This window comes from [Scytonema hofmanni] UTEX 2349 (assembly GCF_000582685.1).
GTDB classification, from domain to species: domain Bacteria; phylum Cyanobacteriota; class Cyanobacteriia; order Cyanobacteriales; family Nostocaceae; genus Hassallia; species Hassallia hofmanni.
The window spans coordinates 4681636-4723769 of record NZ_KK073768.1 but is presented as its reverse complement, the minus strand read 5'-3'; the positions used below and the strand labels follow the sequence as shown (position 1 = coordinate 4723769).

Sequence of the window (42134 nt, the reverse complement as noted above, 5' to 3'; positions counted from 1 at the left end):
CCCCTCCCCGCTTGCGGGGAGGGGATTAAGGGGTGGGGTTCTTCTATGCAGCTTCACAAATAATTGCTATTAACGCTGCAACTACAGCTACACCTATCGGCACTTTACAAACCTTTGGTTTAACTTCTATAATAAATTTGTAACGCTTTTTACAAAACGATAAGTATTTCTTTCTTATAGCACAGATAAGAAAAGTGTTAAGAAATGTAATTAACGTTAATATTAGTAAGCAAGTTAGAAATATGCCTCTGATTTATGCGAGACTCGAATTTACCAGAGCCAGAGTTGCTGAAGACGGTTTTGCAGCCGTTGTTGGAAGATTTTCAGTATTGGTTTGCGCGATCGCGTGAATTACTGGAGACAGAGCAACTCTCATTTATGAGTTACCAGGAGCAATCAGACCTACTGTTGCGAGTCAAGCAGGCTCAAGACAAAGTGAACACAACGAAAATGCTGTTTGCTGCAACTGATGGACAAGTCGGCATTGAGATGGAAACGTTAATGCCTTGGCATAAATTAGTCACAGAATGTTGGCAAGTAGCGATGCGCTTTCGTCAAGATCGAGAAGTTTAATGTTTTTTAGATGAGAAGTTTGCTAAACTACTTGGCAATAGCAAAACGGTATATAAGTCAAAGAGATACTACTAAATCGTTCAAATCCTTTGAATTAAGAAAATATTGTATTTTATGCTACTTAAGATTGAGTAACAGTCAAAAAATTGTCTCACATCAACATAGGCGTACACTTATGTGCGTTGAATATTCGCTTTAGCCTGGAGTGAGGGTATTGGCAAAGCGAAGCAATCCAGCAAGGGTGGGTTTTCCCCACCCAAAATGACAATAGAAGTTTTTAAAACCGCAGCACCTGGAGGAAAAATCGATGTTACACCTACTTTACATTCTTGCTTTTACCATCCTTGCTTTTATAGCCGTTGCCAACTTAATTCGTAACCTGGTGATGTTCAGTTTTGACACAGATCGAACTTATTCTAGGTCGTCAATGGCTCAGGGAAACTCGGCATATATGTCATCTAGAAAACAATTTATACCCCATCCAGAATTATTAGATAGTTCTGGAAATTTAATTAAAGAACCTTTATTGGTAATGCGTTCAGTCAACGTTGAAGATGCTCGTCAGCAATTAGATGCTCTTTATGAAGCTTCCCCAGGACAAAAGAGGGAGAAGGAGGAAGGCTAGTACCGCTTCTTTAGAAGTCACTCATTCAAAAGTCAAAGGCTTGTAGGGGAGACTTTTTGGCTATTTGGAATAGGTGCTTTATTTACGCTGACCTGTAGTAGAAAGTTAAAAGTTTCCAACTTTGATGAGTTATGAGTTAATATTTACAACTAACTCATAACTCATAATTCCTAAGTGAATTAGGCTTCAATAACTACGCGGAGATTACCGCGTTTTTTGGCAACACGACAAGCAGTGGTGTTACCAGAGCGTTCAAATTCTAAATCGAGAACGGTACCACCAACGCGCAAATTGTGGAACGACAAACGATTAATCGACTCTGGTAAAGCGGGGTCGATGATTCGTAAGCAGTTATTTTGAGCATCAGGCACTAAGTTTACCATCATTTGCAGTAATTGAAAGATACTGCCAGTAGCCCAAGCTTGAGGAGTACAAGCAACAGGATACTGCACAGGTGCGTTATCACCGTTACGTTCATAGCCGCATAAAAGTTCTGGGGGACGGTGATAGGGCTGCTGACTAGTCATATCGATCAAGCCTTGGTACAATTCTAAAGCTTGATCGATTAAACCAAGCGATCGCAAACCCATTGCAATTAGCGCGTTGTCATGGGGCCAAACTGAACCAATATGATAGCCCATCGGATTGTAAGCTGGTGACAAACTACTTAGGGTGCGAATGCCCCAACCATTAAACATATCCGGTGCCCGCAAACGCTCTGCCACACTGTAAGCTTTTTCTGGGGTGAAAATTCCTAAAAGCAGACAATGACCGGGATTTGACGTAATGCTATCTACATGTTTACCGTCTCCATCCAAAGCAAGAGCGCAGAAATCCTCGTCTTCCATCCAGAAATCTCGATTGAAACGAACCTTCAGGCTTCTTGCCTCTTCTTGCCAGCGGTCAGCCAAATCAAGCCGCTTTTTCATCCTCGCAATTTCTGCCAGACGCATTTTCGCAGCGTACACATAAGCTTGCACTTCACAAAGGGCAATTGGTCCGCTGGCTAATTCTCCTTTGCGGTCTACAATACAATCACCAGAATCTTTCCAACCTTGGTTAGCAAGACCCCGTTTAGATTTGCAATAGTAGCTCAAGTAGCTAGTTTGTTTCATATTGCGATCGATCCACTCCATTGCTGCTAGAGCGTGTGACCAAAGTTGCTCTAAAGTTTCTTGATCGTGAGTCCAAGTGTAGTATTCAGCATACAACATCAACCACAGAGGAGTAGCATCAATAGTACCGTAGTAGGGCGTGTGGGGAATTTCCTGACAACGCGCCATTTCTCCCAATCGCAACTCGTGTAAAATCTTACCTGGTTCCTCTTCACGCCAATCATCTTCACTTTTACCTTGGTATGCGGCTAGAAGAAAAAGAGTTTCTTTAGCGATTTGCGGATTTAACATTAAGCTTTGGTAAGCTGTAATCAGCGAATCCCGCCCAAACAGTGAAGAAAACCACGGCACACCGGCGGAAACAGTTTTATGCTTGCCAAAAGACTGCCGCAACAAATACATATCTTGTTCGGCTCGTTCAATGACTCGATTAAACAAGCTTTTATCTGAGCGAATTCGGGTAATTTGTTGACCCCAGTGCTGTTCTTCCATCACCTCAGCAGCTTTTGCTTGACCTAAGGTGGCAGGAGCACTAACAGTAGAGCTAGATTTGTTGTTTGTTAACATATTCACCCGATAACCGAGTTTTTCGGTTTCGTGGGAAGCCAATTCCATCCGCCAAACTGCTGTGTAACCTTTGAAAGAATCAGGGATTCGATGTTGGAATTGAATGCGCGATTCCATGATTAAGCCATCTAGACCTTGATAGGCTAGTGTCAACATTTCTGGTGTCGCTGTTGTCTGTATCGACGAAATGCCATCACCTGTTAGTATTGCTTCCTCAGTTTTTGGGTCTAGTAGGCGCAAAAGTTTACCGCGTTTCTGTCTGTCATAGCCCCGCACTTCAAATAAATCGACAAAATCCGCATCAAAGCTGATAGTTAGTTCAAAGGTGACGGTAGTTGTGCTATAATTAGCTATTTCTATTTCTTCAAATAGTGCGCCATTGAGGACAAGTTCGCGACGAATTCCTACACTGTCGGCATTTAGGCGATCGTCAATTCTAGGATTTGTACACAAAACTGAGAGTGAAAATCCCTTGTCGGCAGTGCTGCTGAGGAGAACAGGCGATCGCCCTTCAATTTGCAACTCCAAACGACTGAGAAACCTGGTATCAGAGCAAAACAGTCCCATACTAGGGTTGCTGTCGTTGAGCGAACAACCAGATATATTGCCGATAGTGTCTGTTACGAAAAATAAATCATCATCTTTAACAGTAAGTGTCAGCTGTGGTCTTTCTGTCACCACACAGGGCCATTCTGGAATAGGTATTTGTTCTGCGTGTACAAAATTTTTTCCGTCTAGGGAAATTTTATCAGCGAAGGTCAGCTTATCCGTTGTCATTAGCCAAATTTCCGTGTACAGGTTTATGTGGTGGTTCTAGCAGCATCTACGAAAAAGACGCTTTCAAAATCCATTTGAGCCATTGAGCAAAAATAATACTCATATACAGGCGACAAAAGGACATGCACAAAAGCTATATAATTAAATCTTTATAATTGTATATTTATTAAAATTTTTGTAAATGCAAATCTCAGGGGAAAAATTAGGAACTTTTAGTTAATTTATTTAAGACTGTAACTGAGAAAGGGTAAGGCACAGAGACTACTCAACCAAGTTGAAAATTAACGGCTTTAGTCCTTGGTTTGGTAATTCGGATTATATGAAGCTTTCTTTATATTCATTGATGTTATAACAAAAAAATCCGAATATTGTCTGCTTTGTTGCGAAAAATCCGATTTTTGATTTATTTATGAATTGGGGAGCTTTATCTGTTAGAAGCTAATTTATCCGCAATGCGAGTAGTTTCTGGTAGTCGATATTTTGGCGTGCAGCGCAATACATAGTCAATAGCCGTCGGTAGACTGATGCGATGACCACTGGAGATATATAGTGGTTTTACTTTGGTGCGCGATCGCAAAACGGCGCCAATCGTTTCACTCTTATGTATAAGTGGTTGCCAACTGCCTTTGGTTTCTGGTACTATTTCATGCTTACCAACTAGCAAAGATTTTGCTACACCAATTGTCGGTATATCCACAATTACACCCAAATGACAAGCTATGCCAAATCTGCGAGGATGGGCAATTCCCTGACCATCACACAGAATAATGTCTGGTATTGTAGTAATCTTTTCTAAAGCGTCGAGTACAGCCGGAATTTCGCGAAATGAGAGGAAACCAGGAATGTAAGGAAATGTTGTCGGACGATACGCTAAACTTGTCTCGACAAGAAGCAAATCAGGAAAACTCAGTACCGCTACTGCTGCACGACTAATCGTCCCGTCTGCTTCAAAACCCATGTCTACCCCAGCAACATACTGAACTGGTTCTTTAAATTTATCTTCGGTAATTACCTCAGCTTGGAGTTCTTCTTGGATAGCGATCGCTTCATCTACTGTTAATTCCCAAGCATGACGTTGATAAATTTTCATGTTTAAATAAGTTTGAGTTTAAAGTTTTTTCCGAAATCGTTACTCGCAAGAGTGTTTTTACTGATGTTACTGATGGAAAAATCTTTTTAACTTTACATTAAAGCAAAACTAATCACTAAATTTAGCAGAGAAAATATGGAAAACTTGAGAAACAATAATACTAATAACCATCATTACGCATTGTACCTTGTCGGCGGAATAGTTTTATTAGTTTTAGCAATTATTTTTCGTCCCTTTACCATCGTGAATGCAGGTCAACGAGGAGTTGTGATGCAATTTGGCAAAGTTCAAGATAGAGTTTTTGATGAAGGTATCCATCCGATTACACCAATTGTCACATCAGTTAAAAACATCAGCATTCGCATTCAAAATACTAGTTTTCAAGCTGATGCTACTTCCAAAGACCTCCAACAAATGACAGCAGAAATCGCTGTTAACTGGAACATTGACTCGACACGAGTAAATAAAGTTTATCAAAAAATTGGAGATGAGCAACAAATAATTACAACCATAATCTCTCCCGCTGTTTCCGAAGTTTTAAAAGCAGTAATTTCTCAAAAAACCACAGAAGAACTTATTTCGGAAAGGGCAGAAATAAAAGCACAACTTGATATACAACTTAAAAATCGTCTAGCGCCTTATGGTGTAATTGTCGATGATGTATCTATAATAAATTTCGCCTTCCCAGAAGAGTTTAGCAAAGCTGTAGAAGCAAGACAAATAGCAGAACAACAAGCAAGACAAGCAGAATTTAATGCTGATAAAGCAGCACAAGAAGCTCAAGCAAATATCAACCGCGCTAAAGGTGAAGCCGAAGCGCAAAAATTACAAGAAAAAACTTTAACCCCAGCGTTTTTACAGAAGCAAGCGATAGAAAAATGGGATGGTAAGTTTCCGATGGTGATGAGTGGTGATGGGAAATTACCAATGATTAATATTACAACTGCTACTTCGACAAATAACGCTACTATGACTTCGCAACAAAAACAGAAATAGAAGGTGCAGTACACAATTATCTATTGTTTTCTCAACTAAGGAACGCAGCGAATTCGGTTCTCCACTTGTCCTTTGCTTACTTAAGGTTGTCCTTGTTTATCAGCAAGCTTCACATCTAAGGTTTCACTTGACCTTAATGCATGAATTAGCTTGTTAATTGATTTTAATAAGATTTTAACTTCTTCGCGTTCTGCCCCCATCCTTGTACTAAACTCAGGCAATTTAATCCCATTACATACCTCATTAAGAGCGTTGTTTAAAATGAGCAGCTTATCTATTGAAAATTGAATATCAGCCTTGTCTTTTGTAGTTTTAATAATTTGCATCGTCATTTTCCTCTTCTGCCTTATTCTAAGGTATCAAAATAATCCCTACCGCCAGTAGGTTTAAATCCTGTACCGCAGCAGGTTTAGGAAAAATCCCTTTAAATATAAAAAGTAAAAGAAACGTCCAAACTCCTACTAATCTAGATACAGATTTCTTTGTTTTTGAGTGCATTGTTCTAATCACAACACTGTTGAAACTATCTTTTATTTTTAAATTCCAGAATATTTTTTATGGAAATTCTGTAATTTACTAATTAAAAGTTACTACCAGTTTTCAACAGTTGCGGCTTGGAATAATACTAAATTATCTATGAAGTTAAGTTGAAGAAATGCAAATAACTTCACACATACCCCTTTCTCAAGTGAGGAAAGGGGTAATATAATTTCAGGTTAATGCTAGAGAATTCGGCAACAAAGAATCCAATAAAGTATCAATACTGCTATCAGATAAATTTGGTATAGATAGCACGCGGTCAGCTTTGGTAAAGTACCGTTTTATTGAGTGTCTATAGGTAGGGTCATAGTGATATTGCAAAATATCTTGCACAAATGATTCCCACTCTCCGGTGTCAATTAACTGATGCCACTGACATAATTTATCCCAACCATAACGAGATTTAAACTTTTCCAGCTTCCATTTTAAAATATCGGCACGATCTACCAAATGCGGATATTCTTCTAAGATAAATTTCACTCTAGCAGCTATAGGTATTTGAATTTCTACACAGTTAGCCTGTTTTATTTTCTCCCATAAAAATTGGGGTAAATAAATATTGCCAATTTTTTGGTTTTCTGATTCTACCCACACTGGCTGATGCGGATTGAAGTTTTGTAACTGTTCTACTAGCAGAGATTCAAAGTATTTTTGTGAAGGTTGATTAGAAAGTTTTCCTTGCCATTCTTCCCCCAGCAGAGAACCGCAATGGTTTGCCAAAGCTTCTAAATCTAAAACTTGAGCGTTACGAGTTAAGCGCATCTGGTGTAAAATATGCGTTTTAGCACTACCAGTAAGACCGCACACGACTTGATAAGTAAATTTTTGTGGCAAATCTTCGATTTGCTGGCGAACATAAGCCCGATAAGTTTTGTAACCACCTTCGAGTAATGTGACTCGCCAACCAATTTGCGATAGGACTGAAGCCATGCTAGCAGAACGCTGTCCACCGCGCCAGCAGTAGACTAGAGGACGGTAGTTTTTATCTTTTGTGGCAAAGTATTCTCTTAGATGCTGGGAGATGTTTTTTGATACTATAGCAGCCCCGATTTTCCGAGCGGTGAAGGGGTTGATTTGTTTATATATCGTTCCCACTTGAGCGCGTTCGTCATCATTCAGCACTGGTAAATTGATGGCTTTGGGGATGTGATCTTCGGCAAATTCCCTCTTTGAACGAACATCAATTATTTCACTATAAGATTCAGACCAAGGTTGTCGGGTATATGTAGGTGAAGGTGTCATTGCAGTCAAACCTATCTTTCTTAATTGTGGCACTCCCATAATTTTTAAGCGTGATGATGGGATATGGCGAATGAGTGCAATTGTAAAGAAAGTTGCGATTGATTGGTTGTTGGGCGAGAGGTATTATTTAATCGTTCATGTGAGATTTTTAGTTTGTTATCATACAGCCGAGTAGACCTGGAAATGGCGATGTCACTCGCTGAATAAGCGCGATCGCCTGAGCCTAAATTTACCTAACCATTAATTTAAATGAAGCGGAGGATGTGTCATATGAAAAAGTTTGGATTACCTATATGGTTTCCTTATCCTAATTCCTGGTTAAGTGCTTTAATGTTATCTGTGCTGATGACTGCATTTGTCAATGTTATTAGACGCAATAGTGAATTGTTGCTGAATCTGGCTAGATGGTCAAACAGACCGGAACAATTTATCATCTGGCTGATATTGTTACTTATACTACCAATTCCGGCGATCGCCTTTTTGCATCACTTTTTTCTCGGTCGCTTTATTTCGGCAATTCCTGGTGAAAAAATCAGTAAAATTCAAGGCTTTTTTCCCGGAATAATCAGTTGGTGGGAAAGTTTATCTAGTTGGCTTGTGTTTAGTCTCTCAACTTTAGCCGCAACGTTGTTTTGTACCCCTTTCCTACCTTTATTTAATCTAAACTACGAGAAAATTATTACCAACTCAAGTCCAATTGATAGAAACATCCAAACAATCTTTGCAGTGGTCTGGCTGATTAATGCGGCTCTTATTTATCAGATTGGCTATTTATTTAAGTGTCGCTTGGTTTATGGTGATTCTGTTGATAGTTTAGCAGAAAATTCCAACCTAGATACATCTCCCCAAATTGAGACTGATAGCATGGGAGATGAAACTATTTCAACGCAGATACAAACTCCTGAAGAGTTGCCAGCTAAAAAACCAACTTTTTTGAGCTTTATTACCAAGCATGGTAAATCACCAAAAAAAATATTCACAATTGTTTTGATTCCTTTGGTGGCTGTGTGGATATATTTGTTTGCCAAGTTACCAGAAGTTCAACAAACTGCAAATTTAGCAGATAAAATTCGATTATCTGTTTCTTCGGAAGTTACACAAGTTAGTTCTAAATCTCTTGAAGTTGATAATTTTGAAAAAGGACTTAGCAAAGGTAAAAGTGCAGCAAAACTAGCTAGGGTTGCAGAATCTCAAGATGAATGGAAGATGGTTGAAAATATGTGGAGAGAAGCAATATTTTTGATGAATTCTGTGCCATCTTCCAGTCCGGATTATGCTTTGTCTCAGCAAAAAATTACACAATATCAGGTTTATTTGGATTTTGCAAAGCAAAGCGCTGGAAGTAAGTAACATTTATTTCCCGACGATTAAAATCGCGGCTACAAGAACGAAGTCCGCCTGCGCGGACTTCCAGATTTTTGAGTGAATATACGTAAGAAAGGGCGTGCTTTATCAAAAATATAGATGGTGTTAATCGTGTCTTTAAAATGGGAATCCTGAGAATGGAGAATTAATTTTCAGGTTTTCACTTTTACTGGTTATGACACAAACGAATCTTTTGGAACTTGCTAAACAGGGAAATGTAGAGGCGATCGCATCTCTAATGAACCGCCAATTGCAATCTAAAGGCATCACCGCAAAAGTTGCTCTCAAAGATGCTTGCTTACAGGTGATGCTAGAATCTCCCGAAGTCCCACATCAACAAACTCTAGTTGCATTTGTCCGTAAAGGAATAACAGGTTTGGGGGCTACATCTATAGAAAGAGTCAAGGTTTACGGGCGACAAGCTGGAGAAGAGTTTCCAGCTTGGAATCAAGAGTTTGAATTAGCGGGACTAACTTATAAAGGGACAACACAGTCAAATCAGCCTAATGTTTCTAAAGAACAAGTAAAGCAAGGCAATATAGAACCAATTACAACATTCCAAAGCAATTCATCTCTTCCAAAAAATCAATATCAGATAACAAAACTATATCTGTTAGATTTATTTAATAAGTTGTCGCTACAGCAAAAGATTGCGCTTATTTCAGGCGGGACTTTCCTAGTAATTTTCCTGATATTGAGTGGATGGTTAAGCGAGATTGTGTTATCTCTTTTTCCATTGATTATTTTTTGTTTAATTTTTTATTTAATTTTCAGTTATGCTAACAAGCTTGGTAAACAAAGAACTAAAGTAACTCACGCATACGAATATGCAAAAGAAGCTCTTAGAAAAAATCCGCGAGATGTCATATTGAGAGAAACAGCATTGAATGCAGGGCGCAAGTATTATGCGACTATTCGGGGTGGTATATTAAGTATTTATGATGAACAAGCGCTGGCTAATGACTTGTCTATGATTGTAGGTTCTGAATTTAAAAATAAAAATTAGATTAGTAAAGACAGAAAATATGGAAGATGAAGCAGATATCAAAGCCGTAAGGGCAGCTATCAACGAACCCAAAATACCTTACGAGCAAGTGGTTAAAAAAATATTTGCCAGAAGAGAAAATCTGAGAGCGATCGCCTACAGTATGGACTTGCTGATACCAGGATTTTATTTTTGGTGTCCATATTTCACTATGAGAATTGGCGGTGCAATACCCGATGATAACCCATACAAATATCCTGGTAAAATCCACAGTTCTACAGGTATCGGGATAGTCCTACCAGGATACAAAATATTTACAAGTTATCAAGATAGCTATGACGCTTGATAAATATATAGCGCGATCGCCTAATCTCGTGCTAAAAATCGGTATTCCTAGATTAATCAGGATGAAAAATCATGCTTAACGGACTCAGACAAAAAACGATAGTAAAACCTGGTGGTGTAGTATAAATCTGTTCTCCAGAACTTCCTACTGGGGCAACTGTGGAGATTATAGTACTTATAGAGACACCCACCGATCGATCTACAAAGTCTTTAACCAGCTTTATTGGCAGCGCAAAAGGCAGTTTTGCTACACCAGAAGAAGTAGATCAGTTTATTAGCCAAGAACGAGATGCATGGGAATCCTATTCATAGCTAACATATTAGAAGAGAAGCGATTTCACCTCCCAAGTAAACCATGTCAGAAAAAACGACGCGGCGCAACTTCTTAATGACCAGTGTTGCCGTCGCAGGGGGTATTGTAGGAACTACTACCTTGCAACAAAATGCTAGCAACACTGCGACACCACCAGCAACAATGCCAGAACGAGTGCTGGGACGCACACAAGTAAAAGTGCCTATCTTCGGCTTGGGTGGAGCGGGTCAAACGCCGCTATCCTGGGAAGGAAGAGAACGTGATGCTATGGCAATTATTGAAAAAGCCTTGCAATTAGGCATCCGTTATTTTGACACTGCCTCAAGTTATGGACCAAGTGAGGATTATTTGGGAAAAGTTCTACCACCTCACAGATCAAAGCTGTTTTTAGCAAGTAAGACTGATAAAAGAGATCGGGATGGTGCTTGGAGAGAATTAGAGCGATCGCTTAAACGTCTCAAGACTGATTATCTTAACTTATGGCAGCTACATCACGTTTCTTTCCCCCAAGAACTCGATACCATCTTTAGTGCATCTGGGGCAATTAAAGCTGTAGAAGAAGCGATACAGCAAAAAATCGTCCGCTTTGCTGGTATTACTGGACACCACGACCCGAAAGTAATCGCCGAAGGTTTGCGTCGCTATCCTTTCCACACAACCCTAATTCCCGTCAATGCAGCAGATAAACATCATCCGCGCCCATTTTTACCTGTAGTTCTACCAGTAGCGCAGCAACAAAATGTAGCTGTGATTGCGATGAAAGTACCTGCTTACGGTCGATTGTTCAAGCCTGGTAGTTTGTCAGGTATGCAACAAGCTTTGGGATATAGTTTATCTCAGCCTGGGGTTCAATGTTGTGTAATCGCCGCTGAGACAATAGCACAATTAGAAGAAAATGTCAAGGTCGCACGAGCTTTTCAACCCCTCCAGGGTAAAGAACTAGCCGCGATTGAGCAGCTTACAGCCAAAATTTGGGAAGATACTACCTTTTTCCGCGCTTGGACTTAATACAGCTTTACATAAGTTCATAATAGACATCTCCATAAATTAAATATGCGTCATCCAAAACCCCAAGAGACGCGAAATTGAACTTCGTCCCGCTTCGCTAACGCGTCTCTACATTCTTTTTCACCAGATGTCTAATGAATACTCTGCGTACCTTTGCGCTTACCTTAGCGTGACTCTGCGTTTAAAAGTGTATTAGCGCCAATTTAATGCATTATATATACGACATAGGCGTGGAAATAAACTATGCGTTGTCCACAACTCTTGATGAGACGTAGCATTGCTACGTCTCTACATTGTTTTCCAAGAGATGTCTATTCTTTATTGACTCACTTTGACCTTCTCTTTCTTGGCTCTATAATATGTGGATCAATATTGTAATAGTTGGCAGCTTTAGACATATCAAATATTAATAATTTGTCGTTTCCAAGCTCTTGTATAACTCCTGGTTTAGATGGAGATATATTGATAATTTTAATAATTTCTGACGCCACTGCCTTAGCTAATAACGGTGGAACAGAATTTCCTATTTGTCGAAATCCATGCCATTTTGTTACATGAAATCTAAACCAATCTGGATAAGAATGTAAACGCGCAGCTTCGCGTACAGTTATACACCTTGGGGTAAATGGATGTATTGGTCTAGGAGAAGTATAAGCTCCTCTATTACTAGGGGTTCCGGCTCTAAGCGTATTGCATATTCCTTCAGGATCGAGTTTATGAAAGCGGCTGATAGGTTCTGTTTTGCCACATGGAGTAGACTCAAACCTATGACATGATTCTAAATTATGCTTTGTTCTTAAACTTGAGGTAAGCATTCTCGGATCGTATTTACGCTTATAGGAATAGTCTTTATCTATAGAGGAAAAACCACGAAGTTGTCTACCATAATTACTTGGTTTCCCAAAATCTGCTTCTTTCACCCAATCTTTTTTATATAACTCTATGTAATTTTCTACTTCAGGTAAATCTTTAAGTGCATCCAAAACTGTAGGGGTTAATGTTAGTTGATTATTTAACTTTGGTTTCTTTGATTTTGGAGGAATAGTAATAGCTTGTGGATAATTTGGTAATTCCAAATCATGACGACAACCTAGTAAAAATAATCGTTCGCGATTCTGTGGCACCCCGTATTCAGCAGCATTTAATATTTTGTAATCTTGGCGAACTTTGTAACCGTTGTTTTCAAACTGATTAATGATTATTGAAATAAACTCTTTATGCTTTCCTAAAGTCATTCCTTTCACATTTTCTAAAACAAAATACTTTGGCTGTAATTCTAAAACTAACCGGATATAATGATGTACTAAAGAGTTTCGAGGATCGTCAAAAACACGTTGACCTATCAATGAAAAACCTTGACATGGAGGACCACCAAACACCACATCGATTTCGCTATCACCAATAGAGGATCTACTTCTAATTTCTTTTGCTGTAGTATCGACGATACTTGTACATAAAATACTCGAAAAAGGAAAATTAAATTCATGTGTAGCGCAATGAATTGGATCAATTTCCACAGATGCAAGTACGTCAAAGCCTGCTTGCTCAAAACCAAGAGACATCCCCCCAGCACCAGCAAATAAATCAACAGCGATAGGTCTTTTTTTTTATTGCTGTGAATCATATTTGCAATTCTTAAGCTTGAAACTATTACCTTAATCTGACAAAATTATCTTGACAATAATTATAATATCATGTCGGAGAAATCACATATACTGTAGAGACGTTCCGCCGGAACGTCTCTACGAGTTGCGGCGGAACGTCTCTACGAGGGTTGCTATAGCAGTCCTATATGATTTGTGAAGGATACAGATGTAGAGACGTAGCAATGCTACTTCTTGTGAGCGGGTTTTTATTTTTCATGAATCATCTAGGATTGTGATATGTTTTTATTAATGTTAACCATTTGTAAAATCTCTTCAGCAGCGCGATCGCATACTCCCACTTCTCCCAAATGTTGCCGCATTTCTCGATAATCAGCTACCATTTGCTCTTTTCGGCTAGGATTAAGCAATAATTCCATAGCAGCTTGAGTCACGTTTTCTGGCGTTGCTCGCTCTTGTAAAAACTCTGGTACAATTTCTCTCATCACCACTAAATTAGTTGGCGATGCGAAGGGTATAGAACCTTTAAGAATATTACGGGCAATCCAAGCTGTAACTGGATGTAGCCGATAAGTTACAACTTGCGGCACATTTAGCAGGGAAAGCTCTAAATTGACTGTACCAGATTTAGTGATTGCCAAATCGGCAGCCGCCATAACTTCTTGTTGCTGACCGGATACTACAGTTGCCTGCAAATTATAACGTTGTATTGCTTTTTCTATATCTTGTCGGTATATTTCCAGAGATAAGGGAATCCAGAAATGAACTTGAGGTAATTTAGCTTGAATATTTTGTGCCGCTTGAAAAATTACTGGTAAGAGATATTTTAGTTCTTGGCGACGAGAAGCGGGTAAAAGAGCGATCGCTATCTGTTCTGATGCAATCCCCAACTTAGCACGAGCAGCTTCCCGACTGGGAGCGCTTTGCATTCGGTCAACTAAAGGATGTCCTACCCAGCTAACTTTAGCGCCATTCTCTTGGTAGTAACGAGCTTCTTCTGAGAAGATTGCTAAAAGCTTATCTGTAAAGCTGACAATTCGGGAAGTGTTACTTAAACTCACCGACCAAACCCACTCTTGGGGTGCAATGTAATATACCACAGGAATTTGTGGCATATGCTTATTTAAATAAGTGCCAATGCCCAAATTGGGTGTCATGTAGTCAATTAATACCACCAAATCCGGTGGATTTTCTTTCAGGTGAGCGATCGCCTTTCGTTGCACCTGAATAGTTGGCAAAACATAAGGCAACGATTCAAAAAGACCCATTGAGCCAATACTACTAGTATTACCCAGCAGATGTGCGCCCGCAGCTGCCATTTTTTCGCCACCCAGCGCCACAATCTCTAATTCTAACCCAGATGCAAGGACTTGACGTTGAAGTGCTGCAATCAGCAACGCTCCTTGCAAATCGCCAGACACTTCACCGGTGCTGATAAATATTCGCATTATATAAACTTAGTCAATGGTCAATAGTCAAAAGTCAATGGTCAATAGTCAACAGTCAATGGTCAATTGTCCAAGTATTTTTGACGAATGGACTATGGACTGTAGACTATGGACTCATAACTCACGACTCATCACTTACGGCTGCTTTGCCCTTTCCAGGAATCAACCCGCGTCTTCCTGGCATTTGAGATAATAGCAGAAAGCGGCGCAGATACTGCAAGTGTTCTGTATCTCCCAGGATTTCCAACTGTTCCAAAGCGTCTTTAAAAATTAACTCAGAACGGTAGAGAAAGCGGAAGGCTTTTTTGAGGATTTGCAAGTCAGCAGAACTCATTCCAGAGCGTTTGAGTCCTACAAGGTTGAGGGTTCGTATCCGTGATGGATTGCCCTCCACCATCATATATGGCGGCACATCGCGGTCAATGCGAGTCATCCCGCCGACCATTGCCAAACCACCAATATGTACAAATTGATGGACACCTAAAACGCCGCTCAGTCGAGCGCAGGAGTCAATATGGACGTGACCAGCCAAAGCCACAGAGTTAGCAATAATTGTCGAATCGGCAATGACGCAGTTATGACCTACATGGACGTAAGCCATTAACAAGTTACCATTGCCAATGATAGTTGCTTCACCAGCGCCTGTAGCTCGGTTAATCGTGACATATTCCCGAATTTGGTTATTGTCGCCAATTTTAACCCAGCTAGGCTCGCCAGCGTATTTTAGATCCTGAGGTTCCATGCCAATGCAGGCGCCGGGAAAAATGTGATTTCTTGCCCCAATTTCCGTCAGTCCGTCGAGGACAACATGAGGGCTAATGATAGTTTCCGGACCTACTTTGACTTGCCCTCCAATAACCGCATACGCACCGACTTGCACGCTCGAGTGGATTTGCGCGTTAGGATGAATTACAGCAGTTGGATGAATAAGAGTTTTCAAGGGTGCATCTCCAGAATAGTCTTGAGTGCTGAGTGTTTAGGTATTGTGTGAGTGAGAGAGTCGGCGATCGCAAGTTATGTGTGAGGGCGTTTAAAATCTAGAAATTAAACAATGCGGTTGTGGCTTGTTTGATTTACTGCTATCCTTTTTCAAGAATCAGTTAGAGCGCGTCACGGTAGCGCCAATACCACAAAAGCAAATTTTTTAATTAGCAAGTGAAAACATCAGTTCGCCTTCGGCAGCGAGCTGACCGTCTACCTCGGCACGAGCCTGCATCTTACCGAAACGACGTTGTTTTACCCACAACAGTTCCACGGTCATTACTAGTTGATCGCCTGGTACTACTTGGCGGCGAAACCGGACTTTATCGATACCTGCAAACAGGAAAAGTCCGCCTTCTAACTCTGGTAGTTGAGTTAAAACAATACCACCGACTTGTGCCATAGCTTCAACAATTAGTACTCCCGGCATAATGGGATTTCCGGGAAAATGCCCTTGAAACTGGGGTTCATTAAAGGTGACGTTTTTTATCCCCACAGCGCGTTTTTCAGGCACGTAGTCGATAATTCGGTCTACAAGTGCAAAAGGATAGCGATGGGGTAAAAGTTTCTGAATTTCTTCTACTGTAAAAATTGTTTTTCTCTCAGATGTGCTTGTTGTTTCATTGGTTTGAGATTTGGTAGATGCAGAATCAGGATCGGTAACTGTGTTAACTTCGGTGAGAATTGACATTGGCACGCTCGGTTGATTTCACTATTTGGGCTTTGTTTGTAGGTGCCGGTTTTAACTTCCCAGGATTTAGGTTTTTAGCTTTTGACTAAGCGCCAACCGCTGACAATTCTAAAATCCTTTGGGCGAGTTGAATATGTAAATTGTGGCTGGCTTTGTACGCCAAGAAATGAGCACTAGGTAAGAAATTTCCTAGTAAACTTAAATCTCCTACTAAATCCAAGATTTTATGACGGACTGGCTCATTTGCATATCTTAATGGTGGATTTAACCAACCTTCGGGTCCGCAAACGAGGGCATTATCCAAACTTCCGCCTTTAATTAAGCCTGATTTTTGCAGGTATTCAATTTGATGTAATAAACCAAAAGTGCGGGCAGGGGCAATTTCCGCCGCAAACGCAACTGATGCATTTGCCAGATTAGTGCCTCGTGACCAACTGTACCACTGATTACCGATCGCAGGCAGGTCGAAGTCAATACCGTAGCTAAAACGAGTTTCTGCCGCTGGCATAGCACAAACAAAAGCATCGTCTTGACGTACCCAAATTGGTTCGGTGATCACCGGGGGAATTTGGTCGTTAGTCAAAGTTTGTGAGACTAAACCAACTTCGGCGATCGCTTGTGTCCAAATTTGCGCTGAACCGTCCAAAAGCGGGACTTCCGCCCCATCAATCTCAATTCGGGCATTATCCACCCCCATCGCACACAGAGCCGCTAATAAATGCTCTACAGTGCGAACGCACGCCACCCCTTTACCCAACTGAGTCGAAAGCACAGTCTCATTCACTGCCGCAACTTGTGCGGGAATTATCGGTAAGTCCGGCAAATCCACCCGCATAAAGTAGCGCCCACTACCCGCATCTGCGGGTAATATCCGTACCTGAGTTTTCTCACCGCTATGTAGTCCGACTCCTACTTGGGTGATTGTCGCAGCTATTGTGTGTTGCATATAATTTGATGGTTGTTGGTTGATGGTTGATGGATGTTAGTTGTTAGTTGATGGTTGATCGTTGTCAAAAATTACTCATTACCCACCAACCACCAACCACTAACCACTAACTTAAAATCTTTCCCCAATCCCAAAATTGATCCGGCTGTCGCCATCGTCGTTGATACCGTAGTCAACGCGAATCGGTCCTAGTGGGGACTGCACGCGGACGCCAAGACCGTAGCCATAACCTGTACCGCCTTTGTTCAGTAACTCAGCTGCCCTAGTACTGCTTCCCAAGTCACTACCGACATCAAAAAATAGTGCGCCACTGACTACGGAAAAAACAGGGAAGCGATATTCAAGTGATGCTTGCACATAACTGCGCGAACTAGCTAATTGTCCTTCTTCATAACCCCGGACGGAGTTGCTCCCACCAAGGGTAAAGGCTTCGTAAGGAGGTAAGTCACCCAGGACGGTTCCGCCTTGAATGTTGAAAGCGAGAGTTTGTGCTCCTTTGTTAAAGTTAGTAAATTTGACGGGGACATATTGGCTGTAACTACCCCGTAATCTAGTGAGGAAAATGCTGCCTAATCCCACTGGCACTGATTGATCGACCCCAAAGCGGAGGAAAGAACCTCTGGTAGGTTGCAAGGCGTTATTGCGGCGATCGCGTGCGGCTCCTAATTGCAATAGCAGCAAGTCGTCTCTACCTTCCCCTGATTGACTTAGATCCAGTCGATCATTTGGGTCAGTACTATTCTCGACTCGTCCTAACCTTCTGATGTTGCCATCGGCATCAGTGATCGAAACTCTTTGATATTGGAAACCAGCTGAAGCTGTCCATTCGGAACTTTTGAAGGGATTACCGGACAAGGGACGAGTAAAGGTGATACCACCACCGGTACGGATAACACGCGGGCGATCGCCATTTTCATCTGGTCTTCCAGGGTTAAAAGTATCAATATTCTCATCATTACCATCAAAAATCAACGAAATTGACTGACGGCGGAAAATATTCGCTGTATAGGAAGTGCGGTTCGGATCGCCGGCAATCCACGGGTCTGTAAACCGCAAATCAAACAGTAATTCTCTTTGTCCTACTTGTACCTCCGCACCTAATTTTTGGTTTCTTCCCCCTAAATTTTGCTGCTGATAGCTGACGGTACCAAATAGCCCACTGGCAGAACTAATCCCTGCACCTGCTGCGATAGAACCACTATTGCGTTCAGCCACATTCACCACTACATTCACTTTGCTAGGGTCAGTGCCTGGGTCAAGGGAAACATTTATATCTTCAAATAGTCCCAGTCCAAATACCCTTTGCAAGTCTTTTTGTATTATGTTGCGGTTAAAGACTTGTCCGGGCTTCAATTCCAATTCTCGCTTAACTATATAGTCCCGCGTCCGACCCCGGATTGGTTGTCCTTTATCGTCTGTGTCTTGACCGTCTTTGTTGCGGAATCGAACGCGAATATTTTCTACCACCCCTTCTGCTACTTGCAGGGTGACAACTCCGTTTTCTGCTACTTGCGGGGCACCCACTAGGTTAGCTAGTACATAACCTTGGTCTTGATAGCGCTTGGTTAAAGTTTTGATGCCTTCCTGCAAGCTACGTAAGTTGAGAATGCCGCCATATTGCTCTTTAAATATTTCATCAACGGCATTAGCAGGTAGTACGGACGCGACATTTGTGCCAGGATTTGCCTGGATTTGGACTTTAGTTAAGACGGGGTTGGGCTGCACTACGAAGCTGACGCGCACGCCTAATGGTGTATCTTCTGGCACTGCCTGGACATTAGAGAAGTAACCAGTACCAAAGATCGCGTTAATATCTTGCTGTAGTTGCGATCGCGTTGTTGTTCTTCCTGGTTGGGTACGAATCGCTTTGTAAACTTGGTTTTCTAGTTCCGCTAATATTGGTTGTCCAGCCTGATTTTTAACCGATACCTCTGATACTAAAACGCGGGCTTCTGTCGCTTCTGGAGTTGCGTTTTGTTGATTTTCTCCTGGTGTCGGCTGATTAAGTTGCTGATTTGGCGGTTGTTGATTTTCTCCTGGTGCCGGCTGATTGAATTGTTGATTTTCCTGTTGTTGATTTTCTCCTGGTGCCGGCTGATTGAGTTGCTGATTTTGTTCGGGTGCCGGCTGATTAAGTTGCTGATTTGGCGGTTGTTGATTTTCTCCTGGTGCCGGCTGATTGAATTGTTGATTTTCCTGTTGTTGATTTTCTTCAGGTGCCGGCTGATTGAGTTGCTGATTTGGCGGTTGTTGATTTTCTTCAGGTGTTGGCTGATTAGGATTCAGCGTTGGCAGAGTCTGGGAAGGAACTTGTTGTTGAGTTTCAGTCGGCTGAATATCGGGAACTGTATTTGAACCGGGAATATTTGGGTTTGACGGCGGATTTTGTGCCGTAATTGGCGCTGTAACGCTTGGTATTATTACTACTGGCTTGTTTGCTGGAAAAACGGCGACAACACCCGGCTGCTTTTTAAGGTTTTCCAGATTCACATCCGAGATGGAACGAGGTAATACTCTTAAAGCTTCTGCACCTTGAACGTTGGCACTTTGATTTACCAGTTGCGAGTCTTGATTTGTCGTTGGTTGCAAAACGACTGATTTCTGTTTTGAACTATTAGGGGTTTGTGCATTTGCACTCAAAGAGCTGCCCAAAGGGGCTGCAATTGTCAAAGCCGCCACCAATACGGGAGATAAACGCATTTTATTCACATTCCTCTTCACTTCCACACAAATAACGAAAAGCAATCTTACTCTACTTCATAGGGGAAAAGGGTAAAGGTAAAGGGGGAAAGGGGGAAAATGCAATACACGTATTTAAATGATTCTTTATTTTCATTCCCTTTCCCCTTTCCCCTTTCCCCTTTCCCCCTCCTGTTTTAACACTCGTTGCAAAACCTCCTGATAAGCATTTTCTACATTCCCTAAGTCTCGGCGGAAGCGGTCTTTGTCCATTACTCGACGGTTGGGGTCGTTTTCGGCTTGATCCCACAAGCGGCAGGTGTCGGGGCTAATTTCATCTGCTAAGAGCAATTGCTGTTGTGAGTCAACACCAAATTCTAGTTTGAAGTCTACTAGTGTAATTCCACACCGTTCCCAAAAGCCACGGAGAAACTCGTTGATTTGCAATGCTAGATGGGTTATTGTCTCAACTTGTTCCGGAGTTGCTAGTTCTAATAGATGCAGGCGATCGCTTGTCAACAAAGGATCTCCTAATTCATCACTTTTATAATAAAACTCTACCAAAGGCTTTTTCAGAACGGTTCCTAATGGCAATCCTGTTTGCTGACACAGACTGCCAGCAGCAATGTTTCTCACCACTACTTCTAAAGGCACAATTTTAACTGCCTTTACCCGCATTTGATTTGCCTTTGGGCTGTCAATAAAGTGAGTTTTAATGCCTTGGGTTTCCAACTCTTGAAATAATTTAGCGGAGATGCTACAATTAATAGCTCCTTTCCCCAAAATACTACCACGCTTTTGAGCGTTAAAGGCAGTGGCATCATCTTTGAAGTCAGCTAACAAAACTTCCGGATCTTCCGTTGAGTAGAGAATTTTTGCTTTGCCTTCGTATATTTTTGAATTAACACTCATGATGGCAGGTAAAGTTTTTTAAGCGATCGGCAGCTTTGATGCTTTCGAGCTTAACCATTTTATCTTTAGTTATTAGTCATTAACTGGAAACAAATGACAAAAAACGAAAGAAAATTTACCGTAAGTGAATCGTCATTCCGACTTAAGCGTATATTTTGTGACATTGGGAATAGTATTTTTACATGAAAATCAAATTATATTTTTTTTGCAGAATTTCATAGGTAAAAAATTGTCGTATAGAATACCACATACAAGTTGAGAATTTCAAGTTAAGCTAATTACAATCAGCATTTCATTTAAAATAACAATAATGAATAAAGACGATTTTCTCTATCCTCGTGGTCGCTATTACGGTCAGGTCAAGCCAGAAAACTTAGTTTTTAATGCCAATTTACAGGAATTTGCTCAGAAAATTAGCTACATCTGCAACTTAGAAACAGGTGGAAAACTACCACCAGAACAAGCATATGACCAAATAAAGAGTCTTTGGAAAGAATTGAAGCGCACGAAAAAACAACTGAGAATTGGTGAACAGCCGTTTCTGGATGATGAGGGGCAGGGGGAGTAGGGGACAGGGGACAAGGGGATGGGGGGACAAGGGGACAAGGGGACAAGAATAACAACTGTTGACTTTTGACTCTTGACTATTAGACATCTGGTGAAAAAGAATGTAGAGACGTGTTAGCGAAGCGGGACGAAGTTCAATTTCGCGTCTCTTGGGGTTTTGGATGACGCATATTTAATTTATGGAGATGTCTATTGTACAGACGTTCCGCCGGAACGTCTCTACTTTGCAACCATTGTCCAGACTCCATCCCAGGAACTTGGGGGAGGTGTTTGTTGGTAATTATTAGCGCGTTTTAGATGGATATTAACAGCTTGGTCTGTGGGTCGGATGCGTTTTGCGGCTTCAAAACAGGCGATCGCTTCTTTGAAGTGACGGGCTAAATAAGCGGCACGTCCGGCATGGTAATATGATAAAAATTCCTGGGTGGTGTTGTCTAGGGGAGTAGAGCGATCGCCGATTAATTCATAAATATTCACCGCTTGATGTTTACCCTTAACGCGAATTCTGTCTAACTCGCGTACCCAGATGCGATGGCTACACAATTCGTAAGTGAACTCACTTAAAATAATATCGCAGCCATATTCTTTAGTTACTCCTTCCAACCGCGAACTTAAATTCACCCCATCGCCAATTACTGTATAATCCATTCGTTTCTGGGAACCAATATTACCAGAAACCACTTCCCCAGAACTAATACCAATCCCAATATGAATTTCTGGTTGTGCTTGAATAATCCGCCGTTGGTTAAATTCTGCTAATCGTTTTCGCATATCCAACGCCGATTGTACAGCCTTCCAAGCGTGGTTTTCCATTAGCGTTAGGGGGGCACCAAACACTGCCATTAAAGCATCCCCAATGAACTTATCTAAAGTCCCTTCATGGTTAAAAACCGCTTCCACCATCGTTTCAAAATACTGATTTAGCAGCGAAACCACTTCAGCTGCACCGAGATTTTCTGTTAGTGTGGTGTAGCCTCGAATATCAGAAAACAAAATGGTGACTTCCTTGCGCTCACCTACCATTAAAGCATCTTCTCCCAGTGCCATAACTTGCTCTGCCACATGAGGTGTCAGGTAACGGTACATTGTAGTTTTCATCCGTTTTTCCTGACTGATGTCTTCTAGCACCACCAAACCACCACGTACCCCCCCTTCTGGGTTTGTTAACGGGTTGACAGTCAGATTCGTGCTACGTTCTATTTTTTTAACATCAGCAGAACTCAAGAACTCAGATTGGGGAGTAAACGGTTGATTCCAGGGGATAAATATATCTGGGTTAGTGCGATCGCCTACTGCCAAAATATAAATGTCATGGTTACTAATTTCTTTACTCTCGTACAGACGTGACCGTGGAACGTCTCTACCTATTTCTTTCCCATCGTACAGACGTGACGACGGAACGTCTCTACCTATTTCTTTCCCATCGTACAGACGTGACGACGGAACGTCTCTACAGACGCGATTAATCGCGTCTCTACTTTTAACTTGATGAAGTCCCACTATCAAACTTTGCTCTGGCACATAATGTCTTGCACCAGTTTTTAAACTATCCTCCAATCGCATTTGCAAATTGTCAATCGGCACGACCTCCCAAACCAGCCGATTAATCAAATTTTTTTCCCACAAAGGCTTGTTGTTTTTGGCATCAACTTCTCCGGAAGGACAACCAAGTAACTCTAAAGCTGCATCATTAATTGTGACAATCCGCCCTTGCATATCTGTAGAAATTACCGCATCAGATAGACTTTGCAAAATGTCTTTTTGATATTGTTTTTCTAACAGCACACTTTCAAATAAACGAGCATTTTCCAGCGCAATTCCGGCTTGGATATTAAATGCTCTCATAAACTCTTCATCAGAGGAAGTAAAGCTGCCTTGGTGCTTATTAATTAACTGCGTCACCCCAATTAATTCATTAGCTGAATTAAATACTGGTAAACAGAGAATATTTTGAGTTATATAACCAGTTTTTTGATCTGTAGTTGGGTCAAAGCGCGGGTCTTTGTAAGCATCCGAGATATTTAAAGCTTTACCAGTAGATGCCACATAACCGACAATGCCACGATTAGCAGGGATGCGGATTTCCACCATCGTTGAGCGATCGGCTACCTCTACTTTCGTCCAAAGTTCGCCCATTTCTTTCCGATGCAAAAACAGCGTGCTGCGGTCTGCTTGCATTAAAATCCGGGCTTGCTCCATTACTATCTGTAAAGTAGCTTCTAAATCGAGACTTTGCCCTAATGTTTGAGTAGCCCGCAAAAGTGCCGTAGCACCTCTTTGATTGCGAGCTGCTACATAAAAAGATTGGCAACTTTCTAAGATAATACCAATAGAAGAAGCAAAGTCTCGAAAACAAACTTCATCATCATAATTAAAAGGAATATCTCCCGCTTTATTTGCTAGTTGTACCACTGCCACAATCTGATTTTTGCTACTGACAACTGGCATACATAAAATATTGCGGATTTTGTAGCCGATTTGCTTTTCTAATTCTGGGCTAAATAAAGGGTGAGTAGGAGCTTGAGATATATTTAAATATTCACCCGTGCTAGCAACATGACCGGGAATGCCTACTGCAATGGGAGTGCGAATTTCTAAAGTTTTTTCGGTATTATTTTGGGGAACTTTTGACCACAGTTGATTTTTGTCATAGTCAACCAAAAAAATGGTAGTATGTTCTGCTTGGAGAATTTGACCAATTTTAAGTGTAATCGCCTCTAATACCTTCTCCAGCATTGTTTCTAGGGCTTCATTATTAATTAGTTCAATTGCCCTAAGAAATTGCTGGAACTCTGCGGTAATAAAATCTAGTAAACAAACAAATTCGTTTACAGAAAGGTCTTTGACACGACGCACTAGAGCGTGGGTGCGATTAACTTGAGTAAGTTCAGTTAATGTAGCCAGGACGCTACCAGGACTGGGAAGTGCCATGAGGATTTTAGATTTTAGATTTTAGAGTATTCAGAGTAGAGCACCTTTTGATAGTAATCTTGTAGCTGGCGTGTGGCAGATGCCCAGCCCCAAAGTTCGGCTTCGAGTCGGGCATTTTGACGGATGATTTCTCGTTCTTGTTTTTGTTCTAGAAGGCGAACAGTAGCGGTTATAGCACTTTGGATATCAGCTTCTGGTTCAAAAAGATACCCATTCACCCCATCTGTAACAATATCAGGAATTCCGCCCGAACGAGCTGCGACCACTGGACACCCAGCAGCCATTGCTTCTAATAATACTAATCCTAACGTTTCTGTACGGGAAGGAAAAATAAAAGCATCAGCGCTGGCAAAAGCAGAACCTAAATCTCTGCCGGTAAGATAACCGACAAAATTAGTGTTTGTCCCTGCAAAGTGTTTTTCGAGTGCTTGACGATGGGGACCATCTCCCACCAATGCCAAACGCGCTGCGGGAATTGCTTCTAAAATTGGTTTGATGCGCTCAATTTCTTTTTCTGCACCAAGACGACCGACGTATAGTAAAAGATGGCTTTCTGGGTGATTTTGCGATAAACGCGATCGCATTTCTTCACTCGCTAAATCTGGATGAAATAATTCTGTATCTACTCCTCTTTGCCACAAATTCACTCTTTCTATACCGTGTGTCGTCAATTCGTCCATCATCACTGTAGAGGTACACAAATTCAACGCGGCTTGATTATGTCCCGCTTTCAGCAATTCCCATAAAAAGCCTTCTAACATTCCCAAGCCGTAATGCTGAAGATACTGCGGTAAGTGCGTATGATAAGACGCTACTAAGGGAATATTATTTAATTTGCTATGAAATATCCCCGCCAATCCCAAAACCGCCGGATTCACTACATGGATAATATGGGGCTGAAATTTTTCCAGTTCGTAGCCAATTGCTGGGCGAGGAAGTGCCATTTTTAACTCTGGATACAGAGGCAGCGGAAAGCCAGTCACGCCGTATACTTTTGCTCCTTTATATTCAGTAATTCCACCCTCCGGGGCAATCACTAGCACAGAGTCGCCGTTGCGCTGTAAATGGTCTATGGTGTGACTTAAGCGTGTCACAATCCCATCAACCTTGGGCAAAAAGGTTTCGGTGAATAAGGCAATTCTCATAAACTACTCAGTAAAGGCGGTTAATCCCAGCTTTTGTTGGATTTCGATATCACTCACAGAGTAAACTGTTTCGCGGGGCGTAATCAATTCCGCACAGCCACTTTTAAGGTTTTGCTCCAGATGGGTGATGATGATTCTTCGCATTTTACGGATACAGAAGAGCGAATTAGGGGTATCACCCCTTATATCACGATTTTTCGACATTCCACACAATTGTAGAGATGTTCCGCCGAATTGTAGAGACGTTCCGCCGAATTGTAGAGACGTTCCACACAATTGTAGAGACATTCCACACAATTGTAGAGACGTTCCGCCGGAACGTCTCTACGAGGTTTTTGAATAAAATGAGGGGTCAGACCTACCATTCGCAATAGCTGTATCCTTTTAAGAAGTCGGGGATCTAACTTTTCACAAATGATTTGGGATTACCATAACTTGCGATCGCGTTTAAATTCTCCGCCAAAATAACCGTGAGTAGCGGCAAAATGACCAATTTCCGGACGATAAGCTTGATAAACAACTATTGAATGGTCGTCATATTGTGCTACAATATGCCGACCAGTTTTAGGCAACCGAGCTAGTTGAGTTAAATAAGCTTCTGTAGCTAGCTGCATGTCAGGTTCCCCATTCAAATTAAGATGTTTTGTTAGGCAAGGTGCAAATGCCATGAATGCCAATAGCGACAATAACCCCACCTAACAAAACTCCGACACCTTCAGCAAAACAATTTATTCTATGTCTGTTTTCTGCTGCTTCAGCAATTAGTAAGTCATTCACCGTCGAAGATGAAGACTTAGCTATTTGCTGATAATGCTTGTAGCTAGCATCGAGTACTACCCATTCTGGAATTAGGTAGTAGACGCTGATAGCGCTAGCTGCCATACCTGGTAGTATGACTAACAACCAGAGAATAAGCGATCGCCTCTTCATCCTTTGCTGTTGCGATGCCAAGATACTTTCGGCATAATTTGCTTGTTGTCAACTCGGTTTTGATACTTGACGGCAAAGTTTAGCAGAGAATCAAGTAAAGAATCTGAGAGATAGTGAGGTTCTAAGCCCAAATCTAACAGTTTGGTGTTTTTCGCGTTGAAGTAATGTTCTTCTTTTTCGACTCTGGGATTATCAATGTGATTGATTTCCACTTTTAATCCCATTGCGTTTCCAGCTTTTTCTACCATCGCTGCCAAGTCACCGACGCTGAATAGTTCGGTAAATTGGTTAAATACGCGGAATTCTCCGGGTTGTGCGGGGTTAGCGATCGCTAATTCCACACATCGCACTGTATCGCGAATGTCTAAAAAGCCGCGAGTTTGTCCACCTTTGCCATAAACAGTCAAAGGATGTGCGATCGCAGCTTGAATACAAAACCGATTTAACGCAGTACCAAACACTCCATCATAATCCAGGCGATTAATCAACATTTCGTCCATCCCCGTTTCTTCGGTTAAGACGCCGTAAACTACTCCTTGATTTAAATCTGTTGCCCGTAAGCCCCAAATTCTACAAGCAAAGTGTATGTTATGGCTATCATGGACTTTGCTTAAGTGGTACATTGAACCGGGCTGTTTCGGATAGGGCAAAGTATCTTTACGCCCATTGTGTTCAATCGTAATGTACCCTTCTTCTATGTCGATGTTGGGTGTACCGTATTCACCCATTGTTCCCAACTTCACCAGATGACAGTCTGGGAAATCTTCCCGCATCGCATACAGCAAATTCAAAGTGCCGACTACGTTATTCATCTGTGTGAGAACTGCGTGTTCGCGGTCAATCATGGAAAACGGAGCCGATCGCTGTTCGCCAAAATGTACAATTGCCTCAGGCTGAAATTTGTGCAGCGCTTTGTTCAGAAATTCATAATTGGTGATATCCCCAACGAATAAGTCGATGGATTTACCAGTTAAATCATGCCAGCGCTGAATCCGGTGTTGAATTGGTGCGATGGGTGTTAACGTTTCCACACCTAATTCATTATCCCAGTGCCGCCGCACCAAACTATCTAAAATCCCAACTTCATAACCTCGATTGGAAAGGTAAAGTGCAGTTGCCCAACCGCAATACCCGTCACCACCAATAACCAGGACTTTCATCTTCAACCAATTTTTACTCGCTGATAGCTAAATCTACCAGGTTTGTGTCCCCTCTCGCACAGAATCATGGGGGGAGATGAGGGAGCAGGGGGAGCAGGGGGAGCAGGGGGAGCAGGGGAGGCAGGGGAGGCAGGGGGAGCAGGGGAGGCAGGGGGAGAAAGAAGAATTATTCTCCTTGTCCCCCTTGTCCCCCACTCCCCCACTCCTTTCCAGAAATGCGGTACTCCTGGGCGATATAGTAAAACACGCGATAGTAATTGCTAAATTCCGACGCTGGCGATCGCCCTTGCCAATAATATTTCACTTGAGGAGTTGTGAGTGTCAGTCTCATGGAACTTTCTTGGCTACCAACTTCTACCTCCAACACTCCAGATACTCCTTGGTTGGTTTTAAAGTTGGGATTTATCGTTTTTTTTACGTTTTTATCCGTAATTATGTTATCTGGTAGCGGTTTACCTGCCCAACCGCGAATTTCTACTCTCGTATTTTGCGGTGAAACGAAGGCTATGCCATCATTATTTTCTGGCGGTGGTAAAGAAGTCCAGGTGCTGGGATATAAAAATTCAAAGCCATAACGGGAATTAGTATAAGTTTTCCATGTGACACCGGAGTTGAGGAAACTGGGCGCATTACAGCCGCATAAGATTAACGATAAGGCGATCGCTTTGCCAATTCTGGAGGCGATCGCATAAGTTTTTCGTTTTCTAGAGTTTTTAACAGCGGTGGACATTATTACACCTTTTACTTGGTTCGCTGATGAACGTAAATACTTATAGCCTCAGCCGGAAAATCAACTCACATAAGACTTTTGCCCCATAACTTCCGATTTAACAGAACAGTAGCAATATCTGTGAAGTCTACCTAGCTTGTGTAACAAAATAGCTAATAATCTACATTTGCATCAAATCAGATTTCTGTCTCAAGTAAAGAAATGTAACAAAATTGGCGTCAAAACGTTTTGCCATCTTGACAAGCTAGAACTAAGCCTATATCGTGAAATACATACCCGGGTAAGACCAACAACAGTTATATGCAAACGAAGCAGAAGGTTACTTTATATTTGTCGCCAGAACTACACAGGAAACTGAAAATTCGTTCAGCAGTAGATTCTGAACCTATGTCAGAACTTGCAGAACGTGCCCTCGTTTTCTACCTGGCAAATTCAGAATTAGTTGATGAAGTAGAAACTTCTTCTTATGGACGAACTCATAGAGTTTATTCCTGTCCCAGTTGTGATAGTTCATTAGTTTTGCGCGACCGAGAATTGGTAGCTAATAGCAATCAAGCAGGAATAACTCAAGAGCATCTACCCGTCAAGGAAATGGTTGAGGATGAAGCTTTTCCCAAAGGTGAGGAAGAACTAGTTCCTTGCTAGACCGGAATTATAAATGTAATATTCATAATTCGTCGGTTGCCATTACCCATTACCAACGATGTCATTACTGTCTTTATAAGGTCTCACGTAGGTCGATAGTATGAAAGAAGAGCTAAATATCCTCATTCAAGCTCAATACCCTTTAATCTACCTTGTGACCTCCGAGGAAGAGCGGGCAGAGCAATCAATTTCCACAATCGCCCAAATTTTAAAGCCTCTGCGACGAGTTTATGTATGGACAGTAACTCACGGCATCGTGGAGTATGGGCAACCCCGGAATGTAACTCAGCATAATACCGTTTCTCCAGAAGCGGCGATTGAGTGGATAATCCGGCAAAAAGAACCAAGTATATTTATTCTTAAAGATTTACATCCGTTTATTGATGCACCTGCGACAACCAGATCGTTAAGAGATGCGATCGCCAGCTTTAAGGGAACGCAAAAAACCATCATCTTGATGTCACCAATGCAGCAAGTTCCTATAGAACTGGAAAAAGAAGTTGTAGTACTCGACTTTCAGTTACCAGATATGGCAGAGTTAAACAAAGTATTAACTCAGCATCTAGACCAAAATCGTGGGCGACGGCTCACAACAGAAGCGCGAGAAAAACTTCTCAGAGCAGCTTTAGGTCTAACTAAAGATGAAGCCGAAAAAGTCTACCGAAAGGCACAGGTAACTATCGGGCGTTTAACGGAAGATGAAGTAGATATAGTTTTATCTGAGAAAAAGCAACTAATTCGACGCAATGGGATATTAGAATACATCGAAGAAGATGCAACCATTGACGCTGTAGGCGGTTTAGAAGAGTTGAAAAAATGGCTTAAGCAACGCTCAAATGCTTTCACAGAAAGAGCAAGAGAGTATGGTTTGCCCCAACCGAAAGGAATGTTAATTTTGGGAGTTCCTGGTTGTGGTAAGTCGTTGATAGCCAAAACAACTTCTAGGCTGTGGGGTTTACCCCTGTTGCGCTTAGATATGGGACGAGTTTACGACGGCTCAATGGTGGGTCGAAGTGAAGCTAACCTACGTAACGCCTTGAAGACAGCAGAATCGATTTCTCCAGCAATTCTATTTATCGATGAATTAGATAAATCCTTCGCTGGTAGTGGTGGTTCTGGTGATTCCGATGGTGGTACTTCCAACCGGATTTTCGGCTCTTTCCTCACCTGGATGCAAGAGAAAAAATCTCCAGTATTCGTGATGGCAACTGCAAACAGAGTTGAACGCTTACCTGGGGAGTTCTTGAGGAAAGGACGCTTTGATGAAATATTCTTTGTCGATTTGCCTACACCGGAAGAAAGACAAGATATATACAAGATTCACCTAACGAAACGCCGGGAAGACATAACTCGATTCGACTTGGAACAATTAGCCAAGATGTCTGACGGCTTTTCGGGAGCAGAAATTGAACAAGCGATCGTTGCGGCAATGTACGAAGCTTTTGCCCAAGAGCGCGAGTTCACCCAGTTAGATATTATTGCTGCACTGAAGGCAACACTGCCGCTGTCACGAACGATGCAAGAACAAGTCACAGCCCTTAGGGACTGGGCTAGACAGCGTGCAAGACCCGCAGCATCCTCCGTAGCTGAATATCAGCGAATGGAGTTCTAAAAGCTTTCCCCTGGTAACACGGGGGCAAAGGCTAGCTCGAAGCTAGCAGTTAAGAAAAAAGCCGCGTCCTGATATACGCGGCTGTGCCTAAAACTAACCGTTGTCGTTTTTCCCAATCTTCTCTCTGGAGGAAACCCAAATGTCTCATTTTAGCACTCTCCGTACCAAAATCACCGACGCTGAAATCCTCAAAGCTTCCTTGCGTGACCTCGGTATCAGCACAAAGACAGAAGCTGATGTTCGTGGTTACAACGGTCAACGTGTTCGCTCTGACATCGTTGCTGTGTTGGAAGGCGAATATGATTTAGGTTGGTCTCGCAACAGCGATGGTTCCTTTGACCTAATTGCTGACCTGTGGGGCGTTGCTAAGAAGCACAATCAGACCGAGTTGATCAACTCGATCAACCAAAAGTATGCTGTTAACAAAACATTGGCTGAAGTAAAACAACGCGGTCTGCAAAATGCCAACGTTAAGTTGGTATTGCAATAATATTTTTCTGCGCGTTCCCTTCTTCTCCACGGGTTAACTAGGTTTACTAGCCGTTAGCCCGCTTTTTTATCGGGGCTGAGTTTATTCTCAGTCCCGATTTTAATATTTATTGCGCCACCGCTACGATACTACTGCAAAATCTGTGTATTGCCGCATCTTAGGCTCATGGAATGCCAACACGATATCTTCCTTGACAACACCGGCACGAACTAAGTCAGTTGCGATGCCATCTTCAGTCCAATCTTCCTCGATCAAGAATTTGCCATCTTGAATACGAACGTAGACAGTCATACCAGTAATGCGATCGCCATTTTGCCAACCAAGGTTCATCCAAATATAGTGACCCTTTGGCTCATCCATAATCAAGAATGTTTCGATGTCTCGGTTAGGACGACGGTTAGATAGTTCTATATATTCCGTCAGGATACGCTTAATTATCTTGGGATACTCAGTTAATTTATCCATTGTGTAATCTCCTCCGTCTCTGTATCGACAACAATCAGTGGAAGTTGATGTTTGTGTAGGATGAGTTGAATCACATCCTGATTGAAAAAGCTTTTATAAGCGATCGAACCGACAGCAACATAAAGTTTACGGTCTGGGGCTGTTTCCTCTAAAAGATAACGGTAGATGTCATACTGACCGAGAGCTTCTTTCAAATCTTGTATCTTTGATGCCCCAACAAAGCTTTTCACTTCAACAACAAGTTTTTGCCCATCTCGTTCAGCCCCAATGGGGCGTTCAGCACCCAGATCAGCGTACAACGTTGTTTTTCGATACTGAATTACGTAGGGGTCATCTGTAATCGTCCAGCCGTCCTTCACCAGTGCGTTTTTTACCGCATTATGGATAATGTCTAACTTGGGCATATCTTAAGTATATGAAGCGATCGCCAAAATTATTGAAATTCTACAAAAGCCATCATCACCTCCCCCTCCATCATCAAATGCCGACGAACGAGGTAAACGTCCTAAAGTATAAAGCGATCGCAGATCATTAGATCCCAACACAATATTGTCAATAAGTCTGCGTTGCTAGGCGATCGCCTACACTGCTCACGCTAGAATAGGTAAAAAACATTCGCAGTTTATGCCAGCCAAGGATGTTTATCATCAACAAGTTAAAAATGCCCTGATTAAAGCTGGTTGGAGGATTACCCGTGATACTTATCAAATCAAGTTCAGGGAAATTAAGCTCTATGCTGATCTGGCAGCAAAGGCAATGTTTGCGGCAGAGCAGGATCAGCAACAAATCATTGTTGAGGTGAAAAGCTTTCTGGGTCCTTCTCGTGTGCGGGATTTTGAGGCTGGGCTGGGTCAATATATCCTCTACAGATTGTACTTGGCGCAAATATTTCCTGAAGCAGTTTTGTATATGGCAGTGAGTGATGCAATCTATCGGAGCTTCTTTATCAAAAGTGCGATTCAATTTGCCGTGACGGAGTTGGATATTAAGCTGATTGTTTTTGATGTCGAGCAAGAGGTGATTGTGCAATGGATCAGTTGAATACTTATCGAACTATTATTAGGGACGTGCTGACTCGTTACTATGAGCTTGATCTAGAGCAACTGAGTGCTGGCATTGAGCCTATTTTGGCATTTGACGAGATTCGAGATCACTATTTTTGGGCGCAAGTTGGCTGGAACCAAATGGGGAGAACCTGTGAGAGTACGGTTTATCTGCGGATTAAGGATGGCAAGGTTTGGGTGGAGGAGGATTTAACAGAGGATGGGGTGACGCAGGATTTGCTGGAAGCAGGGATTCCTAAGCATGATATCGTTTTGGGATTTCAGCATCCTCGGGAGCGCGCTCTGACTGAGTTTGCGGTTGCGTAGAATGATTGGCTTAAGGTGGGTGATGAAAAAGAGGGGGAAAGGGGTTTTTAAGAGGGGAAAGGGGAAAGGGGTTTTTAAGAGGGGAAAAGGGGAAAGGGGAAAGGGGAAAGGGGGTGGAGTCATTTAAAATCAGTCAAAAGAGCTTGAAAACATTTCTACATGAGTCCCTTTTTTCCTTTCCCCTTTTCCCCTTCTTGATAATTTGCTTTATCGCCCAAGGTAAACGGATCTAAATCATCTGTGATAAATTAACTTTGAAGATGCTTTAAACTATTCAAATCATCGGCAGTTATTTCATAAATCCCACCAAAGCCAGCCACAAAGCGTCCTTCACTTGGAGTCAGCTTAAAGATGCGGAAATCAGTCAAGCCACGAAAGACTTGGATCATTTCTCCAAAACGGTCTTCAAATCTATCTGCAATTTGATTCCACTCTGAAGTTTCTCTTTCAATTAAACTTGCTGAACAATCAAAAGTTAGACGACGACGGGCAAAGATTTGCTCGGTTTTCGATTCGTCGTCAATAAAAAGAATGCAAGCTTGAGAATTAGCGTACAAGTTACGCGTGTGAGTTGCAAGACCGCTAACGAATATATAAACGTTTTTTGCCTCATCCATCACAAAAGGTGCATAACTGGCATTAGGTTGATTTTCTTCGCTAATGGTGCTGAGGATAAGACTTTGAAATTCATTTGTAAAATTTTGGTATGCAGCTTGTGCTTCTTCAATTTTGCTCATGGTTGATTGTAATTTGTAGTTAGTGCGAAGACGGGTATTTATTCGTAATGTACTATACTATTTGAGCGCTGAAGCGATGTCCAACCACAAGATTAAATATTACCTCAAACCTTGTCGGCGTAATAATGTATCTGCCCAGGCAGCATTCTCTTTTATCAAATTCGGTATTGGTTCTTTATTATAATTAATCACTAAATCGTAACCGGATACATCATAAATATAATTTAATAATGTATAAAGATTAATAATAGGTTCTGTATCAGTTGAATGTAGAGGAAGTGGAAATGAAGGTATTATATCCTGAACATTAAACGCATATAAATCAGCATAGGGGCGATTATCACCACGACATATTAAAATACGGTAGTGAGTACTGGTGGCATCTTCAGCTAATGGCATTGGTTTGCCGCTACGTAGTAAATCGATTTCTACCAAATTAGTGCGGGTTGCCAAGATTTGTCCACGCTTTTCTTCATACTGTTGTCGTCCTTTACCTCGTTTGTTAGTAGGAGATAAAATTTCAACTGTAGTAACTAATATATCTGTTTCGACTTCACGTATTTCTAAATATCCTTCGCGTATGGATATCGGCATAGGAATTTTGACGCGTTGGGGTTGAGATACTGGATCTGCAACAGCAGTGTTTGCTTGTATTGGTTGAGTATTAGATTTTCGGTTGATAACCGAGACATCAGGAATACCGATTATTAAGGAATTTGTTGTATTAATTTCGTACATTCTCACTTCTACGGCAACACGGTACTTAGGACGTAGCAGAGGAGAGATAAGTCTAGCAATTTCAATAATCAGCCAGTGATGAAATCCTGGAAATAATTCTGGATGTTCTAAATAAGGGTTCATGCCTGGAAAAGGTGAGGGCATAACAGTACCTGGAAATATTTTTAAAAGAATATATTATATATGTTTATATCCTAGCCAAAATATTGAATAGGTAGGCGGGTTTAGGTGCAGGGCAAACACATCTTATCAGTCTGCATTTTCTACTATTGGCATATCTAAAAGTGTAATTTAGGCTTGACTTTGAGCGCACTCGAACTTATCAGCTATAAAAGGAAAATCAAGAATAATTCATGTCTGGCAAACTGATTGATAAAGTGGCGATCGCTACTGGTGCTTCCTCTAAAATTGGTGAGGCAACAGCGATCGCATCGAAAGCATCCTCAAGATAGCTTTGCCAAAAATCCTAATAATGTTTTCGTTCTCGGTGTCAGCAGCGTGCGACGATAAGCATCAGCGGCTTTTTTAATGCCTTCGGCTTGGGTTGGGTAAGGATGAATCACGCTGCTTAATTTGCTCAAACCGATTTTATTGACAATTGCAGTTGTTATTTCCGAAATCATCTCACCGGCATGAGTAGCAACAATGGTTGCACCAATAATTTCATCTGAACCTTTTTTGTGATGAATTTTGACAAAACCTAACTCCTCACCATCGGCGATCGCTCGATCTACACTACTCAAAGGGATATTTATTGTCTCCACATCCCAACCCATTTCCTGCGCTTGTTTCTCATACATCCCGACATGAGCAATTTCGGGGTTAGTATACGTTACCCAAGGCATTACCAGACTACTAAGTTTAGAACGTCCCAAACCAAAAGGCGAAAACAGCGTATTTTTGATGACAATTCGCGCTGCCGCATCTGCCGCATGGGTGAATTTCCAATTCATGCAGATATCCCCTGCGGCGTAAATATGGCGATTCGTCGTCTGAAGATAATCATTCACCTTTACACCTTGATGCTGGTCGTATTCTACCCCAACTGCTTCTAAATTTAGCCCTTCCACATTGGGAGCGCGTCCCGCACCAACTAAAATTTCATCTACAGTCACCGAATCTCGATGACCTTTACAAGAAAAGTAAAGCCGCTTTCCATCGCTAACTGTTGCTACTTCTTCTAACTGGCAATTTAAAATTAAGCGAATCCCTTCTTTCTTGAAAACTTTTTGGAGAATCTTTGCTGCGTCAGCATCCTCTTTATTTAAGATGTGTGAACCGCGATGGAAAAGCGTTACTTCACAACCCAAACGCTGAAAAGCCTGTGCCATTTCGCAACCAATTGGACCACCACCAATCACCGCTAAACGTTCCGGTCGTTGGATGAGAGAAAAAACTGTTTCATTAGTCAAATAACCAGCTTCTTCAATACCAATTATTGCCGGACGTGCGGCTTTTGCTCCGGTTGCAATTACAGCTTTTTTAAACTTGAGAATTTTGCCGTCAACTTCTACAGTATTGTTGCTGGCAAATTTACCGCTACCCAAGAAGACATCAACTCCTAACTTTTGAAAACGCGCTGCCGAATCGTGATGACTTATACCCGCTCTGATTCGTCGCATCCGTGCCATGACTGCTGGGAAATCAATGTCAATATGTTTGGGAATATTAATCCCTAACTCAGCTGCATTCCACATTTCCCCAACTAATCGCGAAGACCTAATTATACTTTTGGATGGTACGCAACCAACGTTTAAGCAATCTCCACCCATGAGATGCTTTTCAATTAATGCGACTTTCAAATTCAAATCTAAACCAGCTGCACCTGCTGCTACAACTAAGCCGGCTGTGCCTGCACCAATTACTACTAAGTCGTAACAATGGGCAGGTTCAGGATTTACCCAATTTGCTGGATGTACATTGGAAATTAATGTTTGATTATACTCATCGATTGGGCGAATTGTAACTTGATGAAGTTCTGAATTTGACATGATTACTTTTTTGAGGATGGAGAGTGTCAATCGTAGTCAGCGCTTCAGCGCTGTTACAGGTAGAGACGTTCCAGTGGAATGTCTCTACTACGCTTTGAGGATGAAAAAACGAACCGCAGAGAGCGCAGAGAACACGGAGGAATAAGAAAGAGTTTGAGAGAGTTTTTGCATAAGTCCTGTTAAATTCTCGTTACTATGGCGGGGGAATCCTACTCCGACAAAACTTCTTGTTCTAATGCTTTTTTGGCAATGCGGGTAACATAAATTGTGACGGCAACTGTGGCAATAAAACCGATGATGCGAATTGCCCATTGTGCAGTTGGGTTAATAGGTTGATTTTCTGTGCCGATTCTGGCAAGACTACCGGCGAGAGAACCAATGTAAACGTACATGATTGTTCCGGGAATCATGCCGACTGAACCGATAAAGTAGTCTTTTAGAGAAACTTTTGTAATGCCAAAAGCGTAATTTAATAAGTTGAAGGGAAACACAGGAGAAAGTCGTGTTAGAAGCACTATTTTTAATCCTTCTTTGCCGACTGCTTGATCGATAGCGGCGAATTTATTGTTACCTTCTATTTTACTGGCAACCCAATTTCTGGCTAAATAACGTCCGACTAAAAAAGCGGCAGTTGCTCCTAGAGTAGCACCGATAAAGACGTAGAGTGAACCCCATACTACACCAAAGACAACGCCAGCTCCTAAAGTTAGAATTGAACCTGGTAAGAAAGCGACAGTAGCAATAATATAAAGTCCAATAAAGGCAAATGCTCCTACTGAACCAAGGTTATCAATTGACTCCAAAGCATTTCTGAAGACATCTTGGAAATTAAAAGATACTTGAGCTAAGACAGAATATACGTTCATTACACTTCTTGTTATTTATTTATGTAGTAAGCGCTTCAGCGCTTAAACTTATCTCTATCATCGCCGATTTCTGCTGTCACCATACTTTCATTTAAAGCTTTCTGAGCAATTTTTGTAATATATACAGTCACAGCAACGGTGGCAATAAACCCAATTACTTGCATTACCCATTGTCCAGTTTGAGTTTGAAGATTGCTTGGCTGATTAGATATGTTCATCGTTGCCAGGTCGCCTGCAATAGAACCAATATAAACATATATGACAGTAGCAGGAATGATGCCTAGCGAACCTAAAAGATAATCTTTAAAAGAAACTTGTGTAACGCCAAAAGCATAATTTAATAAGTTGAATGGAAAGACAGGAGATAGACGAGTCAGCAGTACAATTTTCCATCCTTCTTTGGCAACGGCTCGATCAATTGCTTTAAATTTCGGATTTTTTTCCATTTTTTGACAAACCCAATCCCGTGATAGATAGCGTCCAATTAAAAATGCCAAGCTTGCTCCGACAAGTGCGGCAATTAATACATAAATTGAACCCCAAAATACGCCAAACAGACAACCACCTTTTAGTGTTAGTAGGGAACCGGGTATAAAGAGTAGTGTAGCTAAGTTATAAATTATCATAAAAGCAATTGGACCGAAGAAGCCAAGACTTTTAACCCAGATGATTGATGTCAGCAAAAGTCCGTGAATGTCGATGTGTTTGGCGGCTATTATTAAGCACGGAACCAGACACATTAATAGTAATAGTTTGAGTTTAAATTTCAGTCGGCGCTGATTCATTTTTATAAGTTTGGCTAGTGGTATATATTTTGCACCTGGCACCTGGAAGTCGCGGCTAAATAAACAAAGCCCACCTGCGCGGGTTTAATATCATGTGAGCTTTATTGCCTATATTGTATAGACATTACATGACCCGCTCTACAGGATTTGAAAGTTTTTTATTATGGTTTATTTGCCCGGACATCATATAAAACCCTTGATGTTGTGGAATTCGCGTAGGGGGACTTTGTTTGTATAGCTGGGATTTCTAATCGCTACGGTTTGGTACTGAGGCTGAACGTTCTAGGTCTAAACAGGAATGTTCTAGGTCTAAACAGGAACGTTCTGGGTTCAAACAGGAATGTTCTTGTTCCAAACAGGAACGTTCTTGTTCCAAACAGGAATGTTCTTGTTCCAAACAGGAACGTTCTTGTTCCAAACAGGAACGTTCTTGTTCCAAACAGGAACGTTCTTGTTCCAAACAGGAACGTTTTGGGTTCAAACAGGAACGTTCTGGGTTCAAACAGGAACGTTTTTGTTTTGAGGGTGAACCTTTTGGTTCTGAGGCTCAAAAGTCTACTTTGCATTTAAACCCTTCCCTCTCCTGACTAAAAAGAGGGGTGTCTGGAACGGACGGAGTGAGGTTTTACAGCATATTTCCGCTTTAGGAGGTACATGCATAAAACCCAAAACCCGCTCTGAGACGTTCCGGCGGAACGTCTCTACGTGTATTCAATAAAAACGCAATCTGCTGTATGTGCTTTACTCAACCGAACCTTTATAATTCATCATTTATAATTACTATTTCTCACCAAGATATGATAATTAAATGAGAAGTAGCTTAAATCTTCCTAAATTTTTTCTGCCGATACCAGCGAATAAGTCGTTGGGGTGGGATGCCTAGTAGATAAGCAATAATTATAATTTGATTAATGAGGGTGGTTTTCCAAATTCCTTTTTGTAACCATCGACGTGCTGAGGTAATAACTGGCACGGGGATTATAGTAATGCGTCCGATGCGTTTTAAACGACGCATGATTTCAAAGTCTTCCATAAAGGGTAATTCTGGGAAATTACCAATTTTGTTAAATGTCTGTTTGGTTAAAAAAATTGCTTGATCGCCATAAGGCATTTGCCAAAAGCGCGATCGCATATTCACTCCCCATTCCACTAACCGGAGACTTACCATTTCTGCATCGATTCGCAAGGCAAAAGCACCAGCGACTGTGCCAGTTGGTTGTAGCGCTGTGCGAATCATGACATCAAATCCGGTCGGCAAACGTGTATCGGCATGAAGAAATAGCAGAATATCCCCTTTTGCCAGCGTTGCACCTTTATTCATTTGCACTGCCCGACCTGGAAGAGAGGATATAATTGTTACTTTTAAATCAGAAGCAATTTTATTAGTGTCATCTTGTGAGCCGCCATCGACAACGATTACTTCTATATTTGTACTTAGTTGAGTACAAGCGATCGCTTGTCTGATATTTTCCGCTTCATTGAGAACTGGAATGATAATAGAAATTTTGGCACCGTCGAGATTCTGACTCATGATGGAAGAAAAACAGATGCCTTGTTTTTACCATAAGGGTATGGCACTCACCTAATTCCCCAAAGATTGGATCAAAAAGCAATGCTATCACGCATTAGTGTTAGGTCAATAGTAGTAATTATTTTGGCAATTGGAGCTTTTGTTTTGGCGATCGCCGCTCATAATTTCCGTCCGACATCTGGCAATTCGGCGCCATCTGGTGTGGGTACATATTTGGGTCAAATCCAGCCAGAAGCGAATAAGCAATCTGGGGATTCTTCGCAGGCATCAAATATTGTCCGCACCGAATCACTTTCACCTACACCAATCCGCATCAACATCAAAGATTTACCGCAACCCTTCGCAACTAAAAGCGCTTCCAAGTCGCCAAATGTTGTGTCTATTCCGCAAAATCCAGTATTGCGCGTACCCCCAGGCTTTCAAGTTAACGTTTTTGCCCAAAATTTAGATGCACCGCGCTGGTTGGCTTTAACTCCCAACGGTGATGTGCTGGTGACAGAAACTCGACAAAACCGCATTCGCTTGTTGCGTGACACTAACGGTGATGGTGTGGCTGATCAGCAAAAAACCTTTGCTAGTGCAGCAAATAAACTAAATAGACCTTTTGGGATGGCTTTTGCGGGTAATTCCTTTTTTCTGGGCAATACTAATGCTGTTTTACGGTTTCCCTACACTCAAGGACAAGAGCAAATTTCTGGTGGGGGTACGAAAATCGCCGATCTTCCCGCTCAAGGTTACAACAATCACTGGACGCGCAATGTGGTTGTTTCACCTGATGGCAATAAATTATACGTTTCTGTTGGGTCGGGAACGAATGTAGATGAAGAACCACTACCACGCGCTTCGGTGCAGGTAATGAATTTAGATGGTTCTGGGAAACAAACTTTCGCCTCTGGCTTGCGTAATCCAGTCGGTCTGGATTTTCACCCAGTAACAAAGCAACTTTACACCACTGTCAACGAGCGAGATGGTATCGGCGATGATTTAGTGCCAGACTATTTGACACGCATCCAGCAAGGGGAATTTTATGGTTGGCCCTATGCATATTTTTTACCAAGCAATCTCGACCCGCGTCAAACGGCAAGTGGCAAAAGTAAACGTCCAGATTTAGTAGCGCGTACCCGCACACCGGATGTGTTGTTTCAAGCGCATTCAGCAGCATTGGGTTTGCAGTTTTATGATGGTAAGACGTTTCCCGAAAAATACCGTAATGGTGCTTTTGTGGCTTTTCGTGGTTCTTGGAATCGCGATCGCGGTACTGGTTACAAAGTTGTTTTTGTTCCCTTTGATAATCAAGGGCGATCGCTTGACTATTATGAAGATTTTCTTACCGGATTTCTCCTAAATCCAACTGAACCTACTACTTGGGGGCGTCCTGTTGGCTTACTCGTCCTGCCCGATGGTAGTTTATTGCTGACCGAAGAAGCAAATAATCGTATTTATCGGATTCAATATATGGGGAATAGGTAATTGGGCATTGGGCATTGGGCATTGGGCATTGGGCATTGGGCATTGGGCATTGGGCATTGGGAAAAAAAGAATTATTTGCCCCCTGCTTCCCTACTCCCTATTTCCTAAAAGGGAATTGGGGAATAATAAAAAATACTGATAGTTATTTAATTGAGAGGTTTAGTTATGACTCAGAATGAAAATACTTCCCAGTCAAATCTTGATGAATCTACACACTCAGGTACACGTTACTGGGGTAATGTCGAGGTTATAGAAGAGGGAGAAACCTACAGAATTAGCCGGGTTGAAATCAAGCCCAGGCACGGCATTAAACCACAAATTCATTATCACCGTAATGAACATTGGGTTGTCGTCTCCGGTGTCGCCAAGGTGACTTGTGGAGATGACGAAATATTACTGAATCGCAATGAGTCAACTTATGTGCCTTCCGCAACATTGCATCAGGTAGAAAATCCGGGACATATTCCCCTAGTTATTCTGGAAATTCAAAATGGTGAGTATTTGGGTGAAGATGATACGGAACGTCCTTACGAGCTAAATTTAGTTCAGTCTGTAACTGAGTAGGGCATTGGGCATTGGGCATGGGGCATAGGGCATGGGGCATGGGGCATGGGGCATGGGGCATGGGGCATGGAAAGAATCGTATTTATTCACGCACTTGCTTTATTGAACTTCTTTAATTCTCACTCCGAGCGTGCCCATTGCCCATTGCCCATTGCCCAATTAGCGCTTTAGGGTAATATCATCACACATATGGCGATCGCGCTCTTCAACATTGTGGTTATGCTTGAGGTAATCACTCATCCAGCTACAACCACGAAGCAGCAGGTCGTCTAAATCTAAATTCCACAAAATTATCATGTTGTCACCACTAGCCGATGCGAGTGTTTGACCATCGGGGCTAAAGCTGACACTTAATACTGGACCTTGATGTCCGTTGAGGGTTTTGATCAATTTGCCTTCATGACTCCAGAGTTTGACAGTGCTGTCCCAACTAGCAGAGGCTAGAAGTTCACCGTTGGGACTAAAAGTGACAGCGTTAACACTATCGCTGTACCCCTTTAACAAGGTTTTCAACAAGGTGCCATCCCGGCGCCACAGCTTAACTGTGTTATCCCAACTGGCAGAAGCTAGCAGGCGATCGGTAGGGCTAAAACTCACACCTAAAA

The 42134-nt window shown here is 41.8% G+C and carries 46 protein-coding genes; 17 read left to right on the top strand and 29 right to left on the bottom strand.

Annotated elements, in window-relative coordinates; all coding sequences use genetic code 11:
* Positions 1 to 255: 255 nt before the first annotated feature.
* Positions 256 to 573, top strand: a complete 318-nt coding sequence (locus TOL9009_RS0126590; RefSeq protein ID WP_029636107.1) for a DUF2605 domain-containing protein — start codon at positions 256 to 258, stop codon at positions 571 to 573.
* Between the two features lie 307 nt (positions 574 to 880).
* Positions 881 to 1198 carry a DUF2973 domain-containing protein gene (locus tag TOL9009_RS0126585; protein WP_029636105.1) on the top strand — a complete coding sequence of 106 codons (318 nt, stop codon included), beginning with the start codon at positions 881 to 883 and terminating at the stop codon, positions 1196 to 1198.
* A gap of 179 nt (positions 1199 to 1377) precedes the next feature.
* Here the strand turns inward: TOL9009_RS0126585 and TOL9009_RS0126580 are convergent, their stop codons facing one another.
* Positions 1378 to 3657 carry an amylo-alpha-1,6-glucosidase gene (locus TOL9009_RS0126580; RefSeq protein ID WP_029636103.1) on the bottom strand — a complete coding sequence of 760 codons (2280 nt, stop codon included), beginning with the start codon at positions 3655 to 3657 and terminating at the stop codon, positions 1378 to 1380.
* Between the two features lie 424 nt (positions 3658 to 4081).
* Positions 4082 to 4747, bottom strand: a complete 666-nt coding sequence (gene nfi / locus TOL9009_RS0126575; protein WP_029636101.1) for a deoxyribonuclease V — start codon at positions 4745 to 4747, stop codon at positions 4082 to 4084.
* Between the two features lie 135 nt (positions 4748 to 4882).
* Here nfi and TOL9009_RS0126570 point away from each other — a divergent pair, with 135 nt between their 5' ends.
* A complete protein-coding gene (locus TOL9009_RS0126570) occupies positions 4883 to 5743 on the top strand; it encodes a prohibitin family protein (RefSeq protein ID WP_029636100.1) in 861 nt (286 codons plus the stop codon).
* An 80-nt stretch (positions 5744 to 5823) separates the two neighbouring features.
* On the opposite strand, the gene TOL9009_RS40580 is transcribed toward TOL9009_RS0126570, so the two are convergent.
* Positions 5824 to 6069 (bottom strand): hypothetical protein, encoded by a 246-nt coding sequence (locus tag TOL9009_RS40580; protein WP_051503036.1) that lies wholly within the window; start codon positions 6067 to 6069, stop codon positions 5824 to 5826.
* A 385-nt stretch (positions 6070 to 6454) separates the two neighbouring features.
* The gene (gene mnmH, locus TOL9009_RS0126560; protein WP_029636098.1) at positions 6455 to 7525 is read right to left on the bottom strand and encodes a tRNA 2-selenouridine(34) synthase MnmH; all 1071 of its coding nucleotides are present in this window, start codon (positions 7523 to 7525) and stop codon (positions 6455 to 6457) included.
* Between the two features lie 270 nt (positions 7526 to 7795).
* Between mnmH and TOL9009_RS0126555 the strand changes: the two genes are divergently transcribed.
* From TOL9009_RS0126555 to TOL9009_RS0126535, 5 genes are all read left to right on the top strand, one after another.
* Positions 7796 to 8875, top strand: coding sequence for a hypothetical protein (locus TOL9009_RS0126555; protein ID WP_029636097.1), 1080 nt, complete (start codon positions 7796 to 7798; stop codon positions 8873 to 8875).
* 253 nt (positions 8876 to 9128) lie between these two features.
* The gene (locus tag TOL9009_RS49700; RefSeq protein WP_242055197.1) at positions 9129 to 9896 is read left to right on the top strand and encodes a hypothetical protein; all 768 of its coding nucleotides are present in this window, start codon (positions 9129 to 9131) and stop codon (positions 9894 to 9896) included.
* Positions 9897 to 9915: 19 nt separating this feature from the next.
* Positions 9916 to 10221 carry a hypothetical protein gene (locus TOL9009_RS0126545; protein WP_242055195.1) on the top strand — a complete coding sequence of 102 codons (306 nt, stop codon included), beginning with the start codon at positions 9916 to 9918 and terminating at the stop codon, positions 10219 to 10221.
* Between the two features lie 158 nt (positions 10222 to 10379).
* Complete coding sequence (locus TOL9009_RS48545; RefSeq protein WP_199341294.1) at positions 10380 to 10532, top strand: hypothetical protein; 153 nt, start codon at positions 10380 to 10382, stop codon at positions 10530 to 10532.
* Between the two features lie 43 nt (positions 10533 to 10575).
* A complete protein-coding gene (locus tag TOL9009_RS0126535) occupies positions 10576 to 11541 on the top strand; it encodes an aldo/keto reductase (protein ID WP_029636094.1) in 966 nt (321 codons plus the stop codon).
* Positions 11542 to 11867: 326 nt separating this feature from the next.
* Here the strand turns inward: TOL9009_RS0126535 and dcm are convergent, their stop codons facing one another.
* The 7 genes from dcm to purC form a co-directional block, all read right to left on the bottom strand.
* On the bottom strand, positions 11868 to 13103 hold the full coding sequence (dcm, locus tag TOL9009_RS0126530) for a DNA (cytosine-5-)-methyltransferase (protein ID WP_051503035.1): 1236 nt from the start codon (positions 13101 to 13103) through the stop codon (positions 11868 to 11870).
* Positions 13104 to 13411: 308 nt separating this feature from the next.
* The gene (gene lpxB, locus TOL9009_RS0126525) at positions 13412 to 14593 is read right to left on the bottom strand and encodes a lipid-A-disaccharide synthase (RefSeq protein ID WP_029636090.1); all 1182 of its coding nucleotides are present in this window, start codon (positions 14591 to 14593) and stop codon (positions 13412 to 13414) included.
* A 121-nt stretch (positions 14594 to 14714) separates the two neighbouring features.
* The gene (gene lpxA / locus TOL9009_RS0126520) at positions 14715 to 15533 is read right to left on the bottom strand and encodes an acyl-ACP--UDP-N-acetylglucosamine O-acyltransferase (RefSeq protein ID WP_029636088.1); all 819 of its coding nucleotides are present in this window, start codon (positions 15531 to 15533) and stop codon (positions 14715 to 14717) included.
* Between the two features lie 204 nt (positions 15534 to 15737).
* Positions 15738 to 16265 carry a 3-hydroxyacyl-ACP dehydratase FabZ gene (gene fabZ / locus TOL9009_RS0126515; RefSeq protein ID WP_029636086.1) on the bottom strand — a complete coding sequence of 176 codons (528 nt, stop codon included), beginning with the start codon at positions 16263 to 16265 and terminating at the stop codon, positions 15738 to 15740.
* Positions 16266 to 16350: 85 nt separating this feature from the next.
* A complete protein-coding gene (lpxC, locus tag TOL9009_RS0126510; RefSeq protein ID WP_029636084.1) occupies positions 16351 to 17211 on the bottom strand; it encodes a UDP-3-O-acyl-N-acetylglucosamine deacetylase in 861 nt (286 codons plus the stop codon).
* 111 nt (positions 17212 to 17322) lie between these two features.
* A complete protein-coding gene (locus tag TOL9009_RS0126505; RefSeq protein WP_029636082.1) occupies positions 17323 to 19911 on the bottom strand; it encodes a BamA/TamA family outer membrane protein in 2589 nt (862 codons plus the stop codon).
* A gap of 132 nt (positions 19912 to 20043) precedes the next feature.
* Positions 20044 to 20802 (bottom strand): phosphoribosylaminoimidazolesuccinocarboxamide synthase, encoded by a 759-nt coding sequence (gene purC, locus TOL9009_RS0126500; protein WP_029636079.1) that lies wholly within the window; start codon positions 20800 to 20802, stop codon positions 20044 to 20046.
* 310 nt (positions 20803 to 21112) lie between these two features.
* Between purC and TOL9009_RS0126495 the strand changes: the two genes are divergently transcribed.
* Positions 21113 to 21370, top strand: a complete 258-nt coding sequence (locus TOL9009_RS0126495) for a DUF7219 family protein (RefSeq protein WP_038296604.1) — start codon at positions 21113 to 21115, stop codon at positions 21368 to 21370.
* A gap of 218 nt (positions 21371 to 21588) precedes the next feature.
* On the opposite strand, the gene TOL9009_RS0126490 is transcribed toward TOL9009_RS0126495, so the two are convergent.
* The 7 genes from TOL9009_RS0126490 to TOL9009_RS40560 form a co-directional block, all read right to left on the bottom strand.
* Positions 21589 to 24300 carry a GAF domain-containing protein gene (locus tag TOL9009_RS0126490; RefSeq protein WP_029636075.1) on the bottom strand — a complete coding sequence of 904 codons (2712 nt, stop codon included), beginning with the start codon at positions 24298 to 24300 and terminating at the stop codon, positions 21589 to 21591.
* 14 nt (positions 24301 to 24314) lie between these two features.
* Positions 24315 to 25445 (bottom strand): glycosyltransferase family 4 protein, encoded by a 1131-nt coding sequence (locus TOL9009_RS0126485; RefSeq protein ID WP_029636073.1) that lies wholly within the window; start codon positions 25443 to 25445, stop codon positions 24315 to 24317.
* Positions 25446 to 25448: 3 nt separating this feature from the next.
* Complete coding sequence (locus TOL9009_RS46225; RefSeq protein ID WP_144238348.1) at positions 25449 to 25733, bottom strand: hypothetical protein; 285 nt, start codon at positions 25731 to 25733, stop codon at positions 25449 to 25451.
* A 137-nt stretch (positions 25734 to 25870) separates the two neighbouring features.
* Positions 25871 to 26059 (bottom strand): DUF4291 family protein, encoded by a 189-nt coding sequence (locus TOL9009_RS0126475; RefSeq protein ID WP_029636071.1) that lies wholly within the window; start codon positions 26057 to 26059, stop codon positions 25871 to 25873.
* A 19-nt stretch (positions 26060 to 26078) separates the two neighbouring features.
* Positions 26079 to 26396, bottom strand: coding sequence for a hypothetical protein (locus TOL9009_RS0126470; RefSeq protein ID WP_242055193.1), 318 nt, complete (start codon positions 26394 to 26396; stop codon positions 26079 to 26081).
* Positions 26372 to 27535, bottom strand: coding sequence for an NAD-dependent epimerase/dehydratase family protein (locus tag TOL9009_RS0126465; protein ID WP_029636066.1), 1164 nt, complete (start codon positions 27533 to 27535; stop codon positions 26372 to 26374). The genes TOL9009_RS0126470 and TOL9009_RS0126465 overlap by 25 nt, the downstream gene beginning before the upstream one ends.
* A gap of 166 nt (positions 27536 to 27701) precedes the next feature.
* Positions 27702 to 28265, bottom strand: a complete 564-nt coding sequence (locus tag TOL9009_RS40560) for a hypothetical protein (protein WP_051503034.1) — start codon at positions 28263 to 28265, stop codon at positions 27702 to 27704.
* 300 nt (positions 28266 to 28565) lie between these two features.
* Here TOL9009_RS40560 and TOL9009_RS0126455 point away from each other — a divergent pair, with 300 nt between their 5' ends.
* The 3 genes from TOL9009_RS0126455 to TOL9009_RS0126445 all read left to right on the top strand — a co-directional run bounded on the left by TOL9009_RS0126455 (position 28566) and on the right by TOL9009_RS0126445 (position 31012).
* Positions 28566 to 28910, top strand: coding sequence for a hypothetical protein (locus TOL9009_RS0126455; protein ID WP_029636064.1), 345 nt, complete (start codon positions 28566 to 28568; stop codon positions 28908 to 28910).
* A gap of 100 nt (positions 28911 to 29010) precedes the next feature.
* Positions 29011 to 30522: a stress-responsive protein Ycf46 gene (gene ycf46 / locus TOL9009_RS0126450; RefSeq protein WP_029636062.1), complete on the top strand. Its 1512-nt coding sequence runs from the start codon at positions 29011 to 29013 to the stop codon at positions 30520 to 30522.
* A 139-nt stretch (positions 30523 to 30661) separates the two neighbouring features.
* Positions 30662 to 31012 carry a DUF1257 domain-containing protein gene (locus TOL9009_RS0126445; RefSeq protein WP_029636060.1) on the top strand — a complete coding sequence of 117 codons (351 nt, stop codon included), beginning with the start codon at positions 30662 to 30664 and terminating at the stop codon, positions 31010 to 31012.
* 120 nt (positions 31013 to 31132) lie between these two features.
* On the opposite strand, the gene TOL9009_RS0126440 is transcribed toward TOL9009_RS0126445, so the two are convergent.
* Genes TOL9009_RS0126440 through TOL9009_RS49695 form a run of 3 tightly spaced genes read right to left on the bottom strand, consistent with a single transcriptional unit; the run spans position 31133 to position 32019 of the window.
* Positions 31133 to 31477 (bottom strand): XisI protein, encoded by a 345-nt coding sequence (locus tag TOL9009_RS0126440; RefSeq protein WP_029636058.1) that lies wholly within the window; start codon positions 31475 to 31477, stop codon positions 31133 to 31135.
* Positions 31465 to 31881: a XisH family protein gene (locus TOL9009_RS0126435; RefSeq protein WP_029636056.1), complete on the bottom strand. Its 417-nt coding sequence runs from the start codon at positions 31879 to 31881 to the stop codon at positions 31465 to 31467. Before TOL9009_RS0126435 ends, TOL9009_RS0126440 begins: the two co-directional genes overlap by 13 nt.
* 3 nt (positions 31882 to 31884) lie before the next feature.
* Positions 31885 to 32019 carry a hypothetical protein gene (locus TOL9009_RS49695; protein WP_260675946.1) on the bottom strand — a complete coding sequence of 45 codons (135 nt, stop codon included), beginning with the start codon at positions 32017 to 32019 and terminating at the stop codon, positions 31885 to 31887.
* 82 nt (positions 32020 to 32101) lie between these two features.
* Between TOL9009_RS49695 and TOL9009_RS0126430 the strand changes: the two genes are divergently transcribed.
* Positions 32102 to 32518 (top strand): XisH family protein, encoded by a 417-nt coding sequence (locus TOL9009_RS0126430; protein ID WP_029636054.1) that lies wholly within the window; start codon positions 32102 to 32104, stop codon positions 32516 to 32518.
* Entirely contained in the window at positions 32506 to 32847 is a 342-nt protein-coding gene (locus tag TOL9009_RS0126425) for a XisI protein (RefSeq protein ID WP_029636053.1), read from the top strand. Before TOL9009_RS0126430 ends, TOL9009_RS0126425 begins: the two co-directional genes overlap by 13 nt.
* A gap of 248 nt (positions 32848 to 33095) precedes the next feature.
* Here TOL9009_RS0126425 and TOL9009_RS0126415 read toward each other — a convergent pair whose 3' ends face one another.
* From TOL9009_RS0126415 to TOL9009_RS0126380, 7 genes are all read right to left on the bottom strand, one after another.
* The gene (locus TOL9009_RS0126415; protein WP_029636050.1) at positions 33096 to 33584 is read right to left on the bottom strand and encodes a HugZ family pyridoxamine 5'-phosphate oxidase; all 489 of its coding nucleotides are present in this window, start codon (positions 33582 to 33584) and stop codon (positions 33096 to 33098) included.
* A 99-nt stretch (positions 33585 to 33683) separates the two neighbouring features.
* A complete protein-coding gene (locus TOL9009_RS0126410) occupies positions 33684 to 34466 on the bottom strand; it encodes a DUF4058 family protein (RefSeq protein ID WP_029636048.1) in 783 nt (260 codons plus the stop codon).
* 299 nt (positions 34467 to 34765) lie between these two features.
* Positions 34766 to 36313, bottom strand: coding sequence for a mercuric reductase (locus TOL9009_RS0126400; RefSeq protein WP_029636047.1), 1548 nt, complete (start codon positions 36311 to 36313; stop codon positions 34766 to 34768).
* Between the two features lie 209 nt (positions 36314 to 36522).
* Complete coding sequence (locus TOL9009_RS40555) at positions 36523 to 37179, bottom strand: TVP38/TMEM64 family protein (protein WP_084763306.1); 657 nt, start codon at positions 37177 to 37179, stop codon at positions 36523 to 36525.
* A gap of 35 nt (positions 37180 to 37214) precedes the next feature.
* Positions 37215 to 37964, bottom strand: coding sequence for a TVP38/TMEM64 family protein (locus tag TOL9009_RS0126390; RefSeq protein ID WP_029636046.1), 750 nt, complete (start codon positions 37962 to 37964; stop codon positions 37215 to 37217).
* Positions 37965 to 38211: 247 nt separating this feature from the next.
* A complete protein-coding gene (locus tag TOL9009_RS47795; protein ID WP_186227655.1) occupies positions 38212 to 38445 on the bottom strand; it encodes a hypothetical protein in 234 nt (77 codons plus the stop codon).
* A gap of 339 nt (positions 38446 to 38784) precedes the next feature.
* Positions 38785 to 39495 carry a TIGR04283 family arsenosugar biosynthesis glycosyltransferase gene (locus tag TOL9009_RS0126380; RefSeq protein ID WP_029636044.1) on the bottom strand — a complete coding sequence of 237 codons (711 nt, stop codon included), beginning with the start codon at positions 39493 to 39495 and terminating at the stop codon, positions 38785 to 38787.
* Positions 39496 to 39576: 81 nt separating this feature from the next.
* On the opposite strand from TOL9009_RS0126380, the gene TOL9009_RS40545 reads away from it, so the two are divergent.
* From TOL9009_RS40545 to TOL9009_RS0126370, 3 genes are read left to right on the top strand one after another with little or no spacing between them, the layout of a single operon-like run.
* A complete protein-coding gene (locus TOL9009_RS40545; protein WP_084763385.1) occupies positions 39577 to 40965 on the top strand; it encodes a PQQ-dependent sugar dehydrogenase in 1389 nt (462 codons plus the stop codon).
* A gap of 14 nt (positions 40966 to 40979) precedes the next feature.
* A complete protein-coding gene (locus TOL9009_RS47790) occupies positions 40980 to 41144 on the top strand; it encodes a hypothetical protein (protein WP_186227654.1) in 165 nt (54 codons plus the stop codon).
* Entirely contained in the window at positions 41131 to 41529 is a 399-nt protein-coding gene (locus TOL9009_RS0126370; protein WP_029636042.1) for a phosphomannose isomerase type II C-terminal cupin domain, read from the top strand. Before TOL9009_RS47790 ends, TOL9009_RS0126370 begins: the two co-directional genes overlap by 14 nt.
* Before the next feature lie 159 nt (positions 41530 to 41688).
* Here TOL9009_RS0126370 and TOL9009_RS40540 read toward each other — a convergent pair.
* On the bottom strand, positions 41689 to 42134 hold a 446-nt coding region (locus tag TOL9009_RS40540; protein WP_038296601.1), incomplete at its 5' end, for a WD40 repeat domain-containing protein.

Excerpts from the sequence above, each read along its gene's own strand:
- TOL9009_RS0126590 (WP_029636107.1), top strand. The coding sequence starts at position 256 with ATGCGAGACTCGAATTTACCAGAGCCAGAGTTGCTGAAGACGGTTTTG.
- TOL9009_RS0126585 (WP_029636105.1), top strand. The coding sequence starts at position 881 with ATGTTACACCTACTTTACATTCTTGCTTTTACCATCCTTGCTTTTATA.
- TOL9009_RS0126580 (WP_029636103.1), bottom strand. The coding sequence starts at position 3,657 with ATGACAACGGATAAGCTGACCTTCGCTGATAAAATTTCCCTAGACGGA.
- nfi (WP_029636101.1), bottom strand. The coding sequence starts at position 4,747 with ATGAAAATTTATCAACGTCATGCTTGGGAATTAACAGTAGATGAAGCG.
- TOL9009_RS0126570 (WP_029636100.1), top strand. The coding sequence starts at position 4,883 with ATGGAAAACTTGAGAAACAATAATACTAATAACCATCATTACGCATTG.
- TOL9009_RS40580 (WP_051503036.1), bottom strand. The coding sequence starts at position 6,069 with ATGCAAATTATTAAAACTACAAAAGACAAGGCTGATATTCAATTTTCA.
- mnmH (WP_029636098.1), bottom strand. The coding sequence starts at position 7,525 with ATGACACCTTCACCTACATATACCCGACAACCTTGGTCTGAATCTTAT.
- TOL9009_RS0126555 (WP_029636097.1), top strand. The coding sequence starts at position 7,796 with ATGAAAAAGTTTGGATTACCTATATGGTTTCCTTATCCTAATTCCTGG.
- TOL9009_RS49700 (WP_242055197.1), top strand. The coding sequence starts at position 9,129 with ATGAACCGCCAATTGCAATCTAAAGGCATCACCGCAAAAGTTGCTCTC.
- TOL9009_RS0126545 (WP_242055195.1), top strand. The coding sequence starts at position 9,916 with ATGGAAGATGAAGCAGATATCAAAGCCGTAAGGGCAGCTATCAACGAA.
- TOL9009_RS0126535 (WP_029636094.1), top strand. The coding sequence starts at position 10,576 with ATGTCAGAAAAAACGACGCGGCGCAACTTCTTAATGACCAGTGTTGCC.
- dcm (WP_051503035.1), bottom strand. The coding sequence starts at position 13,103 with ATGTCTCTTGGTTTTGAGCAAGCAGGCTTTGACGTACTTGCATCTGTG.
- lpxB (WP_029636090.1), bottom strand. The coding sequence starts at position 14,593 with ATGCGAATATTTATCAGCACCGGTGAAGTGTCTGGCGATTTGCAAGGA.
- fabZ (WP_029636086.1), bottom strand. The coding sequence starts at position 16,265 with ATGTCAATTCTCACCGAAGTTAACACAGTTACCGATCCTGATTCTGCA.
- lpxC (WP_029636084.1), bottom strand. The coding sequence starts at position 17,211 with ATGCAACACACAATAGCTGCGACAATCACCCAAGTAGGAGTCGGACTA.
- TOL9009_RS0126505 (WP_029636082.1), bottom strand. The coding sequence starts at position 19,911 with ATGCGTTTATCTCCCGTATTGGTGGCGGCTTTGACAATTGCAGCCCCT.
- purC (WP_029636079.1), bottom strand. The coding sequence starts at position 20,802 with ATGAGTGTTAATTCAAAAATATACGAAGGCAAAGCAAAAATTCTCTAC.
- TOL9009_RS0126495 (WP_038296604.1), top strand. The coding sequence starts at position 21,113 with ATGAATAAAGACGATTTTCTCTATCCTCGTGGTCGCTATTACGGTCAG.
- TOL9009_RS0126490 (WP_029636075.1), bottom strand. The coding sequence starts at position 24,300 with ATGGCACTTCCCAGTCCTGGTAGCGTCCTGGCTACATTAACTGAACTT.
- TOL9009_RS0126485 (WP_029636073.1), bottom strand. The coding sequence starts at position 25,445 with ATGAGAATTGCCTTATTCACCGAAACCTTTTTGCCCAAGGTTGATGGG.
- TOL9009_RS46225 (WP_144238348.1), bottom strand. The coding sequence starts at position 25,733 with ATGTCTCTACAATTGTGTGGAACGTCTCTACAATTCGGCGGAACGTCT.
- TOL9009_RS0126475 (WP_029636071.1), bottom strand. The coding sequence starts at position 26,059 with ATGCAGCTAGCTACAGAAGCTTATTTAACTCAACTAGCTCGGTTGCCT.
- TOL9009_RS0126465 (WP_029636066.1), bottom strand. The coding sequence starts at position 27,535 with ATGAAAGTCCTGGTTATTGGTGGTGACGGGTATTGCGGTTGGGCAACT.
- TOL9009_RS40560 (WP_051503034.1), bottom strand. The coding sequence starts at position 28,265 with ATGTCCACCGCTGTTAAAAACTCTAGAAAACGAAAAACTTATGCGATC.
- TOL9009_RS0126455 (WP_029636064.1), top strand. The coding sequence starts at position 28,566 with ATGCAAACGAAGCAGAAGGTTACTTTATATTTGTCGCCAGAACTACAC.
- ycf46 (WP_029636062.1), top strand. The coding sequence starts at position 29,011 with ATGAAAGAAGAGCTAAATATCCTCATTCAAGCTCAATACCCTTTAATC.
- TOL9009_RS0126445 (WP_029636060.1), top strand. The coding sequence starts at position 30,662 with ATGTCTCATTTTAGCACTCTCCGTACCAAAATCACCGACGCTGAAATC.
- TOL9009_RS0126440 (WP_029636058.1), bottom strand. The coding sequence starts at position 31,477 with ATGGATAAATTAACTGAGTATCCCAAGATAATTAAGCGTATCCTGACG.
- TOL9009_RS0126435 (WP_029636056.1), bottom strand. The coding sequence starts at position 31,881 with ATGCCCAAGTTAGACATTATCCATAATGCGGTAAAAAACGCACTGGTG.
- TOL9009_RS0126430 (WP_029636054.1), top strand. The coding sequence starts at position 32,102 with ATGCCAGCCAAGGATGTTTATCATCAACAAGTTAAAAATGCCCTGATT.
- TOL9009_RS0126425 (WP_029636053.1), top strand. The coding sequence starts at position 32,506 with ATGGATCAGTTGAATACTTATCGAACTATTATTAGGGACGTGCTGACT.
- TOL9009_RS0126415 (WP_029636050.1), bottom strand. The coding sequence starts at position 33,584 with ATGAGCAAAATTGAAGAAGCACAAGCTGCATACCAAAATTTTACAAAT.
- TOL9009_RS0126410 (WP_029636048.1), bottom strand. The coding sequence starts at position 34,466 with ATGCCCTCACCTTTTCCAGGCATGAACCCTTATTTAGAACATCCAGAA.
- TOL9009_RS0126400 (WP_029636047.1), bottom strand. The coding sequence starts at position 36,313 with ATGTCAAATTCAGAACTTCATCAAGTTACAATTCGCCCAATCGATGAG.
- TOL9009_RS40555 (WP_084763306.1), bottom strand. The coding sequence starts at position 37,179 with ATGAACGTATATTCTGTCTTAGCTCAAGTATCTTTTAATTTCCAAGAT.
- TOL9009_RS0126390 (WP_029636046.1), bottom strand. The coding sequence starts at position 37,964 with ATGAATCAGCGCCGACTGAAATTTAAACTCAAACTATTACTATTAATG.
- TOL9009_RS0126380 (WP_029636044.1), bottom strand. The coding sequence starts at position 39,495 with ATGAGTCAGAATCTCGACGGTGCCAAAATTTCTATTATCATTCCAGTT.
- TOL9009_RS40545 (WP_084763385.1), top strand. The coding sequence starts at position 39,577 with ATGCTATCACGCATTAGTGTTAGGTCAATAGTAGTAATTATTTTGGCA.
- TOL9009_RS0126370 (WP_029636042.1), top strand. The coding sequence starts at position 41,131 with ATGACTCAGAATGAAAATACTTCCCAGTCAAATCTTGATGAATCTACA.